The organism is Streptomyces sp. NPDC002309 (genome assembly GCF_053593375.1).
In genome coordinates this window covers 1-57,671 of record NZ_JBSFCI010000030.1, presented here as the reverse complement: position 1 = coordinate 57,671, position 57,671 = coordinate 1, and the positions used below count along the sequence as shown (strand labels likewise).

The 57,671-nt window shown below is 72.5% G+C and carries 26 protein-coding genes and 1 tRNA gene (1 of these 27 running past the window's edge); 12 read left to right on the top strand and 15 right to left on the bottom strand.

Annotated features, from left to right (window positions below):
* Positions 1–45: the 5' end (the start) of a catalase/peroxidase HPI gene (gene katG / locus ACWCPM_RS24260; protein ID WP_450978348.1), read on the bottom strand. The gene continues 2,175 nt to the left of window position 1, outside the view; 45 of the gene's 2,220 nt are visible here — the first part of the coding sequence; its start codon is at positions 43–45; its stop codon lies off the left edge, out of view.
* A 33-nt stretch (positions 46–78) separates the two neighbouring features.
* Positions 79–513 carry a Fur family transcriptional regulator gene (locus tag ACWCPM_RS24255; protein ID WP_450978347.1) on the bottom strand — a complete coding sequence of 145 codons (435 nt, stop codon included), beginning with the start codon at positions 511–513 and terminating at the stop codon, positions 79–81.
* A 168-nt stretch (positions 514–681) separates the two neighbouring features.
* On the opposite strand from ACWCPM_RS24255, the gene ACWCPM_RS24250 reads away from it, so the two are divergent.
* Positions 682–1,515: a DUF899 domain-containing protein gene (locus ACWCPM_RS24250; protein ID WP_450978346.1), complete on the top strand. Its 834-nt coding sequence runs from the start codon at positions 682–684 to the stop codon at positions 1,513–1,515.
* Here the strand turns inward: ACWCPM_RS24250 and ACWCPM_RS24245 are convergent.
* Positions 1,481–1,900: a TOBE domain-containing protein gene (locus ACWCPM_RS24245; protein WP_450978345.1), complete on the bottom strand. Its 420-nt coding sequence runs from the start codon at positions 1,898–1,900 to the stop codon at positions 1,481–1,483. The two genes, ACWCPM_RS24250 and ACWCPM_RS24245, sit on opposite strands and share 35 nt — an antisense overlap.
* Positions 1,901–2,081: 181 nt before the next feature.
* On the opposite strand from ACWCPM_RS24245, the gene ACWCPM_RS24240 reads away from it, so the two are divergent.
* The 5 genes from ACWCPM_RS24240 to ACWCPM_RS24220 all read left to right on the top strand — a co-directional run bounded on the left by ACWCPM_RS24240 (position 2,082) and on the right by ACWCPM_RS24220 (position 6,923).
* Positions 2,082–2,327 (top strand): hypothetical protein, encoded by a 246-nt coding sequence (locus ACWCPM_RS24240; RefSeq protein WP_450978344.1) that lies wholly within the window; start codon positions 2,082–2,084, stop codon positions 2,325–2,327.
* Positions 2,324–4,552 (top strand): heavy metal translocating P-type ATPase, encoded by a 2,229-nt coding sequence (locus ACWCPM_RS24235; protein ID WP_450978343.1) that lies wholly within the window; start codon positions 2,324–2,326, stop codon positions 4,550–4,552. Before ACWCPM_RS24240 ends, ACWCPM_RS24235 begins: the two co-directional genes overlap by 4 nt.
* Positions 4,549–5,157: a copper chaperone PCu(A)C gene (locus tag ACWCPM_RS24230; RefSeq protein WP_450978342.1), complete on the top strand. Its 609-nt coding sequence runs from the start codon at positions 4,549–4,551 to the stop codon at positions 5,155–5,157. The genes ACWCPM_RS24235 and ACWCPM_RS24230 overlap by 4 nt, the downstream gene beginning before the upstream one ends.
* A gap of 267 nt (positions 5,158–5,424) precedes the next feature.
* Positions 5,425–6,090, top strand: a complete 666-nt coding sequence (locus tag ACWCPM_RS24225; protein WP_450978341.1) for a hypothetical protein — start codon at positions 5,425–5,427, stop codon at positions 6,088–6,090.
* A 176-nt stretch (positions 6,091–6,266) separates the two neighbouring features.
* Positions 6,267–6,923, top strand: coding sequence for a sigma-70 family RNA polymerase sigma factor (locus tag ACWCPM_RS24220; RefSeq protein WP_450978340.1), 657 nt, complete (start codon positions 6,267–6,269; stop codon positions 6,921–6,923).
* 111 nt (positions 6,924–7,034) lie between these two features.
* On the opposite strand, the gene ACWCPM_RS24215 is transcribed toward ACWCPM_RS24220, so the two are convergent.
* The 4 genes from ACWCPM_RS24215 to ACWCPM_RS24200 are packed head-to-tail and all read right to left on the bottom strand — an operon-like array spanning position 7,035 to position 10,980.
* Positions 7,035–7,562: an NUDIX hydrolase family protein gene (locus tag ACWCPM_RS24215; protein ID WP_450978379.1), complete on the bottom strand. Its 528-nt coding sequence runs from the start codon at positions 7,560–7,562 to the stop codon at positions 7,035–7,037.
* 24 nt (positions 7,563–7,586) lie between these two features.
* On the bottom strand, positions 7,587–8,729 hold the full coding sequence (locus ACWCPM_RS24210) for an amidohydrolase family protein (RefSeq protein WP_450978339.1): 1,143 nt from the start codon (positions 8,727–8,729) through the stop codon (positions 7,587–7,589).
* 1 nt (position 8,730) lies between these two features.
* Complete coding sequence (locus tag ACWCPM_RS24205) at positions 8,731–10,134, bottom strand: glutamine synthetase family protein (RefSeq protein WP_450978338.1); 1,404 nt, start codon at positions 10,132–10,134, stop codon at positions 8,731–8,733.
* Positions 10,135–10,176: 42 nt separating this feature from the next.
* On the bottom strand, positions 10,177–10,980 hold the full coding sequence (locus tag ACWCPM_RS24200; protein WP_450978337.1) for an SAM-dependent methyltransferase: 804 nt from the start codon (positions 10,978–10,980) through the stop codon (positions 10,177–10,179).
* 217 nt (positions 10,981–11,197) lie between these two features.
* Here ACWCPM_RS24200 and ACWCPM_RS24195 point away from each other — a divergent pair, with 217 nt between their 5' ends.
* On the top strand, positions 11,198–12,079 hold the full coding sequence (locus tag ACWCPM_RS24195) for a Cof-type HAD-IIB family hydrolase (RefSeq protein ID WP_450978336.1): 882 nt from the start codon (positions 11,198–11,200) through the stop codon (positions 12,077–12,079).
* Positions 12,080–12,287: 208 nt separating this feature from the next.
* Here ACWCPM_RS24195 and ACWCPM_RS24190 read toward each other — a convergent pair whose 3' ends face one another.
* Positions 12,288–13,580: a serine/threonine-protein kinase gene (locus tag ACWCPM_RS24190; protein WP_450978335.1), complete on the bottom strand. Its 1,293-nt coding sequence runs from the start codon at positions 13,578–13,580 to the stop codon at positions 12,288–12,290.
* A gap of 299 nt (positions 13,581–13,879) precedes the next feature.
* On the opposite strand from ACWCPM_RS24190, the gene ACWCPM_RS24185 reads away from it, so the two are divergent.
* Together ACWCPM_RS24185 and htpG are read left to right on the top strand one after the other, a co-directional pair.
* Positions 13,880–15,121 carry an amidohydrolase gene (locus tag ACWCPM_RS24185; protein WP_450978334.1) on the top strand — a complete coding sequence of 414 codons (1,242 nt, stop codon included), beginning with the start codon at positions 13,880–13,882 and terminating at the stop codon, positions 15,119–15,121.
* A 97-nt stretch (positions 15,122–15,218) separates the two neighbouring features.
* The gene (htpG, locus tag ACWCPM_RS24180) at positions 15,219–17,048 is read left to right on the top strand and encodes a molecular chaperone HtpG (RefSeq protein ID WP_450978333.1); all 1,830 of its coding nucleotides are present in this window, start codon (positions 15,219–15,221) and stop codon (positions 17,046–17,048) included.
* Positions 17,049–17,123: 75 nt separating this feature from the next.
* On the opposite strand, the gene ACWCPM_RS24175 is transcribed toward htpG, so the two are convergent.
* Positions 17,124–17,402: a WhiB family transcriptional regulator gene (locus tag ACWCPM_RS24175; protein WP_450978332.1), complete on the bottom strand. Its 279-nt coding sequence runs from the start codon at positions 17,400–17,402 to the stop codon at positions 17,124–17,126.
* Between the two features lie 257 nt (positions 17,403–17,659).
* Here ACWCPM_RS24175 and ACWCPM_RS24170 point away from each other — a divergent pair, with 257 nt between their 5' ends.
* A complete protein-coding gene (locus ACWCPM_RS24170) occupies positions 17,660–18,847 on the top strand; it encodes a thiolase family protein (protein ID WP_450978331.1) in 1,188 nt (395 codons plus the stop codon).
* Positions 18,848–19,050: 203 nt separating this feature from the next.
* Positions 19,051–19,827 (top strand): sulfite exporter TauE/SafE family protein, encoded by a 777-nt coding sequence (locus ACWCPM_RS24165; RefSeq protein ID WP_450978330.1) that lies wholly within the window; start codon positions 19,051–19,053, stop codon positions 19,825–19,827.
* Here ACWCPM_RS24165 and ACWCPM_RS24160 read toward each other — a convergent pair.
* The 4 genes from ACWCPM_RS24160 to ACWCPM_RS24145 all read right to left on the bottom strand — a co-directional run bounded on the left by ACWCPM_RS24160 (position 19,824) and on the right by ACWCPM_RS24145 (position 23,550).
* Positions 19,824–20,630, bottom strand: coding sequence for an HAD-IIA family hydrolase (locus tag ACWCPM_RS24160; protein WP_450978329.1), 807 nt, complete (start codon positions 20,628–20,630; stop codon positions 19,824–19,826). The genes ACWCPM_RS24165 and ACWCPM_RS24160 overlap by 4 nt on opposite strands.
* 300 nt (positions 20,631–20,930) lie before the next feature.
* Positions 20,931–21,944, bottom strand: coding sequence for a lysylphosphatidylglycerol synthase transmembrane domain-containing protein (locus tag ACWCPM_RS24155; protein ID WP_450978328.1), 1,014 nt, complete (start codon positions 21,942–21,944; stop codon positions 20,931–20,933).
* Between the two features lie 221 nt (positions 21,945–22,165).
* Complete coding sequence (gene cobF / locus ACWCPM_RS24150) at positions 22,166–22,939, bottom strand: precorrin-6A synthase (deacetylating) (protein WP_450978327.1); 774 nt, start codon at positions 22,937–22,939, stop codon at positions 22,166–22,168.
* 95 nt (positions 22,940–23,034) lie between these two features.
* Positions 23,035–23,550, bottom strand: a complete 516-nt coding sequence (locus tag ACWCPM_RS24145; RefSeq protein WP_450978326.1) for a DUF309 domain-containing protein — start codon at positions 23,548–23,550, stop codon at positions 23,035–23,037.
* A gap of 99 nt (positions 23,551–23,649) precedes the next feature.
* On the opposite strand from ACWCPM_RS24145, the gene ACWCPM_RS24140 reads away from it, so the two are divergent.
* Positions 23,650–23,723, top strand: a tRNA-Pro gene (locus tag ACWCPM_RS24140).
* Positions 23,724–23,879: 156 nt separating this feature from the next.
* Here ACWCPM_RS24140 and ACWCPM_RS24135 read toward each other — a convergent pair.
* Positions 23,880–47,063 (bottom strand): non-ribosomal peptide synthase/polyketide synthase, encoded by a 23,184-nt coding sequence (locus ACWCPM_RS24135; protein ID WP_450978325.1) that lies wholly within the window; start codon positions 47,061–47,063, stop codon positions 23,880–23,882.
* Between the two features lie 136 nt (positions 47,064–47,199).
* A partial coding sequence (locus tag ACWCPM_RS24130) for an amino acid adenylation domain-containing protein (RefSeq protein ID WP_450978324.1) occupies positions 47,200–57,671 on the bottom strand: 10,472 nt, incomplete at its 5' end.

Genomic DNA, 57,671 nt, shown 5'->3' with positions numbered 1-57,671 from the left:
CTCCGCCTTGGAGTCGGTGACGAGTGCATCCGGGTTCTCAGCCATGGGCATCCTTCTTCGGGACGTGGATCACGGTGCTCAGGAAGTACGGGTGGAGCAGGCGGGGCACAGGCCCCAGTAGATGACCTCGGCCTCGTCGACCGAGAAGCCGTGGTCGTTCGACGCGGTCAGACAGGGCGCCTGGCCGGTCGCGCATTCGACGTCGGTGACCGTGCCGCAGGACCGGCACACGAGGTGGTGGTGGTTGTCCCCGACGCGGCCCTCGTAGCGTGCCGGGCTGCCCGCGGGTTCGATCCGGCGGACGAGGCCCGCCGCCGTCAGCGCGTGCAGCGCCTCGTACACCGCTTGCAGCGATATGTGGCCCACGCGATCGCGCACGCCGGAGGCGAGCGCCTCGACGCCCAGGTGGTCACCGGCCCGGACGGTCTCGAGCAGCGCGACGCGAGCGGCCGTCACCCGCAGGCCGGCACCGCGCAGTTCCTCGGCGGTGGTCGGTTTCGGGGACGTGGTCATGCGGAGGAACCTATCGCGGCAAAGACGAACGACTCAAGAAAACGAAGCGTTAAATCAAGGCTGTGTCGGACGGCGTGTGCGTCTTTCGGCCCGGCCCGGTGGTGGGGGACGCCGTGGGGGACCAGCATGGTGACCGACCGTCGTCCGGATCGCGCGGAGGTGAGGGAGATGACCGGGCTGCCCGAGGTGGTGTCCCGTGAGGACTGGCTGACCGCGCGCAAGGAACTGCTGGTCCACGAGAAGGAGCTCACCCGGGCCCGCGACCGGGTCAACGCGCGTCGGCGACGGCTGCCGATGGTCCGCGTCGAGAAGCCGTACACCTTCGAGGGACCGGACGGCACGGTCGGGCTGGCCGACCTGTTCGAGGGCCGGCCCCAGTTGGTCGTGCACCACTTCATGTGGGTCCACGACATCGACGCCGACGGCGTCGAGCACCCCCGCGACCACGGTTGCTCCAGCTGTTCCTCCGCCGCCGACCAGATCCCCGCCCGGCTGCGCCAACTGCACGTGCGGGGCACCTCCCTGGCCGCGGTGTCCCGTGCGCCGTACTCCAGGATCGCCGCGTTCCGTGACCGGATGGGCTGGACGTTCCCCTGGTACTCCTCCGCGGGCAGCGACTTCAACTACGACTTCCACGCCACGCTCGACGACCGCGTGGCACCGGTGCTGCTCAACTACCGCACTCCGGCCGAGCTCGCCGTCGTCGGCATGCCATGGGAGGAGAGCTGGCGTGGCGACTACCCGGGCGTCAGCGCCTTCCTCCGGGTCGGCGACGAGGTGTTCCACACCTACTCGGCGTTCGGCCGGGGCATCGAGGAGTTCCACAACGGCGACAACTACCTCGACCTGACCGCGCTCGGCCGCCAGGAGTCCTGGGAGGAGCCGAAGGGCCGCGCCGAACCCCTCGGTCTCCAGGTGGGCGGCCCCGCGGTCCGCCTCCCCGACGAGTACGGCGAGGCAGCCGGCGTCACCCCGCCGCCAGGGACACCTCCGTCGCCTTGACCAGGGCGACCACGGGAGAACCCGGCGCCAGGCCGAGGTCGTCGACCGCGTCCCTGGTGATCGCGGAGGTCAGCTCCCCGCCCTCCACCGCGACCTTGACTGCGGCCATCGCGCCGCCCGTGCCGACCCCCAGGACCGTGCCGCGCAGCCTGTTGCGGATGGACAGTCCGTCCACCGGACCCGTGGCGAGGGAGACCTCCGTGGACTTGACGAGGGCGCGCACGGCGCTCCCCTCCGCCAGCGCCAGGTCCCGTACCGCGTCCACGGTGATCGCCGCGGTGATGTCCTGCCCCCCGTCGAGCCGTACCCCGACGGTGGCCATCACCTCGCCGGCGGTGATGGCGGTGACGGTGCCGGACAGCTGGTTGCGGATACTCAGGGCCATGGTGAAACACCTCAAAAGGGGAAGAAACGGTGCTCGCTGCGCGTCCTACCGTAATCGCGCGATCGCACAGTGTGACCCAACCCACACCGGTGGCGTGGAACTCCACCCGCACCGTCCCCGACTCCTGTACCGGCACGGTGCGAACCGAGTGACACCGTGCGACGCGATCTGGAGACCGGTGATGCACGACCCCCGACCACCCGCCCGCCGCGCCCCGAGGGCGCTCCGGGACCTGCTGCCCCCGCCCGCCCTCGGCGGCTTCCTCCTGCTGCTCGCCGTCGTGTTCGTGGTGGCCTACGCCGTCGGAGCGGCCGTCGGCCCGGTCGCCCCCGGCATGCACCGCCCCGACGGCGGTGCCACCGAGGAGGCGGACCCCCACACGGGCACCGGCACGCACGGCGACCGCACCGGAGGCCACACCCCATGACGACCACGCCGGCCCCCGCCCTGACGACCACCGACCTCGCCGTGGGCGGAATGACCTGCGCGGCCTGCGTGCGAAGGGTCGAGAAGCGGCTGGCCCGCCTCGACGGCGTCACCGCCACCGTCAACCTGGCGACCGGACGGGCCCGGGTGACCCACCCGACCGACGTGCGCCCCCAGGAACTGGTCGCCACGGTCGAACGGGCCGGCTACACCGCCGCCCTGCCCGCACCCTCGCAGCCCGCGGAGCCCGCGCCCCCGGACGACTCCGAACTCGGCCGGCTGACGGTGACGGCGCTGCTCGCGGTGCCCGTGCTGGTGCTGTCCATGGCGCCCGCCCTGCAGTTCCGCAACTGGCAGTGGCTGTGCTTCGTCCTCGCCGCGCCCGTCGTCGTGTGGGGAGCCTGGACGTTCCACGTACGGGCCGTGCGGGGGCTGCGGCACGCGGCGTCGACCATGGACACCCTGGTCTCGCTCGGCGTGCTGGCCTCCTTCGCGTGGTCGGCGTACGCGCTCTTCCTCGGCGGCGCGGGCGCCCCCGGCATGCGGATGCCGTTCAGCCTGGTGCCGTCCGCCGGGGACGGTGTCGCGCACCTCTACCTCGAAGCGGCCGTCGCCGTGCCGCTGTTCGTGCTGGCGGGCCGCGTGCTGGAGGAACGCGCCCGGCGCGGCACCGGCGCCGCGCTGCGCTCGCTGGCGCGGCTCGCCACCAAGGAGGTGTCGGTGCGGGACGCGGACGGCGGTGAACGGCTCGTCCCCGTCGAGCGGCTGACGGCCGGGCAGGTCTTCGTCGTGCGGCCGGGAGAGCGGATCGCCACCGACGGCGAGGTGATCGAGGGCAGCTCCGCCGTGGACCTCGCCCTCGTCACCGGGGAGAGCGAACCCGTCGAGGTCGGGCCCGGCACGGCGGTGGTCGGCGGGGCGGTCAACGCCGGCGGGCTGCTGCTGGTGCGCGCCACCGCCGTCGGCGCGGACACCCAGCTCGCCCGGATCACGGCGATGGTGACGGAGGCCCAGGCAGGCAAGGCGAAGGCGCAGCGGCTGGCCGACATCGTGGCCGGGGTGTTCGTCCCGGTGGTGCTGACCCTCGCCGTGACCGTGCTCGGGTTCTGGCTGGGCGCCGGGGCCGATCCCCAGGCCGCGATCACCGCGTCCGTGGCCGTGCTGGTCGTCGCCTGCCCGTGCGCCCTCGGCCTCGCGACGCCCACCGCCCTGATGGCCGCCACCGGACGCGGCGCGCAACTCGGCGTGCTGGTCACCGGGCCGCAGGCACTGGAGGGGCTGCGGCACATCGACACCGTCGTCCTGGACAAGACCGGCACGCTCACGTCCGGGCACATGACCGTCGCCCGGATCACCACACCGCCGGACGGGCCCGGACGGGACGCCGTGCTGCGGCTGGCCGGGGCCGTCGAGCAGGGGTCGGAGCATCCGCTCGGGCGGGCGATCGCCGCCTACGCGCCCCGGCCGCTGCCCGGCGTGCACGACTTCTCCGCCGTGGCGGGACAGGGGGTGCGGGGCCTGGTCGAGGGACGGCTGGTCGAAGTCGGTTCCTGCGCGGGAGAGTTGCCCGGAGAACTGGCCGCGGCCCGGGAGGCGGCCCACGCGGCCGCGCGGACGCCGGCCCTGGTCCGGGTGGACGGGACGGCCGCGGCGGTCGTCGAGGTCGGGGACGTCGTACGGCCGGGCAGCTACCGCGCGGTGGAACGGCTGCGCCGCCTCGGAATCGAGCCCGTGCTCGCCACCGGCGACGCCGAGGCGCCCGCCCGGGCCGTCGCGGCGTCCCTCGGCATCACCGAGGTGCACGCCCGCCGCACCCCTGAGGGCAAGACGGAGCTGGTGCGGCGGCTGAGGGCGGACGGACGCCGGGTCGCGGTGGTCGGCGACGGGGTCAACGACGCCGCCGCGCTGGCCGGTGCCGACCTCGGCATCGCCATGGGCGGCGGCACGGACGTGGCCATCGGGGCGGCCGACGTCACGCTCGTGCGGGGGGACATCGAGGCACTCGCGGACGCGGTGCGGCTGGCCCGGCGCACTCTGGCCACGATCCGCGCCAACCTCGTCTGGGCCTTCGGCTACAACGCGGTGACGCTGCCGCTCGCCATGGTCGGGCTGCTCACCCCCATGCTCGCCGCGGCGGCGATGTCGGTCAGCTCCCTGCTGGTCGTCGGCAACAGCCTGCGGCTGCGCACCTGGCAGCCGGGGCGTGGGCGGAGGCTCGCCCGATGAGCCGGGCGCGCCGCGCCGACACCCTGCTCACCGTCCTCGCCCCGGTGACGGCCTGCGCGGTCGCCCTCGGCGCGCTGACCGCGTGGGTCGACACCGGCCGGGCGGGCGGTCCGCCCCGGATCGAGGTCGCGCCCGGCCGGGTCTTCCTGCCGTTCGGTGACACCACCGACACGGCGGCGTTCTTCGACATCACCAACTCCGGGGGAGCGGAGGACCGGCTGGTCGCGGTGACCTCCGACGGGGACGGCCCGGAACCCGCGCTCAGCCGCCACCGGATGACCGACGGCGGAGCCGCCTATCGTGCCGTCGTCGGCTCCGCCCCCGTCCCCGCGGGCGGGGACCTGTCGATGACACCGCTCGGCCTGGACGTGACGCTTCGGGCGGGCCCGGGCTGGCATGTCGGCGACGTCGTGCCGTTCACGCTCCACTTCGAGCACAGCGGCCGGGTCGAGACCTCGGCGGTGGTGGTCCTGCCGGGCGGTCAGGGGCGGGCGGCGACGCGGCGGTCGTCCGCCCCGCGGGCGGGCGGGGCGGACGACACGTACCGGTACCGCGGGGCCGAACGAGGGTATGGGGAAAGGCAAGATCAAGCCAGGACCGAGTGACCTGCGGCAAGGTGTGAAAACGGGCGGACCGGCCGATTCGGGCCCCGGTTCGAGGGTGGGAAGCGGGCGGGGCGCGACGCGCGGAGGCCGGAGAGCGAGGCGGGACGGCGAACAGGCCGTCTCCCACCAGGGGTCGGCCCCGAAAACGGGAAGGTTCCGGCATATGTGTGTGGTCTGTCTCACGCGTCTCGGATTGAGTCACCGACACCACCCAATTCCGTACTCACCGTTGACGACCGCGCGCCGGATGCAAGGATGAGGGCCGTCATGACTGCCGGGTGGTGTTCTCGCATGGTGCGGGCCGCGATGTTCGCGGCCGTCTGTGTGCTGCTCGCCGCCCTGGGCCATGTGCTCATGTCCGGCAGCCATGTGCCTTGGTGGGCGCTGGCCGCCGGTGCCGCCGCGACCGGCGGCGCGGGCTGGGCGCTGGCGGGCCGGGAACGCGGACTGCCGCTGGTCGTGACCGTCGTCGTCACCGCCCAGACGGCACTGCACTCCGCCTTCTCGCTCGCCCAGCCGACGGCCGCCGGGCCGGAACCGGGCACGCACACGAGTGCCACGCCGCACGACATGTCGGCGATGACCACGGGCACCGCGCACACCCACGCCATGGATGCCATGGACAGGGGACATGGCGCCGCCGTGGGCCACGCCATGGACGGCTCCTCCTCGTTCGGCATGCTCGCCGCCCACCTGCTGGCCGCGCTGCTGTGCGGACTGTGGCTGGCGCACGGCGAGCGCGCCGTGTTCCGACTCCTGCGGGCGGTGGCGGCCCGACTGGCGGCACCGCTGCGGCTGCCGCTCGCCGTGCCCGCCGCGCCGCACCACCCCGTCCCGCGCCCGCGGCGCCACGGGGCGGCGTGGTCACCACGACGGCTCCTGCTCGTCCACGCGATCACCTCTCGGGGGCCGCCGCCGGGGACCGCTGTCTGACGACAGCCGGTAGCCCGGGGCAGCCTGAGTGCGCCTCGGGCCACGGCCGTACGCCCGCGCGGGCACCGACGCCGCGCGGGGCGCCGTACGGCCGACCCCCCACTCACCGGATCCCGCACCGCACGCGCGCCCGCGCGCCTTCGGGCGGGGTCCTGGACGGCCGACGAGGACACCAGGTGATCATTCCTGCCCTGCCCGACGTACGCGAGAGAACCGAGGACCACGGGAAGTCCGACGACCACGAATCCATCGCGCCCCACGGGGGAGCGTCCACCGACGACTCGATAACGGCATGGGCGCTGGCCGCCCGGGGCGGTGACCCGGCGGCGGTCGACCGCTTCGTCCGGGCCCTGCACCGCGACGTCCTGCGCTATGTCGCGCATCTGTGCGGCGACCCGCAGGCCGTCGACGACCTGGCGCAGGACACCTTCCTGCGCGCGCTCGGCAGCCTGCACCGGTTCGAGGGACGTTCCTCCGCGCGGGCCTGGCTGCTGTCGATCGCGCGTCGCGCCGTGATCGACAGCTATCGCTACGCCGCCGCCCGGCCACGTCTGAGCGACGTACCGGACTGGCGGCTGGCCGTGGAACTGGCCCAGCCGCGCGACCTGCCCGGCTTCGACGACGGCATCGCGCTGCTCGATCTGCTGGCCGCGCTGCCCGAGGAACGGCGGGAGGCGTTCGTGCTCACCCAGTTGCTGGGACTGCCGTACGCGGAGGCCGCGGTGTTGAGCGGCTGCCCGGTCGGCACGGTGCGCTCCCGGGTGAACCGGGCCCGCGCCACGCTCGTCGACCTGCTCGCGGCGGCGGACCGACCGGCCGCGCTGGTCGCCTGACCGCCGGGAGGGTGCCGGTCCTGACCGGCGCCCTCCCGGCAGAGGGCCGCGCCCGCGTGACCGGGGCCCGCCCGGCACGCCGACGGCTACCGCGTCATCCGGACCGGCCGCTCAGAACGCCAGCCCCACGTGGGCCAGCGCCTGCTTCAGCAGCACCCCGTGCCCGCCCGGCATCTCGCCCTGCAACGCCGTCGAGGCCGCCTCGTGCGGCTCGAACCACTCCAGGTCCAGCGCGTCCTGCCGGGGCCGGCAGTCGCCGGTCACCGGCACCACGTAGGCGAGGGACACCGCGTGCTGGCGCGGGTCGTGGTACGCCGTGATGCCCTGGGTCGGGAAGTACTCGGCGACCGTGAACGGCTGGAGGGAGGACGGGATCCGGGGCAGCGCCACCGGGCCGAGGTCCTTCTCCAGATGCCGCAGCAGGGCGTCCCGGACCCGCTCGTGGTGCAGGACCCGGCCGGAGACGAGGGTGCGACTGACCGTCCCGTCCGGTCCGATGCGCAGCAGCAGGCCGATGCTGGTGACTTCACCGCTGTCGTCGACGCGCACCGGCACCGCCTCGACGTACAGGATCGGCATGCGGGCGCGCGCCATCTCCAGCTCGTCGGAGGACAGCCAACCGGGCGTGGTCTCGGTCATGTCAGACATTGCTTGATCATACTTTCAGGTGTCGTCGGAAAACCGGTAGACCCGGTGGGCGTTGTCCCGCCCGGCCCACCGCACGATGCGCAGCGCGTCGGGCAGGCTCAGCTCGTCCGAGTCCACCCGCTCCTGGAGCAACCCGGCCAGCCCCCGCCGGAAGGCCAGGGCACCCAGCAGGTGGAACTCCGCCACACCGTAGGCGTCGGAGCTGTACAGCAGTTTGCGGAACGGCGTGATCTCCGTCGCTTCGGCCAGCACCGCGCCGGCCCGGCCCGGCCCCACGTGGTGCAGGGTCAGGCCGACGTCGAGGTACACCTGCTCGAACACGGCGGCGAGATAGGCGGCCTGACGCTGGAAGGGCCAGCAGTGCAGCAGCATCACCGGGATCGTGCCGGACGTCAGATGCAGCCAGTCGGTCAGGTGGGTGGGGTCCGCGCGGTGCAGCCGGATGTCGTTGTCGCCGAACCCGGTGTGCAGTTGGAGCGGGAGCCCGAAGCCGACGGCCGTCCACAGCAGATGCCGTACGAGCACGGGGTCCGCCAGCCGGCCGCCGCCGCGCGGCAGACCCCGGACGGCCGCGGTGATCTCGTCCTCGCCCGGGCGTGCCGGGTCCAGGTCGAAGCCCGTGCGGTAGGCGGCCACCGACTTCACCGCCACCACGCCGGGCCGCCGGACCGCCTCCCACGCGGCCGCCTCGAACGTCCGCGCGTACGCGTCCGGTTCGACCCCGGCCGCGAGCACCGCCTCGGCGACGGTCTCCAGCCGTACCACCTCGTGCGCGACGGCGCCCGCGCCGGCGGCCTCGGCCAGCTGCCCCGGCGTGGTGAGGCCCTCCGGCGTGTGGCCGGTGTCCACGCAGAACACCGACGTCCCCGCCGCGGACAGGAAGCGCCGGTTCACCTCGTCCGCGCCCAGCGCGGCCCGGCGGGCCACGTACTCCTCGGCCGGGGCGTGGCGCGGCAGGTCCAGCACGGGTGCGCAGTGGCGGCGGACGGCGACACCGACGGGGCTGTCGAAGGGCGAGACGCCCGGCCATGCCCCGCCCTCGGTGAGCAGCGCCGCGAAGCCCGGCATGTCCAGGCCGGCGGTGACGACGCCGTGGCAGTGGTGGTCCACCAGCGGCAGCGTGTCCAGCGCCTCCGCGACCGGTCCGGGCGCGCCCATCTCAGTACACCCAGCGGTAGGCCGCCGCCACCCGCGCGTCGTCCAGTCCGGCGACGGCGGCGACCTCCCCGAGCCGTACGGCGATCACCGCGTCGGCCAGCACCGGTCCCAGCGCGGCCCGTACGGCGTCGTCCCCGCGGAACGCCGCGACGGCGTCCTCCAGCGACTGCGGCAGCCGCCGCACCCCCCGCCGTGCCGCCTCCCGTGTGTCCAGCAGCGCCGGGTCGCCGGTGGTCGGCTCCTGCAGCGGCGCCGCCGTCGCCAGGCCGTCCAGCCCGGCGGCGATGACACAGCCGAGGGCGAGATAGGGGTTGGCGGCCAGGTCCACGGGCTTCACCTCCAGGTTGGCGGCCTGGTCGCGCAGCCCGGCGGTGCCCGTGACGACCCGCACCGCGGTCTCCCGGGTCTCCAGGCCCCAGGCCGTGAAGACACCGGCCCACTGCGACGGCCGCAGCCGCAGATAGCTCGCCGGGCTCGGGGCGGTCACCGCCAGCAGGCCCGGCAGATGGCCGAGGACGCCGGCCGCGAAGGACTCGGCGTCCGCCGTCATGCCGTACCGGCCGCTGCCGCCGGAGTGCAGGTTGACGCCGTCGCGCCAGGCGGAGAGGTGGAGGTGGCCGCCGTTGCCGACGCCCTCGCCCGACACCGCGGGGGCGAAGGAGACGCGCAGGCCGTGCCGCTGGGCCACCGCGCGGACCGTCTGCCGCAGCAGCACGCTCCGGTCGGCCGCCGCCACCGGGTCGAGCGCTCCCACCGAGATCTCGAACTGCCCCGCCGCGTACTCGGGGTGGAGCTGCTCCACGTCCATCCCCTGCGCGGCGCACGCGGCCAGCAGTTCGGCCGTGCAGTCGCTCAGCTCCACCTGCCGGGTGGCCCCGTACGCCGGTCCCGACACCGCCGGTACGAACTCACCGTCGGGCGCGGACCCCAGTCCGAACGCCCACTCGACCTCCACGGCCGCCCGGAAGGCGACGCCGTGCTCGCGGGCGGCGCGCTCGACGACCCGGCGCAGGAACGTGCGGGAGCAGGCCGGGTGCGGCTCGCCGTCCTGGGTGATCCGGTCCACCGGCGCCCACGCCCAGCCGGGCTGTGCGGCGAGCACGGTCAGCCGGTCCAGGTCGGGGTGGAGGCGCAGATCGCCGTCGGGTGAGCCGAGCACGTCGGTGCGGACGACGGAGTCGTCCGCGAGGAACGTGTCGAACACGGGTGACATGCCCACACCCCAGGCCGCGGCCGCCGGGAGCCGCGCCGTCGGGATCCCCTTGACCCGGCCCACGCCCGCCGTGTCGACGTACGAAAGGACGATCCCGTGCACGCCCCGCGAGGACAGCTCGCCGCTCAGCGCGGAGGCCCGTTCGCTCTCGCCGGGGCGGCCACCGGGGACCGGGTCGGCAAGGTCCGTCATACGTCCTCCTCGGCGGGCGCGGCGGCCGGGTCGGTGCCGGGGTCAGGGTTTCACGGCCACCGCGCCGTACTGCGGTACCACGACGGGGGACTGAAGCTCGGCGCGCCAGGCGGAGCACGACACCATGCCCGGTTCGAGCATGTCGAGCCCGTCGAGGAACGCGGCGATCTCGGCGCCGCTGCGGGCGGTCACCGGCGGGGTGGCGTTCTCGTTCCAGAACTTCATGGCCGGGATCTGGCCCTCGCCGCCCAGCTCCGCGTCGTGCGTGGGGTGCGTCATGACCAGGTAGCTGCCCGAGGGGACGGCCGCCATGACGCGGCGGACGATCTCCAGGGCCTCCTCCGTGTCCAGCACGAAGTTGAGGATGCCCAGCATCATCACGGCGACGGGACGCGTGAGGTCCAGGGTGCGCGAGGCGCGGTCGAGGATGGTGTCCGGGTCGCGCACGTCGGCGTCGATGTAGTCGGTGACGCCGTCGGAGGTGCCGGTCAGCAGGGTCCGGGCGTGTATCAGCACGATGGGGTCGTTGTCGACGTAGACGATCCGCGACTCGGACGCGAGGCGCTGCGCGATCTCATGCGTGTTGTCCGCCGTCGGCAGCCCGGTGCCGATGTCCAGGAACTGCCGCACCCCGCGCTCGCCGGCCAGGAAGGACACCGCCCGGCCCAGGAACTCGCGGTCCGCCCGCGCGATGTCCCGGACCAGCGGGAACATCGAGGCGACATGGTCGCCGACCTGGTGGTCGACCTCGTAGTTGTCCTTGCCGCCGATCCAGTAGTTCCAGACCCGTGCGTTGTGCGCCACACCGGTGTTCAGGCGCTCCGCCGGGGTGGGAGCCTCGCTCACGTCTCTTCCCTCTCCTCGCCCGTACCGCAGTCGGCGCCATTGTGCCGCGTTCAAGATCGGGCCGTGGGCGAACGGGAGGACCGGGACCTCACTCGCACGGGTGAGCGCAATGGGTAGGGTTGACGGTCGCACCCGGAACGACGAGCGGCGCGCGACCGAGAAGCCCAGGGAAATCGAGCACCCCGGGGAAGCGGCCGAGCGCCTCAGGAAACAGGACATGCCCCACTCCCACCCGACCACGTCCGCCGCCCCGGCGCCCGGCACCGCGGACATCCGCCTCGTCGTCACCGACATGGACGGCACGCTGCTGGACGACGACAAACGACTGCCGGCCGGGCTGTGGGAGGTGCTGGAGCTCCTGCGGGAGCGCGGGGTGCTGTTCAGCCCTGCCAGCGGCCGCCAGTACGCCACGCTGGCACGGGAGTTCGCCCGTGCCGCCGAGGGCATGGTGTTCATCGCCGAGAACGGCACCTACGTCGTCCGGGACGGCGTGGAACTCAGCTCCGACACCCTGACGCCGGCCGTGGTCGAGGACGTCGTCCAGGAGGTGCGGCGGCTCGCGGCGGACGGGGTCGACGTCGGCGCCGTCGTCTGCGGCAAGCGGTCCGCCTACGTCGAACGCGCGGACGAACCGTTCCTTGCCGAGGTCCGCAAGTACTACGTCGAGCACCGCGTCGTCGACGACGTGACCGCGGTCGACGACGACATCCTCAAGGTCGCCCTGCACGACTTCGGCCCCGTCGAACGCCTCACCGCCCCGGCCCTCGCCCGCTTCGCCGCCACCCACCAGGTCGTCGTCTCCGGCGCGCACTGGGTCGACATCATGAACCGCACCGCCGACAAGGGCGCCGCCGTCCGCCGCCTCCAGCGCGAGCTCGGCATCACCCCGGCGCAGACCGTGGTGTTCGGCGACTACCTCAACGACCTGGAGATGCTCGACACGGCCGAGTGGTCCTACGCCATGGCGAACGCCCACCCGGAGGTCGTGCGACGCGCCCGCCACCTGGCTCCGTCCAACACGGACAACGGAGTGCTCCGCACCCTCACGCGGCTGCTGGACCTGCCGGAGATTCCGGACGCCGACATCAAGGGGCGGTAGACCGGGACGGACGTCGCGGCGTCCGTCTCTCGGAGGCGGCCGGGCAGCAGGGCATTGTTCGCCCAGCGCGTCCTCACCCAGCAGGAGAAGGCCGCCGAGCGGGCGGGCCGCGCTGAAGGACCGCCGGCTGGACACCGAGCGGTCCCGGCTCACCCGGTGAGGGCGGGAAGCCGCGGCTGACCCGCACGGCCCGGGGCGCGGCCGGGGCTCAGTCGTCGCCGTCGCGCCGGTCGCCCCTGTCCTCGTCCTCTTCCGAGTCGCCCCGCCGCTCGCGTTTGTCGTCCTCGGGTCTCTCCCGCCGCTTCGTCGCGGAGGGGGCCGGGGACGACCCGCCGGACACCACCGCCGGGGAGGACGGCGACGACGCCGGGGCGGTACCGGTCGTGCCGGCGGAGCCCGTGGGCGAGCCGCTGGAGGAGTCCGTGGGCGAGCCCTCCGTCGCCGTGTCGTCGGGCGAGAACCACAGCATGCCGGCGGCCATCGCCGCCAGGAACAGCGCCACCGCGGCCGCCGTGCCCACCACGCGCGGTCGCGGCAGCCCGCTCCGCGCCGCCGCCGGCCGGCCGCGGCGCCGGGACGCCGTCCTGGAGGAGGACGGCAGCATGTACGTCGTCGCGGGCCCGGTATCGCCGGCGGGCGGCGCGGGGGAGGCGGCCGGCACGGGCGCGGTGGCGGGCAGCGGCCCGGGGCGGCCCTGCCAGGCACCGGCCGCGAACCAGTCGGCGACGTCCATGGCGGCCGGCCGGTGCTCGGGCTCCTTGGACAGCAGGCCCAGCAGATAGCTCTCGAAGGCGGGCGGCAGTGCGACGCCGAGCTGCCTGGGCGGTACCGGAGGGGCGTCCAGATGCTGGTGGAGGATGGCGATCGGGGTGTCCGCCTGGAACGGCGGGCGCCCGGTGAGCAGCTGGTACAGCACGCAGCCCAGCGAGTACACGTCGCTGGCGGGCCCCGCCGGGCGGCCGAGCGCGCGCTCCGGGGCGAGGTAGAGACTGGTGCCGACGATCTGGCCGGTGGCGGTGAGCGCGGCGCCCGGGTCGTCGAGGAAGCGGGCGATGCCGAAGTCGCCGATCTTCAGGGTGCCGTCCGCGTCCAGCAGCAGGTTGGCCGGTTTGATGTCGCGGTGCACGACGCCCTGCTGGTGGGCGGCGGCCAGTCCGGCGGCCGCCTGGGAGGCGATCAGCGCCACGCGCTCGGCGGGCTGCGGGCCCGCCTGGGCGAGCAGTCCGGCGAGGCTGTCGCCGTCGACCAGCTCCATCACCAGGAACAGCCGGTCGTCGTACGTACCGAAGTCCAGCACGCCCACCACGTAGGGGTGGTGCAGCCGTCCGGCGGTCTGCGCCTCCAGGCGGAAGCGTGAGGCGGCCGTGGGGTCGGAGTCCTGGGGCAGCAGCAGCTTGACGGCGACCCGTCTGCCGAGGGTCTCGTCGTACGCCCGCCAGACCTCTCCCATCGCGCCGCGCCCGATCGGATCCTGCAGCTGGTACCGGCCCGCTATGAGCACCTGTGATTCATCCTCATGCTGTGTGAAGTCTCGGCGCCGCAGGCCGTAACTCACCGCCGGTGCGGGTGAGGTGGGGGTGTACCGCAGCTGGCACAGCCTACCGGGAAGGGGCCGTCCTCATGATCACCCGTACGGATGGCCCGGGCTCGCGGCAGACGGCAGGATGGCCGTCACGGTCCTCAGCAGTCCAGCAGTCCAGCAGTCCAGCAGTCCAGCAGTCCAGCAGTCCCGCAGTCCCGCAGTCCCGCACGCGCCGCCCGCGGGCGGCGCGTGCCCCGTCGGAGGAGAACGAAGCCGCCATGAGCGAACCCGTCGCCACAGCACGCCTCGCCCTCGAACTCACCGCCGGTCTCAAGCCCGAGAGCCTGGAGGAGCTCTACCGCGATCTCCACCGTCACCCGGAACTGGCCTTCCAGGAGCACCGCACCGCCGCCGTGCTGGCGGGCCGGCTGCGTGCCGCGGGATACGAGGTGACGGAAGGGGTGGGCCGCACCGGTGTCGTCGGCGTGCTGGCGAACGGCGACGGGCCGGTCGTCTGGCTGCGCGGCGACATGGACGCGCTGCCCGTGTCCGAGGCGACGGGACTGCCGTACGCCTCCACCGTCGACGGCGTGATGCACGCCTGCGGGCACGATCTGCACGTGACGTGGCTGACCGGCGCCGCGGAGGCGCTCGCGGCGGGCCGGGCGGCCTGGTCGGGCACGCTCGTGGTGGTCGGGCAGCCCGCGGAGGAGGCCGGCGGAGGCGCGTCGGCGATGGTCGCGGACGGGGCGCACACACGTTTCCCCCGCCCGGACGTGCTGTTCGGCCAGCATGCCGCTCCCGGACCCGCGGGGTGCTATCCGCACACCCCCGGCCTGATCATGTCGGCCTCCGACGACATCGACGTCGTCGTGCACGGCGTCGGCGGCCACGGCTCCCGCCCCGAGTCGACCGTCGACCCGCTCGTGACCGGCGCGTACATCGTCACCCGGCTCCAGTCGGTGGTGTCCCGCGAGGTCGCGGCGGCGCAGTTGGCGGTGCTGACGGTCGGGCGGTTCCACGCCGGTACGCAGGCGAACATCATCCCCGCCGAGGCCCGGCTCGCGCTGAACGTGCGTACCCAGGACCCGGAGGTGCGCGAGCGCGTCCTGGCCGCCGTGCACCGCGTCGTCACCGCCGAGTGCCAGGCGGCGGGTTGCCCGCGACCGCCCGTGATCACCGTGAGTCCCGGATATCCGAACACCGTCAACGACGCCGCCCTCGACGAGGAGATCGCCGCCGTGCACCGCGAACTGTTCGGAGACCACGCGGTGTTCTCCTTCGGCCCGGCGATGGGCAGCGAGGACTTCTCCCTGCTGGCGCCGGAGGGAGTGCCGTACGACTACTGGTACGTGACGACGACGCCGGCCGACGTGTGGGAGGCGGCGGCGGGGGAGGCGCTGCTGGAGCGGCTGGCCAACGTGCCCGGCAACCACAGCCCGCTCTTCGCGCCCGACCTCTCGGTGCTCCTCCCGGGCGTGCGGACGCTGGTGTCGGCGGCGCTGAGCCGCCTCGGGTAACCGTGCGCCGTCCGGAGCCCGCTTGTGTGCCCTGTCGCCGGTGTGTCAGATTTCGACGACCCGCACGACCGCACACCGCTCGACCAGAAGGAACGCGATGAGCACCGAGACGCTGGAGTTCCAGGCCGAGGCGCGGCAGCTCCTGCAGCTGATGATCCATTCGATCTACTCGAACAAGGACATCTTCCTGCGTGAACTGATCTCCAACGCCTCCGACGCCCTGGACAAACGACGCCTCGCCGGACTCACGGACGACAGCCTGCGCGCCGAGGACCCGCACATCGGCATCGAGGTGGACAAGGACGCCCGCACGCTGACCGTGCGGGACAACGGCATCGGCATGTCACGCGAGGACGTGGTGGGGCTCATCGGCACCATCGCCCGGTCCGGAACGGCCGAGACGCTGCGCCGCCTCAAGGAGAGCAAGGACTCGGCCGAGCTGATCGGCCAGTTCGGCGTCGGCTTCTACTCCGTCTTCATGGTCGCCGACCGGGTCCGCCTGCTCACGCGCAAGGCCGGCGAGGAGACAGGTGTGCGCTGGGAGTCGGACGGCGACGGCACGTACACGATCGAGACCGTCGAGGACGCCCCGGTGGGCACCTCGGTCACCGTCCACCTGCGCCCCGCGGACGAGGAGGACGCCCTCCACGACTACGCCGAGGAAGGGAAGATCCGGGAGATCGTCAAGCGGTACTCGGACTTCATCACGTTCCCCATCCGTATGGCGGACGAGACGCTCAACTCGATGAAGGCGCTCTGGGCCCGGCCGCGTTCCGAGGTCGAGGACGAGGAGTACCAGGAGTTCTACCGGCACATCAGCCACGACTGGTCGGCGCCCCTGGAGATCGTCCAGATGCGGGCGGAGGGCACCTTCGAGTACGAGGCCCTGCTCTTCCTCCCGGCGCGCGCCCCCCACGACCTCTTCCAGCGCGACGCCCGCCACGGCATCCAGCTGTACGTCAAGCGCGTGTTCATCATGGACGACAGCCGCGAGCTGCTGCCGGGCCATCTCCGCTTCGTCAAGGGCGTGGTGGACGCCGCCGACCTGTCGCTGAACGTCTCCCGGGAGATCCTCCAGCAGGACCGGCACATCCAGCTGATCCGGCGCCGCCTGGCCAAGAAGGTCCTGGCCACCGTCAAGGACCTCCTGCGCAACGACACCGAGAAGTACCGGACGTTCTGGCGCGAGTTCGGCGCCGTGGTCAAGGAGGGCCTGCTCGACCCGGCCGAGGACCACAAGGCGATCCTCGACATCGCGTCGTTCGCCTCCACCGCCGGCGACGAGCCCACCACCCTGGCCGAGTACGCCGCCCGGATGAAGGACGGCCAGGACAAGATCTACTTCATGACCGGCGAGAGCCGCGCCCAGATCGAGAACTCCCCGCACCTGGAGGCCTTCAGGGCCAAGGAGTACGAGGTCCTGCTGCTCACCGACCCGGTGGACGAGATCTGGGTCGAGGCGGTGCGGCAGCACGAGGGCAAGGAGTTCCGGTCCGTCGCGCGCGGCGCGGTCGACCTGCCCGCGGAGGAGGAGGTGTCCGAGGAGCGGTCGGGCGCCTACGCGACCCTGCTGACCTGGCTGAACGAGACCCTCGACGAGGTGAAGGACGTCCGGCTGACCACGCGCTTGACGAGTTCGCCGGCGTGCCTGGTCAACGACGCCGACGGCATCACCCCGGCCCTGGAGCGGATGTACCGGGCGATGGGCCAGGAACTCCCGCCGGTCAAGCGCATCCTCGAACTGAACCCCGAGCACCCGCTGGTCGGCGGGCTCAGGTCGGCGTACGAGGAGCGCGGTGCGGACGCGGAGCTGGCCGAGACCGCCGAGCTGCTCTACGGCACGGCCCTGCTCGCCGAGGGCGGCGACCTCGCCGATCCGGCGCGCTTCGCCAAGCTGCTCGCCGACCGCCTCGCCCGCACGATGTGACGGGTGCCGAACCGGCCGCGGCCGGCCGTGCGGGTGGCACGGCGGTCGCGGCCGGTTCGGCGTCACCGGCGTGCGTCACCGGCGTGCGTCACCGGCGGGCCGGGGTGCTCTCATGCCGTCGCCGATCCTGGACGTGCGGAGCAGTTCGGCGCGTTCCTGCTCGTCCGTCCCGCCCCACACGCCCGAGTTCTGCCCGCTGCTCAACGCGTGGCGCAGACACTGGTCGATCACCGTGCACCGGGCGCAGACGCGCTTGGCGGCCGCGGTGTCCCTCAGCGCCGGTCCCGTCGTGCCCACGGGGAAGAACAACTCGGGGTCCTCGTCCACGCAGGCGGCTCTCGTCAACCACTTCATGCGGGCGTGGGTGCCCTGGACGAACCGGTGCAAACACGGGCGGTCTCGAATTCCTCGACCGGCACGCGTTCACGGGCGGATCGGCCGGGCGGCGGGGCGGCGGGGCGTCCGGACATGGCTGTCCCGGCCGTCCCGGCCGCCCCGGTGCGGGCTTCCCGGGATCTTCCCTGGCGGGGCGCGGGAGGCTATAGTCCAAAACTAGCAGTGCTAATTAAACTTCGGGGCTGCTGATCCAGCCCCCGGTCAGGAGTCCTGTCGTGCGTCCCGTCCACTTCGCGGCCGCCCGCCGCACCCCCATCGGCAAGCTCCGCGGATCCCTCTCGTCGGTACGTCCCGACGACCTCGCCGCGGCGGTCGTCCGCGCCCTTGTCGCCGAAGTGCCGGCGCTCGACCCGGCCCGCGTCGACGACGTCTACTGGGGTGCCGCCAACCAGGCCGGCGAGGACAACCGCAACGTGGCCCGCATGGCCGCCCTGCTCGCCGGCCTCCCCGAGTCCGTCCCCGGGGCCACCGTCAACCGCCTGTGCGCCTCCGGCCTGGAGGCGATCACCCTCGCGGCCCGCACCATCGCCGCCGGCGAGGCCGACATCGTGGTCGCGGGCGGCTCCGAGTCGATGAGCCGCGCCCCGTTCGTGCTGCCCCGTCCCGACGAGGCCCTGCCGCACCGCATGGAGACCGTCGACACCCGCCTCGGCTGGCGGCTGGTCAACCCGGCGATGAAGGAACTGCACGGCCTGCTCTCCATGGGGGAGACGGCGGAGGAGGTCGCCGAGCGCTACGGCGTCTCGCGCGAACGCCAGGACGAGTTCGCGCTGCGCAGCCACCGGCTGGCCGCCGAGGCCCGCAAGAACGGCCACTTCGACGACGAGCTCCTGCCGGTGAGCCGTCCCGACGGCGCGGTGGTCGACAGTGACGAATGCGTCCGTGAGGACACCTCGTACGAGAAGCTCGCCCGGCTGAAGCCCGTGTTCCGCCAGGGCGGCACGGTGACCGCGGGCAACGCCTCCCCCATGAACGACGGCGCCGCGGGGCTGCTGCTGGTCAGCGAGGAGGCGCTGAACGAACTGGGGCTCGAGTCCCTGGGCCGCTACGTCGCCGGGGCCTCCGCCGGCGTCCACCCCGACGTGATGGGCATCGGCCCCGTCCCCGCCACGCAGAAGGTGCTGGGGCGCGCCCGGTGGAACGTCGGCGAGATCGAGGAGGCCGAGTTCAACGAGGCGTTCGCCGCACAGGCCCTCGCCTGCGTGGACCGGCTGGGCATCGACCCCGAGCTGGTCAACCCGAGCGGCGGCGCCATCGCCCTCGGCCACCCGCTCGGCTGCTCAGGCGCCCGCATCCTGACCACGCTCCTGCACCGGATGCGCCGCACGGGCGCCGGGCGCGGGCTGGCCACGATGTGCGTGGGCGTGGGCCAGGGCAGCGCGGTGCTGGTGGAGCGGGCCTAGCGGGGTTCCCCGCCCGGATCGCGTCGGCGTCGCCGGGGCTGGGCCTGTAGGGGCGGGAGCCGCCGGGACGGGGCCCGTAGGAGCGGGACCCGCCAGAGGGGCGTCCCGCCGGAGGAGCGTCCCTCGGACAGGGCCGCGTGCGGGCCGCGTGACGGGACGCACCGTGCCCCGACCAAATGCATGGGCATACCATCGGTATCCGCATGGACACGATGACGCTCTGGCACATCACCGGCTGGGAGTTCGCCGCCCTCGCCTTCGCCGCGCTCCTGGTCGGCTTCTCCAAGACCGCCGTGAGCGGGGCCAACACGGTCAGCCTCGCCGTCTTCGCGGCGGTGCTGCCGGCCCGCGCCTCGACCGGGGTGCTGCTCCCGATCCTGATCGCGGGCGACGTGCTCGCGGTCCTCACCTACCGGCGGCACGCCCACTGGCCCACGCTGTGGCGGCTCTTCCCCGCGGTCGCGGCGGGCGTCGTGTTCGGCACGCTGTTCCTGGTGTGGGCCGACGACGGGATCGTCCGGACCTCGATCGGGGCGATCCTGCTGCTGATGGCGGGTGTGACGATGTGGCGTCGCCGCGCGAGGGAGGCGACCGGCGCGGAGCCCGACTCCGTGACCAGCGGGAAGGGCCGTGTCAAGGCCCGTTCCTACGGCGTCCTCGGAGGCTTCACCACCATGGTCGCCAACGCCGGTGGCCCGGTGATGTCGATGTACCTGCTGTCGGCGGGCTTTCGCAAGCTGGGCTTCCTGGGCACGTCGGCGTTCTTCTTCCTGATCGTCAACGTGTCCAAGGTGCCCTTCAGCGCGGGGCTCGGCCTGATCGACGGCCGGTCCCTGCTGCTGGACGCCGCGCTCGTCGGGTTCGTGGTGCCCGGCGCCGTCCTCGGCAAGTGGGCCGTGGACCGGATCAACCAGCGGCTGTTCGAGCAGCTGGTGATCGCGGCGACCGTGGTGGGCGGCCTGCATCTGCTCCTGCTTTAGTGCCTCTCGTCCAGCCCGAGCAGCGAGGGGACGTCGGCGAACGAGTCGATCACGTGATCGGGTGTGCCGCCCGCCTCCCGGTGCGTCTCCGGCAGATACTTCCCGGTCCTCACCAGCACTCCCGTCATCCCGGCCCGCTGCGCCGCGAGGACGTCGGACTCGATGTCGTCGCCGACCATCATCGCCTCGCCCGCGCGCACACCGAGCCGGGCCAGCGCCGCCTCGAAGAACGCCGCCGAGGGCTTGCCGGTCACCACGGCCTCGACACGGGCGGCTCGCTCCAGCCCGGCCAGGTACGCCCCGGCGTCGAGCCGCAGGCCCGCCTCCGTACGCCAGTACAGGTTGCGGTGCATGGCCACGAGCCGCGCACCGCGCTGAAGGTGCCCGAAGGCCCGGTCGAGCGCCGGGTAGGTGAACTCGGGACCGGCGCCACCCACGATCACCACGTCCACCGTCTCGTCCCCGGCGTCCAGGTCGCCGTCCACCAGCCGCACGCCCTCCAGGTCCTCCCCGATGTCCCCGCTGTTCAGCAGCAGACAGCGAGCCCCCGGGAAGTGCTCCGCGAGGTGGGCGGCGGTCGCGGACGGCGCGGTCAGGATGTCCTCCGCCGTCACCGGGAAGCCCGCCCGCGCCAGCGTCCCGGCGAGTGACGCGCGCGTCCGGGACGTCGTGTTGGTCACCAGGGCGAACGGCAGTCCGGTGTCCCGGACGGCCCGCAGGGCCTCGACCGCACCGGGCAGCGGCCGCCACGAGACGGTGAGGACACCGTCGATGTCGATGAGCACGGCGTGCACTGGATCCATGGCTGGACGATAGCCATGCGGGCGCGTACCACAAGGCCCCCGCCGATGACGGGGACGGCGATATGGGCCGATCGGCCGCACCCGGTGAGGCCCCACGGGCGCGTCACCACATCCCGCCCGGACGTCCGTCGCGCCCCGGCGATTCCCACGGCGGCGAGTGGTGTGGCGGCGCCGCCGGGCCGGCCGCCGGTCGGGGGTGGCCCGGCCCCCCTTCACCGTCGTCGACGCCACGCGCCCCCTTGCCGCGGGACCACCGCGAACGCGCGCTGGGCCCGCCCCCGTCCGGTGGCCGGCCGGGACTCAGAGGATCTTGCGGTGCAGCAGCGCCGACAGCACCAGCGCCCCCGGCAGCAGCGGCAGCCACACCGTGAGCAGGCGGTAGGCGATGACGGTCGCCGTCGCCAGGCCCACCGGCGCGCCGAAGGCCGCCATGGCGAACACCAGCGCGGCGTCCACCGGTCCGATCCCGCCCGGCGCGGGCACGGCACCGACCGCGGTGCTGGCGATCAGCAGGGCGAAGACCACCTGCGCCCAGGACAGCTCCAGCCCGAGCGAGAAGCCGACGGTGGCGATCACGCTGCCCTGGAGCAGCGGGGTGGCGGCGGCCCCGCCCCACAGCGCGAGGACACGGCTCGGCCGGGTGTGCAGCACGCGGGCGTCGGTGGTCGCGGTACGCAGGAAGCGGACGGCGGGCCGGCGCAGGGCGGGCACGGCCGCCAGTACGCAGCCGGCGACGACGAAGGCGACGCCCACGCCGGCGGCGACCAGCAGCAGGGTGCTGTCGTCGGGGACGAGTGCGCCGAGGTGCAGCATGCCGGGGAGGGCGACGAGGAAGACGATCAGCACCGCCGTCTTCGCCACCGGCTTGACCAGCGAGTACAGCGCGAGGGACGCGGTGCCCCGGGCCAGGGGTATGCCCTGGCTCTGGAGGAAGCGCAGGGTCACCGCGTGGGCGCCGATGCTGGCGGGGAGCACGTGGTTGGCGGCGCCGGCGGCGAACTGCGAGGCGATCAGCAGCCCCGGCGGCAGCCGCTCGGGAATCGCGCCCTGCCGTACCAACGCGGCGGCCGGCCAGCCGAGGCAGGTGAAGAACAGGGCCGCGAGCAGCCAGCCGGGGTCGGCGGCGGCGAGCCGGGCGGCGCCGTCGCGCACGGACGGCCAGTCGACGACCGCCCAGCCGCCGATGAGCAGCAGCGGCAGCGCGGTGAGGACATGACGGGTCAGGCGGGACCGGCGTGCGGCGGAGGGGGACCGGACGGGGGCGGCGGTGGCGAGCGCGCTGGGGAGAGCGGCGGCCGGGGGGACCAGGGACACGGCGTACGTCGTCCTTTCGCATCGCGCCCGTGAGGAGCGGGGTGGACGGATGCAAGGCGAGACAGGTGGGGACGGGCGAAACGTGCCCTCCCGGTATGACGCTGCGGTGTCCGGCAGCCGACGCGGCGCCAGCGGGCAGCGCAAGAAAGCCGCTGCGGAGGCGCCGGACGCCGACGGGTCGCCGTGGGAGCGGTCCCAGGGGATCGGGTGCCGCACGCGGGCTACCGGTCGCCCGGGTTCCGGCGCAGCAGGTACGTGTCCATGATCCAGCCCTTGCGCTCCCGGGCCTCGGCACGCAGCCGCTCGATGCGGGGCGCCGCCTCCGCGATCGGGCCGGAGGCGAGGATCTCGTCCGGTGTGCCGATGTAGGCGCCCCAGTAGATGTCGATGTCCTGATCGGCGTAGTGCCGGAAGGTCTGGTGGGCGTCGAGCATCACGACCACGTCGTCCACGCCCTCGGGGAAGCCCTCGGCGAGTCGCCGGCCCGTGGTGATCTGCACCGGCCGGGCGACCCGGTTCAGCCCCGTGCGATGCCGGGCCACCAGTGCCGAGACGCTGCTGATGCCGGGCACGACGTCGTACGTGAAGTCCACCGCGCCGCGGGCCCGGACCTCCTCCAGGATGCCGAGCGTGCTGTCGTACAGCGCGGGGTCGCCCCACACCAGGAACGCGCCGCTCTCGGTCTCGCCCAACTCCTCGGCGATCAGCCGCTCGTAGATTCCGGCACGGGCGCTGCGCCAGTCCCCGACGGCGGGCGAGTACGCCGCGCCGCCCGCGCCGCGGTCCCGGTCCGGATCACGCGCCTCGACCAGGCGGTACGTCCCCTCCGGCAGGTGCGCGTCGAGCATGTCCGTGCGCAGCCGGGTCAGATCGGACTTCACCTCGCCCTTGTCGAGCAGGAAGAAGACGTCCGTGCTCCGCAGCGCCCGGACCGCCTGAAGGGTCAGCTGGTCGGGGTCGCCCGCGCCGATACCGATGACATGAATCCTTCGCACGCCCCGAGTCTGCCGCACCTCGCGGACGGCGGACCCACCGCCTCCTGGGTCCCGACGGCGCCAGGCCGCGTCGCGCGAGGCGTGGACACGGCCCCTCACACCCCTCGCAGCCCTGGTGCCCGTGTCCCGGCGTCCACCGCCACGCCCCCGTCCACGTCGGCGGCCAGCGTCCGCGCCCACCGGGCGAGCCCCGGCAGGTCCAGGTCGTAGGGCCGCTTCCGCCCGGTCCGGCCCGCCCACTCCTCGAGCGCGCCCGCGCCCCGGCGCAGCAGCCGGGCGCCGCCCGTCGTGTTGCCGCGGGCCGCGTGGGTCAGACCGACTGCCAACTGGGCCAGGCCCCGCCACAGCGTGCGTTCGTCCTCCGGGCCCGACTTCCAGGCGTCCTCGAAGACCTCGTGCGCGTGGAAGGGCTTGCCCGCGTCGAGGAGGGCCTGCGCCTCGGCGACCGTCTCCGGCGGCCTCCGCACGACCCCCTCGGGCTGCCGTTCCACGCCCCGCGCGCCGTACGGCAGGGGCCGTCCGAGCCCGTCGCGCGGCCGTGCGCTGCGGGCGCGGCCCTCGCCGTCGCGGTCCCGTGCGCCGGTCCGCCGTCCCTCCGGTGTGCTGCCCATACGGCGATTGTCGCGCCCGGGGCCCCGCTTCGGCGCGTCCGGCGGTGTGGGGTAATGTACTCAGCGCGCGATCACGCGGTTCTCCGCGGCGAAGCGCATCGGGACGTGGCGCAGCTTGGTAGCGCACTTGACTGGGGGTCAAGGGGTCGCAGGTTCAAATCCTGTCGTCCCGACTGGAGACAGTCGTGGTTCAGGGCCGGTTTCGGAGATATCCGAAACCGGCCCTTGAGCATTTCTGGGGATCCCGCGGGGGACCGGTGTCCTGGACCGGCGTCGGCGGGTCGCGGCTCGCGGGGCCCACGCGCGGTCTCGCGCGTGGGCCCCGGCGGTCACCGCGAACGCCTCGCCAAGGCGGCGGCCAGTACTGTCCCCACCTGACGCAGGGGCTCGGGCCGGGTCATGTCGTTGTGGGCGGACGCGACGGGATGGATGTGCAGGCTCCCGGTCACGTAGGGCGCCCACCGACGGCGGACCTCCTCCTGCGAGTACCCGGTCTCCGTCGCGGGGAAGTGGACGATGTCGCCGGCGAAGTGCCCCGGCGTGGTGCGCCGGACCATCCTCCAGTTGTCGCGAGTGTTCTGGATCACCCCTTGGATGTGGTCCTCGGTCAGGTCCTTCAGAGCGGGGATCTCCTCCTTGATGATCTGCAATGTCCCGGGCACCGTGAGCGGACCGTCCGAGGTGTCCACCGGGTGCCCGAGGGCGTGCAGGAGCTGAACCATGACGGTGTGGTCGTCGGCCTCCGCATGCGGGGCGTCGGTGTCCGGCGGGTAGGCGTCCATCATGGCCAGCAGAGGCACCTCCTGCCCGGCCTGCTGGAGCCGTATTGCGACGGCGTGCCCGAGGTTGCCGCCCATGGACCAGCCCAGCAGGTGGTAGGGGCCGCTCGGCTGGACGCTCCTGATGTGGTCGACGTACCAGGTGACCAGCGCGTCGAGATCGGACGGAGTCGTCTCCGCCAGGGTCACGCCCGGAGCCTGCAGTCCGTACACGGGCTGGTCGGCGTCCAGGTGCCGCACCAGACCGATGTAGGACAGGCCGAAACCGCTGGCGGGGGGCAGGCAGAACAGCGGCGGCCGGTCTCCGTGCCCGCGCAGCGCCACCACCGGCTGGATGAGGTCCTCCTCGGTGCCGGTGCCGAGCAGTGATGCCAGGCCCGCCACGGTCGGGTTCTGGAACACGCTCGCGAGGGGCAGTTGCGCGCCGGTGGCGTTGCGGATCTCCCCGAGCAGCCGCACGGCGAGCAGTGAATGCCCGCCCAGCTCGAAGAAGTTGTCGTCCACCCCGACCACAGGAAGGCCGAGGACATCGGCGAACACCTCGCGGAGCAGGTACTCGTGGGAGGTTCCCGGTTGCCTGCTCGTCTGTCCGGCGGAGTGCTCCGGCGCCGGCAGCGCCTTGCGGTCGAGCTTGCCGTTGACCGTCAGCGGCAGCGCGTCCAGGACCACGATCGCGGACGGGACCATGTACTCCGGCAGCAGGGCGGACAGGCCGGCACGGACCTCCGCGATGTCCAGGCCGCCGTCCTGACCGCTCGCCGGGACGATGTATCCGGTGAGGCGTTTGTCGCCGGGGTGGTCTTCGCGGACGATGACGGCTGCCTGGCCGACGGAGGGGTGGGTGAGGAGTGCGGTTTCGATCTCGCCGAGTTCGATGCGGAAGCCGCGGAGTTTGACCTGGTCGTCGGTGCGGCCGAGGTATTCCAGGGCGCCTTCGGTGTTCCAGCGGGCGAGGTCGCCGGTGCGGTACATGCGTGCGCCGGGTTCGGCGTGGGGGTTGGCGACGAAGCGTTCGGCGGTGAGTGAGGGTCGGTTGACGTAGCCGCGGGCGAGTTGGACGCCGGCGAGGTAGAGCTCCCCGGTGACGCCGGGCGGTACGGGCCGCAGTGCGGTGTCGAGCACATAGACCTGGGTGTTCCAGACGGGGCGGCCGATGGGGACGACGCCGTCGGTGTCGGTGTCGGGTTCGCAGGTGAAGGCGGTGACGTCGATGGAGGCTTCGGTGGGGCCGTAGAGGTTGTGCAGGGGGATGCCGAGGGAGGCGGTGAAGCGGTCGCGGAGTTCGGCGGGCAGGGCCTCGCCGCTGGCCATGACGGCGCGCAGTGAGGGCAGTGCCCAGTGCGAGGCTTCGGCCGCCGCGACGAACACCTGGAGCATCGACGGCACGAAGTGGGCGATGGTGACGTTCTCGCGCTGGATGAGTTCGGCGAGGTAGGCGGGGTCGCGGTGTCCGCCGGGGCGGGCGACGACGAGGGTGGCGCCCTCGAGGAGCGGCCAGAAGAACTCCCATACGGATACGTCGAATCCGAAGGGTGTCTTCTGCACGACGCGGTCGTCGGGGGTGAGGCGGTAGGTGTCCTGCATCCAGGTGAGTCGGTTCACGACGCCTGCGTGCGGGACGGCGACGCCCTTGGGGCGGCCGGTGGAGCCGGAGGTGTAGATGACGTAGGCGGGGTGTGCGGGCAGGAGGGGTCCGCCGCGGTCGGTGTCCGACAGGTTGTCGCCGGGCCGCCTTCCCAGGTCGGTGACGGTCGTGGGGTCGTCCAGGACCACGCGTGTCACGGTCCGCGGCAGTGCGCCCTCGGTGTCACGGGTGGTGACGACCAATGCGGGCTTCGCGTCCTCCAGGACGTGGGCGACGCGCTCCGCCGGGTACTCCGGGTCGATCGGCACATACGCGGCGCCGGTCTTGACCACGGCGAGGAGGGTGGTGACGAGGTCGGGTGAGCGGTCCATCATGACCGCGACCCGCTGCTCGGGACCCGCGCCGTGTGCTGTCAGCAGTCGCGCCAGCCGGTTGGCCCGTGCGTTCAGTTCGGCGTAGGTGAGTTCGAGGCCCTCGTACCGCACCGCGGTCGCGTCGGGGGTGCGGGCGGCCCGCGTCTGGAACAGCTCGGGGAGCGTCGCGGGAGCGACCTCGCGGGCGGTGTCGTTCCAGCCGACCAACAGCCGCTCCCGCTCGACGGCCTGAAGCACCTCGACCTGACCGAGCGCGGTCGACGGTGCCGACTCCAGCGCCGACACGATGGCGTCGGCCGCAGTGGTCACCATCGAGGCAAGGGCGCCCGGATCGATCGGGGAGACCGACTGGGCCTTCACGGCGAAGCCCTCACCGGTGTCGTCGATGCTGACGGCGACCGGGTAGTTGGTGCGCTCACGCGCATTGAGCAGGTCGACACCGTCAAGCCCGGCGCCGGCGGCGGCCGCCTCGCTGTGGCGGTAGTTGAACAGCGAGGTGAACAGCGGGGTCTGCGCGGAGACCCCGCTGGCCTGCTGCGCCACCGCCAACGGAGCGTGCTCGTGCACCAGCAGTTCCGCGAGCTGCCGCTGCATCCCGCGCACGGCCTCCAGCACACCCCCGGCACTCGCGTTCACCCGGACGGGAAGGGTGTTCATGAACAGGCCGGGTACCCGGTCGGCTCCGGCGCCCGCGTTCATCCGGCCGAACAGCACGGTGCCGAACACCACGTCGTCGCGGCCCGAGGTGGCCGCCACGACGCGCGCCCAGGCGACGTGGAACAGCGTCGCCGGGCTGACACCCAGGCGCCGGGCCTGCTCCCGCAGCCGCACCGCGAGATCCGCGGCGAGCGGCGTCCGCGCCTCGGCCACGTCACGCCCGTCTCCGAGCACGTCCAGCAAGCCGTACGGCGCGGTCGGCTCGCTCACATCGCCGAGCAGAGCCGCGAAGAACGTCTCGTGCTCCTTGGAGGACACTCCCGCCCTGGCCTGCCCGACGAACTCCCGGAACGGCAGCGGCTCGGGCAGGGTGTCCTGCCGCCCGTCGAGGAAGGCCGACACCTCACCCATGACCACGTCCAGCGCGGTGTGGTCCTGGATCAGGTGATGGACCTGCAGGACCACGATCCAGCGGTCCCCGCCGGGCTGCCGGGCCATATGGGCGCGCAGCAACGGGCCTCGGGAGAGGTCCATGCTCGTCGGGCAGGCCGCGAGGAGCCGGTCCGCCATGTCCGCACTGTCGTCCGACTCCGAGGGGAGGTCCACCTCCCGCACGGTGAGCGTCGCCTGGCGCGCCACCACCTGGACCGGTTCGCGCAGCCCCTCCCAGGCGAAGGAGGTCCGCAGGATGTCGTGCCGGTCGACGACCCGCTGCACCGCGGCGAGGAACGCCTCCACCCGCGCCCGGGAATCGAATCCCAGCACGATCGGCAGGACGTAGGGGTCGCCTGCGTTCCCGCTCTCCATCAGGGAGTGGAAGAGGATCCCCTCCTGCAGCGGGGCCAGCGGGTAGATGTCGGCGATGTTGGCCGCCCCACCCGGAGCGTCGGCGGCGATCCGCTCGATCTCCTCGCCGGTGAGGTCGGCCAGCGTCACCATCTCCGGCGTGATCACCGTGGCGTCGGCGGGGATGCCGTTCGCCGGGACGGCGACCTGCCCGGCCGCCTGTTCGACGGCCGCGGCCAGTCGCGCCACCGTCGGGCTGACGAACAGCGAGCGGACATCCACCGCGATGCCCCGCTCCCGCGCCCGCTCCACCAGCGTCACCGCGAGCAGCGAGTGCCCGCCGAGTTCGAAGAAGTTGTCGTCGACACCGACCGACGGCAGGTCGAGCACCTCGGCGAAGACCGCGCAGAGGATCTCCTCCTGCGGGTTCGACGGGCCGCGGCCGGTGACACCGGCGCCGTAGTCGGGGGCCGGCAGGGCCTTGCGGTCGAGCTTGCGGTTGACCGTGAGCGGGAGCGCGTCCAGTTCGACGATCGCCGCCGGCACCATGTAGTCCGGCAGCAGGCCGGCGACGTGGGCGCGCAGGGCGGGACCGTCCGTCCCCGGGGCGGAGTCCCCGGTGGGGACGACGTAGCCGACCAGTCGCTTGTCGCCGGGCTGGTCCTCGCGGACGATCACGGCGGCCTGGGCGACGGACGGATGCGCCGTCAGCGCGGCCTCGATCTCGCCGAGTTCGATGCGGAAGCCGCGGATCTTGACCTGGTGGTCGGTGCGCCCCAGGTACTCCAGTTGCCCGTCGGTGTTCCAGCGGGCCAGGTCGCCGGTGCGGTACATGCGCTCGCCCGGTTCCCCGTAGGGGGTGGCGACGAAGCGTTCCGCGGTCAGCGCGGGCCGGTTGACATAGCCCCGGGCCAACTGCACGCCGGCCAGATACAACTCGCCCGCGACGCCGGGGGGTACCGGCCGCAGACCGGAGTCCAGGACGTAGGCGCGCATGTTCCACAGGGGCGCGCCGATGGGAGGAACGCCGGGTCCGGACAAGGGGGCGCTGGCCAGCGAGGCGACCGTCGCTTCCGTCGGCCCGTAGATGTTCAGCATGAGCCGGCCGCGAGACCACCGCTCAGCGGTCTCCGGCGGGCACACGTCACCGGCGACCACCAGGGTCATCGCCTCCGGGAGACCGCCCGCCGAGGCGAGCAGCGGCAGCGTCGCGGGAGGAAGGGTCGCGTGGGTGACGCGCTGCCGGGCGGCCAGTTGCGCCAACGGCGCACCGGGCGACATCTGGTCCGCGGAAGCCAGCACCAGGGCCGCGCCCGCCAGCCAGGCCGGCCACATGTCGGCCACCGAGGCGTCGAAGCTGGGCGAGGCGAACTGGAGCAGCCGGCTCTCGGGGCCGATCCCGAGCCGCTCGATGTGGTCGGCGGCGAGGTTCGGCACGCCACGGTGGGTGACCAGGACGCCCTTGGGACGGCCCGTCGAGCCGGAGGTGTAGATGACGTAGGCGGGGTGGGTGATCAGCAGCGGGGCGTGGCGTTCGGCGTCGGTCACGTCGTGGCCGGGGCGGCCCGCCAGCTCTTCCCGCAGCCGCGCGTCCTCCAGCGACAGGTGCACCACGTCGGTCGGCGGCAGTTCGTCCTGCGCCGCTTCGCCGCTGATGAGGACTGCCGGTCGGGCGTCGGTGAGCATGTAGGCGATCCGGTCCGCGGGATAGCGCGGATCGATCGGCAGGTAGGCGGCTCCCGCCTTGAGCACGGCCAGGATGGCGACGCTGAGGTCGATCGACCGTGGCAGTGCCAGAGCGACGATGTCCTCAGGCCGTACGCCGCGGTCGAGGAGAAGCCGTGCGAGCCGGTTGGCGCGGGTGTTGAGTTCCGCGTAGGACAGTTCGGTGTCCTCGAACACGACCGCGGTCCCGTCCGGGGTGCGCGCGGCCTGGGCCTGGAACAGCTCGGGAAGCGTCGCGAGGGGGACGTCGCGGGCGGTGTCGTTCCATGTCACAAGGATCCGGTCGCGTTCGGCGGCGTCCAGTACCTCGATGCCGTCGACCGGCACCGACGGGTCGGCGGTCACGGTGTGCAGGACCCGGACGAAGCGTTCGGCGATGCCGGCGGCGGTGTGGTGGTCGAACAGGTCCGTGGCGTAGGTGAGGACACCGTGCAGGCCCGCGGGGGTCCTGTCATCGGTGAGGTGTTCATTGAGCTGGACGTCGAGGTCGAACTTGGCGGGACCGGCCCCGGTGGGGAGCGCCTCGACGTTCAGGCCGGGCAGCTCCAGTCTGGCCTGCGTGTTGTTCTGCAGGGTGAGCATGACCTGGAACAGGGGGTGGCGGGCCATGGACCGGGTCGGGGTGAGTTCTTCCACCAGCCGTTCGAAGGGCACGTCCTGGTGCGCGTAGGCGTTGAGTGCGTGTTCGCGGATGCGGTCGAGGAGCTGCGTGAAGTCGGGGTTGCCTGACAGGTCGGAGCGTAGGACGAGGGTGTTGACGAAGAATCCGACCAGGTCGTCGAGTGCCTCGTCGGTGCGTCCGGCGATGGGGGTGCCGATGGGGATGTCGTCGCCGGCGCCGAGGCGGTGCAGCAAGGTGGCCAGTGCCGCCTGCACCACCATGAACACCGTCACCCCTTGCGCCCGCGCCAGGTCGACCAGTGCCCGGTGCACCTCGGCCTCGATGTGCAACTCGATGGTTCCGCCCCGGTGGGAGGCCACGGGGGGACGTGGCCGGTCGGTGGGCAGTGCCAGTTCCTCGGGTGTCCCGTCCAGTGCGTGGCGCCAGTGGGCGAGTTGTTCGGTGAGGAGGCTGTCGGGGTCGGTCGCGTCGCCGAGGAGGTCGCGCTGCCAGAGGCTGTAGTCGGCGTACTGGACCGGCAGCGGGGCCCATGCGGGGGCGGTGCCGGTGGCGCGGGCGGTGTAGGCGGTCGACAGGTCCTGGGCGAGGGGGCCCAGGGACCAGCCGTCACCGGCGATGTGGTGCATCACCACGACGAGTACCTGCTCGTCGGGAGCGGTCCGCAGCAGGCCGGCGCGCAGGGGGATCTCACCCGTCAGGTCGAACCGGTGGCCCGCGGCCTCGGCGACCAGGCGGGTCAGCCCGGCCTGCGCGACCTGTTCGGCGTCGACGACCGTGAGCAGGTCACCGACCGCGTCGGCGTCCACGATCCGCTGGTAGGGCCGGCCGTCAACGGTGGTGATCGTCGTGCGCAGGACCTCGTGCCGGGCCACGACGTCGCGGAGCGCGGCGTGGAGGGCGTCGGTGTCCAGGGTGCCGGTCAGGCGCAGTGCCATCGGGATGTTGTAGGTGGCCGAGGGGCCTTCCAGTTCGCCCAGGAACCACAGCCGCTGCTGCGCGAAGGAGAGAGGCACCAGCTCCGGCCGCTGCGCCGGCGCCAACGAGGGCCGGGACGCGCCGGAGGCGGTCAGCCGGCCCGCGAGAGCGGCCGGGGTGGGGGTCTCGAACAGTGCCCGGATCGGTACCTCCGTTCCGAACACCGACCGGATGCGGCTGACCAGACGGGTCGCGAGCAGGGAGTGCCCGCCGAGTTCGAAGAAGTTGTCGTCGACGCCGACCGACGGCAGGTCGAGGACCTCGGCGAAGACCGTGCAGAGGATTTCCTCCCGCAGGTTCGCCGGGCCGCGGCCGATGGCACCGGTGCCGTAGTCGGGGGCGGGCAGGGCCTTGCGGTCCAGCTTGCGGTTCACCGTGAGCGGGAGCGCGTCCAGGTACACCACGGCCGCGGGCACCATGTAGTCCGGCAGCAGGCCGGCGACGTGGTTGCGAAGGGCGGCATTGTCCGTCTGCGGGGCGGAGTCCCCGGTGGCGACGACATAGCCGACGAGGCGCTTGTCGCCGGGCGTGTCCTCGCGGACGACGACGGCGGCCTGGGCGACGGCCGGGTGGGAGGCCAGTGCGGCCTCGATCTCGCCGAGTTCGATGCGGAAGCCGCGGATCTTGACCTGGTCGTCGGTGCGGCCCAGGTACTCCAGCTGTCCGTCGGTGGTCCAGCGGGCCAGGTCGCCGGTGCGGTACATCCGTGCGCCCGGTCCGCCGAAGGGGCTGGCGACGAACCGCTGCGCGGTCAGCGCGGGCCGGTCGAGGTATCCCCGGGCCAGACCGGCGCCGGACACGTACAGTTCCCCGGCCACCCCGATCGGCACCGGCCGAAGCGCGGCGTCCAGCACGAACACCCGGGTGTCGGCGATCGGTTCCCCGATGTACGGGATCGCGCTGTCGGCGCTCAGCACCCCCATCGTCGTGCAGACCGTCGACTCGGTCGGGCCGTAGGCGTTGACCAGACGACGCCCTGCCGCCCACCGGCCGACGAGATCCGGCCGCAGCGACTCACCGGCGGTCACCAACGAGGTCACCGTGGGCAGGCTGTCCGCCGCGAGCTCGGCCAGCATGACGGGCGGCAGCGTCACATGAGTCACCTCGCCGGCGGTGATGAAGCGGGTCAGCGCCGGCCCGCTCACCAGGTCCTCCTGAGCCGCCAGGACAAGGGAGGCCCCGCTGCACAACGTCACCGCGATCTCGGCCATCGCGGCGTCGAAGCTGGGTGAGGCGAATTGCAGGACGCGGCTGTCGGTCGTGATCGCGAACTTCTCGGCTTGTGCGTCGATCAGGCTCGCGAGGCCGTGGTGGGTGACGGTGACGCCCTTGGGGCGGCCGGTGGAGCCGGAGGTGTAGATGACGTAGGCGGGGTGGGCGGTCAGCAGGGGCTGGTGGCGTTCGGTGTCGGACAGGTCGTGATCGGGGAGTTCCGACAGGGTGTGTCGCAGCTGGGGGTCGTCGAGGGACAGTTGTGTGATGTCGGCCGCGGTCAGCTTTTCCCGTGTTGTTTCGCTGGTGATGGCGAGTGCGGGCCGGCTGTCGGTGAGGAGGTAGGCGATGCGGTCGGCAGGGTAGGCGGGGTCGACGGGGAGGTAGGCGCTGCCGGCTTTGGTGACGGCGAGGATGGTGACGATGAGGTCGATGGACCGGGGCAGTGCGAGGGCGACCAGTTGCTCGGGGCCGACGCCGTGTGTGAGCAGGTGGCGGGCGAGGCGGTTGGCGCGGGTGTTGAGTTCGGCGTAGGTGAGTTCGGTGTCGCCGAACACGACGGCGGTGGCGTGCGGGGTGCGGGCGGCCTGGGTTTCGAACAGCTCGGGCAGGGTCGCCGCGGGCAGGTCGCGTGCGGTGTCGTTCCACTCCACCAGGACACGCCGGCGCTCCTCGGCACCCAGCACGTCGAGGCGGCCCACCGGAAGGTCCGGGTCGGCCGTCACCGCGTTCAGCACCTCCACGAGCCGCTCGACGAGCATGTCGACGCTCGCGCGGTCGAACAGATCCGCGGCGAACGTGACGATTCCGTTCACCCCGGCGGCACCGCCCTCGGCGTCGAACTCCTCCGCCAGGACGAAGGACAGGTCGAAGACCGGATTGTCGCCGACCTCGATTCTCTCTATGTCCATTCCGGGCAGATCGAGGGTGGCAGGCGCGACGTTCTGCAGCACGAGCATGGTCTGGAAGAGGGGGTGGCGCGCCGAGGACCGGGCGGGCGCGAGGTCTTCCACCAGGCGTTCGAACGGCAGGTCCTGGTGGGCGAGGGCGCCCAGGCTCTCGTCCCGGACGCGGTGGAGCGCGTCGCGGAAGGTGGGGTCGCCGGACAGGTCGTTGCGGATGACGAGGGTGTTGATGAAGAAGCCCACGAGCCGGTCGAGGTTCTCGTCGGTCCGTCCGGCGATGGGGGTGCCGATGGGGATGTCGGTGCCCGCGCCGAGGCGGGAGAACAGGGTCGCCAGCGCGGCGTTGAGCACCATGAACATGGTGACGCCCTCGGCGCGTGCCAGGTCGGTCAGCCGCCGGTGCAGTCCGGCGTCGATGTGCAGGCCGGAGGTGTCGCCTCGGTGGGTGGCCGTCCGGGGCCGGGGCCGGTCGGTGGGCAGGGCGAGCTCTTCCGGGAGCCCGGCCAGCCTTTCCCGCCAGTAGGCCAGTTGCGTGTGGTGCAGGCTCGCGGGGTCGCCCGGGTCGCCGAGGAGGTCACGCTGCCAGAGGGTGTAGTCGGCGTACTGGACCGGCAGGGGCTCCCAGACGGGAGGCCGGCCGCCGGCCCGGGCCGTGTAGGCGGCCGACACGTCATTCGCCAGGGGGCCCAGCGACCACGCATCGGCGGCGATGTGGTGCACCACGATCACCAGTACGTGCTCCTGCGGGCTCAGCCTGAAGAGCCAGGCGCGCAGCGGGATGTCGGTGCGCAGCTCGAACGCGGAGCGCGACACCCGCACGACCTCCTCGCGCAGGTCCGCCTCGGCGACGTCGATGAGCGGCACGTCGAAGGACACGGACTCCGAGGGGAGAACCGACTGCCGCGGTGTGCCGTCGGGGGCCGGGAAGACGGTCCGCAGCACTTCGTGCCGGACGAGGACGTCGCGCAGGGCGGCACGTGTCGCCTCGATGTCCAGGTCGCCCGTCAGGCGCAGGGCCACCGGGATGTTGTAGTTGGCGTTTCCGCCCTCCATTTCACGTACCAGCCACAGCCGTGTCTGGGCGAAGGACGGCGGCAGGACGTCCGGCCGCGGCCTGGGTGTGACCCGGGGCCGCGTCTCGTCCATGTCCTCCAGCCGGGCCGCGAGACCCGCGACCGTGGGGCTCTCGAACAGGGCACGGATCGGGACCTCCGCCCCGAGCACCGTGCGGATACGGCTGACCAGCCGTACGGCGAGCAGCGAGTGGCCGCCGAGGTCGAAGAAGTTGTCGTCCACCCCGACGTGCGGCAGGCCGAGAATGCCGGCGAACACCTGGCACAGGAGCTCTTCCTGGAGCGTCCGCGGCTCCCGGCTCCCCTCGGTCGTCTCGTACGCGGGTGCGGGGAGGGCGCGGCGGTCGAGCTTCCCGTTGGCGGTGAGCGGGAGTGCGTCCAGGACCACCACGGCCGACGGAACCATGTAGTCGGGCAGCAGACCGGAGACGTGGGCGCGGACGGCGGCGCCGTCCACGTCCGCTCCCGCGACGACGTAGCCGACGACGCGCTTGTCGCCGGGGCTGTCCTCGCGGACGACCAGGGCGGCCTGTGTGACCGCGGGGTGGGAGGTGAGGGCGGCCTCGATCTCGCCGAGTTCGATGCGGAAGCCGCGGATCTTGACCTGGTCGTCGGTGCGGCCCAGATGCTCCAGCTGCCCGTCGGTGTTCCAGCGGGCCAGGTCGCCGGTGCGGTACATGCGTGCGCCCGGTCCGCCGTAGGGGTTGGCGACGAAGCGCTCGGAGGTGAGCGCGGGGCGGTGGAGGTATCCGCGGGCGAGTTGGGCGCCGGCGACGTACAGCTCGCCGGGGGTGCCCGGGGGAACCGGCCGCAGGGCCGGGTCGAGCACGTAGATCTGGGTGTTCCACATCGGGCGGCCGATGGGCGTGATCCCCTGGCCGGTGCCGCCGGCGGAGCCCACGGGGTGGTCGGTGCAGCCGACGGTGGTCTCGGTCGGTCCGTAGTGGTTGACGACGGGCACGTCCGGGTGGTCGCGGTGCCACTGCTGGAGCTGCGCCGCGCGCAGGGGTTCCCCGCCGAGCATCAGCTGCCCCGTGGGTGCCCAGTTGCCGGGGAGGGTCTGGAGGAACGCCAGGTGGCTGGGTGTGGCCTTGAGGAAGGTGATCTCGTGGCCGGCGAGGGTGGCCGGGAGGGTCTCGTCCCAGGTCGCGATGTGGAGGCGTCCGCCGCTGGTGAGCGCGCCGTACAGGGCGGTGACACCGAGGTCGAAGGCGATGGACGCGTGGAGCAGGGTGCTTCCGCCGAGGTGGGGATAGGCGTGCCAGGTGCGGGCGATGTAGTTGACCACGCCCCGGTGGGTGACGGTCACGCCCTTCGGCCGTCCGGTGGAGCCGGAGGTGTAGATGACGTACGCCGGGTGCGCGGGCAGCAGCACGCCCTGCCGCTCGGCGTCGTCGAGGTCGCCGGCGGGCAGGCCGGCGAGGACGCCCGCCGTGTGCGGGTCGTCGAGGACGAGTTGGGGGACGTCCCCCTCCGGACGGAGGGCTTCCGTGGTGACCAGGAGCGCCGGCCGTGCGTCGGAGAGCAGGTAGGCGATCCGGTCGGCGGGGTGTTCGGGGTCGATGGGGAGGTAGGCGCCGCCTGTCTTCAGCACGGCGAGGAGGGCGACGATCAGGTCGGTCGAGCGGGGGAGCGCCAGCGCCACGAGGCGTTCGGGGCCGGCGCCGTGGGTGAGCAGGAGACGGGCGAGCCGGTTGGCGCGTGCGTCGAGGTCGGCGTAGGACACCTCGCTGTCCTCGAACACGACGGCGGTGGCGTCCGGTGTCCGGGCCACCTGAGCCCGGAACAGCTCCGGAAGCGTCGACGCGGGCACCTCGTGCGCCGTGTCGTTCCACTCCGTGAGGACCTGGTGGCGTTCGGCCGGGCTGAGCAGGTCGATGCCGGTGACGGGCCGGCCGGTGTCGTCGGCCACGGCGTCGAGGAACCGCACGAGCCGTTCGATGAGGGTGACGACCGTGGTGTGGTCGAACAGATCGGTCGCGTAGGTGATGACGCCGGCCAGGCCGTTCGGCCGGCCCTGGGGAGCGAAGGTCTCCTGGAGCTGGATGTCGAGGTCGAACTTGGCCGGCTGGGCGCCGCTCGGCAGCGGGGCGGCGTCGAGCCCCGGCAGGTCGAGGGTGGGCGAGGTGTTGTTCTGCAGACCCAGCATGATCTGGAACAGGGGGTGGCGGGCCATGGAACGGGTGGGGGCGAGGTCCTCCACCAGCCGTTCGAACGGCACGTCCTGGCGGGCGAGGGCCCCCAGGCTCTGCTCGCGGACGCGCCGCAGCATCTCCCGGAACGACGGGTCGCCGGACACGTCCGTACGGATCACCAGGGTGTTGACGAAGAACCCGACGAGCTCGTCCAGGCTCTCGTCGGTGCGGCCGGCCACCGACGTGCCGATGGGGATGTCGGTTCCCGCGCCGAGGCGGGACAGCAGGGTCGCCACCGCGGCGTTGAGCACCATGAACATGGTGACGCCTTCGGCGCGGGCGAGGGCGCTGAGCCGCTGGTGCAGTTCGGCGTCGATGTGCAGGCTCGCGGTGCCGCCCCGGTGGGTGGCCACGGGGGGCCGGGAACGGTCGCCGGGCAGCGCGAGTTCCTCCGGAAGACCGGCCAGCGTCTGCCGCCAGTGGGCGAGCTGCGCGTGGTGCAGGCTCTCGGGATCGTCGGGGTCTCCCAGCAGCTCACGCTGCCAGAGGGCGTAGTCGGCGTACTGGACCGGGAGCGGTTCCCAGGCGGGGGCATGGCCGCCCGACCGGGCGGCGTACGCGGTGGAGATGTCGCGCGCCAGGGGGGCGAGCGACCAGCCGTCGCCGGCGACATGGTGGAGGACCAGGACCAGGACGTGGTCCTGCGGCGCCACCGTGAACAGCCGTGCCCGCAGCGGGATCTCGCGGGCGAGGTCGAAGGGGCGGTGGGACTCGTCGGCCACCGCCTGCTCGAGCTCGCCTTCCGCCACCTCGGCCGTGGGCAGCCGGAGGTCGATCGCGTCCGGGCCGAGGATGTGCTGCTCCGGCGTGCCGTCGACGCTGGCGAAGACGGTGCGGAGGGCTTCGTGGCGGGCGACGACGTCGGTGAGGGCGGTGCGGAGGGCGTCGGGGTCGAGGTCTCCGGTGAGGCGGAGGGTGATGGGGATGTTGTAGAGCCCGGAGGGTCCTTCGAGTTCGCCGAGGAACCACAGGCGTTGCTGGGCGAAGGACAGCGGCACCGTGGCGGGGCGCGGCACGGCCGTCAGCCTCTGGCGTGCCGTCTCGGAGTCCGTCAGGCGCTGGGCGAGTCCGGCCACGGTGGGGGTCTCGAACAGGGCACGGATCGGGATCTCCGCCCCGAGGGTGGTGCGGACACGGCTGACCAGGCGGGTGGCCAGCAGGGAGTGGCCGCCGAGGTCGAAGAAGTTGTCGTCCACCCCGACGTGCGGGAGGCCGAGGACGTCGGCGAACGCCTGGGTGAGGAGTTCCTCCTGGAGGGTCCGTGACGCGCGGCCCGGGCTCGCGGCGGTGAAGTCGGGGGCGGGCAGGGCCTCGCGGTCCAGCTTGCCGTTCACCGTGAGCGGGATCGCGTCCAGGACCACCACGGCCGAGGGCACCATGTAGTCGGGCAGCAGCCGGGACATGTACTCCCGGACCGCCCCTCCGTCCGGGCCGTCGAGGACGGCGCCGCTCGCGTCGTCGCCCGGGACGACATAGCCGACGACGCGCTTGTCCCCGGGGTGGTCCTCGCGGACGACCACGGTGGCCTGGGCGATGTCGGGGTGGGAGGCCAGGACGGCCTCGACCTCGCCGAGTTCGATGCGGAAGCCGCGGATCTTGACCTGGTGGTCGGTGCGGCCGATGAACTCGAGCTGACCGCCGGCGGTCCAGCGCACCAGGTCCCCGGTGCGGTACATCCGCTCGCCCGGCCCGTCGTAGGGGGCCGCGACGAACCGCTCCGCGTTCAGCGCGGGCCGGTCGAGATATCCCCGGGCCAGGCCGGCCCCGGACACGTACAGCTCACCGGCCACCCCCGGCGGCACCGGCCGCAGCGCGGCGTCCAGGACGTACAGCCGGTTGCCGGAGACCGGGCCGCCGATCGGCACGGTAGCGCCCTCGACCCGCTCCACCGCGTGCCAGGTCGCGAACGTCGTCGTCTCCGTCGGCCCGTACACGTGCAGCAGGTGCTCCGGCCCGGCGGACTCCATGACCCGCCGGACACTCACAGGGTCGACCGCCTCGCCGCCGAACAGCAGGTACCGCAGGCTTCCGAGGCCCTCACGCGCCTCCGCCGCCAGGCGGTTGAACAGCGCGGTGGTGACGAACATCGTGGTGATACGGCTGCGCTCGATCCGCGCGGTGAGCCGCTCGGGAGACAGCAGCACGTCCCGGTCGACGCCCACCAGCTTCGCGCCGTTGGTCAGCGCACCCCAGATCTCGAACGTCGCCGCGTCGAACGACACCGACGACGCCTGGGCGACCACGTCGTCGTCGCCCAGCGTGACGTAGTTCGCCTGCTGAACGAGGCGGACGACGGCCTGCTGCGGTACGACCACGCCCTTGGGACGCCCCGTCGACCCGGAGGTGTAGATCACGTACGCCGGGTGGACGGCCGACGGCCTCCCGCCACGGTCCGCGTCCGACAGGTCCTGCGCACCGAGGCCCTCCAGCTCGGCGACCGTGGCGGGATCGTCCACCGCCACCACGCGCTGCTCGGGGATCTCCACGCGGGCATGGGCCTGTTGCGTGACCAGCAGAGCCGGGCGGGCGTCCGCCATCATGAAGGCGATCCGGTCGGCCGGATAGGCCGGGTCGACCGGCACGTACGCCGCCCCCGCCTTGACCGTCGCCAGCAGCGCGACCACCAGATCGGCCGAGCGGTCCATCATCACCGCCACACGGTCCTCCGGCCGCACGCCGTGGGAGACCAGGAGTCGCGCCAGCCGGTTGGCCCGCGCGTTCAGCTCGGCGTAGGACAGTTCGGCGTCGTCGAACGCGACCGCGATGGCGTCCTGCCTCCGGGCCGCCTGGGCCTCGAACAGCTCCGCCAGCGTGGCCTGCGGCACCTCCCGGCCGGTGTCGTTCCACTCGACGAGCACCCGCTCGCGTTCGATGCCGCTGAGGAGGTCGATGCCGGTGACCGGAAGCGCGGGGTCCGCGGTGACGGCGTCGAGCACGCGGACGAGCCGCTGGACGAGCGTGTCCGCGGTGGCGCGGTCGTACAGGTCGGCCGCGTAGGTGAGGGTGCCGGTCAGACCGGCGGGATGGCCGTCGGCGTGGTTCTCGCGGAGCTGGAGGTCGAGGTCGAACTTGGCGGGCAGGTCCCCGTTGGCCAGCAGCCGGCTGTCCAGGCCGGGCAGGTCGAGTGCCGGGTCGGTGGCGTTCTGCAGGGCGAGCATGATCTGGAACAGGGGGTGGCGGGCCATGGAACGGGCGGGGGCGAGGTCCTCCACCAGCCGTTCGAACGGCACGTCCTGGTGGGCGAGGGCGCCCAGGCTCTGCTCGCGGACGCGCCGCAGCACCTCCCGGAAGGAGGGGGCGCGCGATACGTCGGTACGGATCACCAGGGTGTTGACGAAGAACCCGACGAGGTCGTCCAGGCCCTCGTCGGTACGGCCGGCGACGGGCGTGCCGATGGGGATGTCGGTGCCCGCCCCCAGGCGGGAGAGCAGGGTCGCCAGTGCGGCGTTGAGCACCATGAACATGGTGGCGCCCTCGGCGCGGGCCAGCACGGTCAGCCGTGCGTGCAGGTCCGCGTCGATGCGGACGCCGGTCGTGGCGCCGCGGTGGGATGCCACCGGCGGCCGGGGGCGGTCGCCGGGCAGGGTGAGTTCCTCCGGCAGGCCGGCCAGGGCCTCGCGCCAGTAGGCCAGCTGTGTGCCGTGCAGGCTTCCGGGGGCGTCCTCGTCCCCGAGGAGCTCACGCTGCCAGAGCGTGTAGTCGGCGTACTGGACCGGGAGCTCCTCCCAGGCGGGGGCGTGGCCCCCCGACCGGGCGGCGTACGCGGTGGAGATGTCCCGCGCCAGCGGCGCGAGTGACCACCCGTCACCGGCGATGTGGTGGAGCACCACCACCAGGACGTGGTCCTGCGGCGCCACCGTGAACAGCCGCGCCCGCAGCGGGATCTCGCGGCTGAGGTCGAAGGCGCGTGCGGCCTCCTCCCCGACGGCCCGGGCGATTCCGGCCTCGGTCACGTCGCTCACGGGCAGCTGGAGGTCGACCGCGTCCGGGCCGAGGATGCGCTGGCTGGGCGAGCCGTCGACGCTCGGGAAGACCGTGCGGAGGACTTCGTGACGGGTGACGACGTCATGGACGGCGGCGCGAAGGGCCTCGGGGTCGAGGCCGCCGGTGAGGCGGAGGGCGATGGGGATGTTGTAGAGCCCGGAGAGTCCTTCGAGTTCACCGAGGAACCACAGCCGCTGCTGGGCGAAGGACAGGGGGACGGCCTCGGGGCGCGATGCGGCGGTCAGCCTCCGGCGTGCCGTCCCGGCGTCCGTCAGACGGCCGGCGAGTCCCGCGACGGTGGGCGTCTCGAACAGGGCCCGGATCGGGAGTTCCCTTCCGAGGGTGGTGCGGATACGGCTCACCAGACGCGTCGCCAGCAGCGAGTGGCCGCCGAGCTCGAAGAAGTTGTCGTCCATGCCGACCTTCGGCAGGCCCAGGACGTCGGCGAACAGCTGGCACAGGAGCTGCTCCTGCGCGGTCCGCGGTTCCCGGCTCTCCTCGGTCGTCCCGTACGTGGGCGCGGGAAGGGCGTTGCGGTCGAGCTTGCCGTTCACGCTCAGCGGGAGCGCGTCCAGGACGACCACGGCCGAGGGCACCATGTGATCGGGCAGCAGGCCGGCGAGATGGGCACGGACCGCGGCGCCGTCCACGTCCGGGGCGGTGGGGACGACGTAGCCGACGAGACGCTTGTCGCCGGGCTGGTCCTCGCGGACGACGACGGCGGCCTGGGCGACGGCCGGGTGGGAGGCCAGTGCGGCCTCGATCTCGCCGGGTTCGACGCGGAAGCCGCGGATCTTGACCTGGTGGTCGGTGCGGCCGAGGTATTCGAGCCGTCCGTCGGCGGTCCAGCGGGCGAGGTCGCCGGTGCGGTACATCCGTGCGCCCGGTCCGCCGTGGGGGTCGGCGACGAAGCGCTCGGCGGTGAGGCCGGGGCGGTTCAGGTAGCCGCGGGCGAGGCCGGATCCGGTGATGTAGAGCTCGCCGGGAACGCCGGGGGCGACGGGCCGCAGCGCGGTGTTCAGGACGTACAGGCGGGTGTTGGTGATCGGGGTGCCGATGTGGACGTCTGTCGGCGGTGTGAGCCGGCCGGTGGTGGCGCAGACGGTGGACTCGGTGGGTCCGTAGGCGTTGATCAGGGTGCGGTCGGCGGCCCAGCGGGTGACCTGGTGCGCGGGGAGGGCTTCGCCCGCGGTGATGAGGGTCGTGAGGTGCGGGAGCTCGTCGGGGTCCAGGTCGGGGAGGACGGCCGGGGGAAGGGTGGCGTGGGTGACCTTCCGGTCGGCGACGAGACGGGTCAGCGCCGGGCCGGGGAGCAGGTCGTCGCGGGCGGCGGCGACGAGAGTGGCGCCGGTGGACAGGGTGACGGCGATCTCGGAGACGGCGGCGTCGAAGCTGGGTGAGGCGAATTGCAGGACGCGGCTGTCGGTCGTGATCGCGAACTTCTCGGCCTGTGCGTCGATCAGGCTCGCGAGGCCGTGGTGGGTGACGGTGACGCCCTTGGGGCGGCCGGTGGAGCCGGAGGTGTAGATGACGTAGGCGGGGTGGGCGGTCAGCAGGGGCTGGTGGCGTTCGGTGTCGGACAGGTCGTGATCGGGGAGTTCCGACAGGGTGTGTCGCAGCTGGGGGTCGTCGAGGGACAGTTGTGTGATGTCGGCCGCGGTCAGCTTTTCCCGTGTTGTTTCGCTGGTGATGGCGAGTGCGGGCCGGCTGTCGGTGAGGAGGTAGGCGATGCGGTCGGCAGGGTAGGCGGGGTCGACGGGGAGGTAGGCGCTGCCGGCTTTGGTGACGGCGAGGATGGTGACGATGAGGTCGATGGACCGGGGCAGTGCGAGGGCGACCAGTTGCTCGGGGCCGACGCCGTGTGTGAGCAGGTGGCGGGCGAGGCGGTTGGCGCGGGTGTTGAGTTCGGCGTAGGTGAGTTCGGTGTCGCCGAACACGACGGCGGTGGCGTGCGGGGTGCGGGCGGCCTGGGTTTCGAACAGCTCGGGCAGGGTCGCCGCGGGCAGGTCGCGTGCGGTGTCGTTCCACTCCACCAGGACACGCCGGCGCTCCTCGGCACCCAGCACGTCGATGTCCCCGAGCGGCGCGTCAGGCGCCGATTCCAGCGCGGCTACCACCCCTTCGCCGACGGTCTCCATCATGGCGCACAGGACGTCGGGCGACCCGGGCGCGACGACCTGGGCCGTGAGGACGAACCCGTCGCCGATGTCGTCGACGATCATGCCGACGGGGTAGTTCGTGCGCTCCTGCATGAACAGCACGTCCACGCCCGGAAGCCCGTCACGCGCCTGCTCGGAATCCGTCAGGCCGTGGCGGTAGTTCAGGAGCGAGGTGAACAGCGGGGCGTCACCGCGTATCCCGCTCGTCCGCTGTGCCAGCGCGAGAGGCGCGTGCTCGTGCAGCAGCAACTCGGCCAGCTGGGCCTGAACGGCGTGTACGACGTCCCGCGTGCCGGCGCCGTGGGTGCCGACGCGGACGGGGAGGGTGTTGATGAACAGACCGACGGCGCGTTCGGCCCCCGCGCCCATCCGGCCGAACAGGATCGTCCCGAAGACCACGTCCTCGCGGCCCGAGGTCGCGGCCAGCACACGGGCCCACATGACGTGGAACAACGTCGCCGGGCTAACGCCGAGGCGCCGTGCCTGCTCACGGAGTCTTCCCGCGAGTCGCGGCTCCATACGGGCGGTCGCCTCGGCGGCCCCCCTGCCGTCTCCATGGACGTCCACCAGCCCGAACGGGGCGGTCGGCTCGGTGACGTCGCCCAGCAGGCGGCCGAAGTACGCTTCGTGCTCCTGCCGGGACACCTGGCCCCGTGCCCGGGCGACGACGTCGCGGTACGGCGAGGGCGCGGGCAGCTCGTCGTCACGTCCGTCGACGAACGCCTGCACCTCGCCCAGGATGACGTCCAGCGCCGTGTGGTCCTGGATCAGGTGGTGGACCTGCACCAGTGCGAGCCACTGCTCGCCGCCCGGCTGCGCGGCCACGTGCATACGGACCAGAGGAGCACTGCTGACGGTCATGGACGGGGGGCACACGGCCAGCAGCCGGGCCACCAGTTCATGGTCCTGCGCCGGAGCGTCGGCGTCGCCGGTCAGCACGACCTCCTCCACCGGCAGCGCGGCGTGCCGGAGCACCACCTGCACCGGTTCGGGCAGCCCTTCCCAGAGCACCGCGGTCCTCAGGTTGTCGTGCCGGTCCACCACCTTCTGCAGGGCGGTCACGAACTCGTCGAGCCTGCCGCGGGAATCGAAGCGGAGGACGGTGGGGAGGACGTAGACGTCGTCGTCCGTGGTGCCGCCGCCCATGAGGTGGTGGAAGAGGATGCCCTCCTGCAGCGGGGCGAGCGGGTACACGTCCGCCACGTTCGCGGCGCCGCCGGGGATGCGGGCGGTGATGTCCGCGATGTGCCCGGCGTCCAGGTCGACCAGGGGAAGCATGTCCGGCGTGATCACCTGCGCACCGGCCGGGATGCGGTTCTCGGGAACCTGTACCTCGGCCCGACCGGTGGTCGCCGCGAGACCGGCCACGGTGGGCGTGGTGAACAGGGACCGTACATCGACCGACAGACCACGGGCGCGCAGGCGTTCCACCAGCGTCACCGCCAGCAGCGAGTGCCCGCCGAGGTCGAAGAAGTTGTCGTCCACCCCGATGTGCGGCCGGCCGAGGATCTCGGCGAACGCCTCGCACAGGATCTCCTCGCGGGCGGTGCGCGGCCCACGGCCGGCCTGCCCCGAGGTGTACTCGGGCGCGGGCAGGGCGGCCCGGTCGAGCTTGCCGTTCACCGTGACGGGGAGGGCGTCCAGGACCATCACGGCCGAGGGAACCATGTAGTCGGGCAGCAGTCCGGCGACGTGGGTGCGGACGTCGGTGCCGTCGGTGTCGGTCCTCGGGACGATGTAGCCGACGAGACGCTTGTCGCCGGGCGTGTCCTCGCGGACGACGACGGCGGCCTGCGCGACGGCCGGGTGGGAGGCCAGGGCGGCCTCGATCTCGCCGAGTTCGATGCGGAAGCCGCGGATCTTGACCTGGTCGTCGGTGCGGCCCAGGTACTCCAGCTGTCCGTCGCTGCTCCAGCGCACGAGGTCGCCGGTGCGGTACATCCGCTCGCCCGGTCCGCCGTGGGGGTTGGCGACGAAGCGCTCGGCGGTCAGGCCGGGGCGCTCGACGTAGCCGCGGGCGAGCTGGGTGCCGGCGAGATAGAGCTCACCCGGGACACCGGGGGCGACGGGTCGCAAGGAGGCGTCGAGGACGTAGGTGTGGGTGTTCCACACGGGTCGGCCGATGGGCACGACCGGGGCGTCACCCGTGAGATCCGAGGCGTGGGTGACGTCGATGGAGGCCTCGGTGGGGCCGTAGAGGTTGTGCAGGGGGGTGTCGAGTGTGCGCAGGAACTGGTCGCGGAGTTCGGGGGAGAGGGCTTCGCCGCTGCACAGGACGGCGCGCAGGGTGGTGCAGCGGGAGGCCGAGGGGCCGGCGAGGAACACCTTCAGCATGGAGGGGACGAAGTGGCTGACGGTGACGTGCCGGGTCTGGATGAGCTCGGCCAGGTAGGAGGGGTCGCGGTGTCCGCCGGGGCGGGCCACGACCAGGACCGCGCCCTGGAGGAGGGGCCAGAAGAACTCCCAGACCGAGACGTCGAACCCGAACGGGGTCTTCTGCAGAACCCGGTCCGAGGCTCCGATCGCGTACTGGTGCTGCATCCACTCCAGGCGGTTGACCACCCCCCGGTGCGGTACGGCGACACCCTTGGGCCGTCCCGTGGAGCCGGACGTGTAGATGACGTACGCCGGGTGCGCGGGCAGCAGCGCACCGCGACGGTCACTGTCGTCGAGGTCGGCCGAGGAGAGCGCGCCGAGTGTGAGCGCCGTGTCCGCCTCGTCGAGGACGAGGTGCCGCACCTCCTCACCGGCGGGGAGACGCGGCTGGAGGGCGCCGGTGGTGACGACGACGGCGGGCCGGGCGTCGGAGAGTATGTGGGCGATCCGGTCGGCGGGGTGGTCGGGGTCGAGGGGGAGGTAGGCGCCGCCGGCCTTCACCACCGCCAGGAGCGTGACGACCAGATCCGCGGAGCGTTCGAGATGCACCCCGACGAAGGTTTCCGGGCCGACGCCGTGGTCGGCGAGGTGGCGGGCGAGCCGGTTCGCGCGGGCGTTGAGGTCCGCGTAGGACACCTCGACGTCCTCGAACATCACCGCCGTCGCACCGGGGGCGCGCACCACCTGCGCCTCGAACAGTTCCGGCAGTGTCGCCGCCGGGACGTCGTGCGCGGTGTCGTTCCATCCGGTCACGACCTGCCGTCGCTCGGCCGGGCTGAGCAGGTCGATGTCGTCGACGGGCCGCGCCGGGTCGGCGGTCACCGCGTCGAGGACCCGGACCAACCGCTCGGCCAGCGTCCGCACGGTGCCGTGGTCGAACAGATCCGCCGCGTAGCCGATACCGCCCATGAGGCCGGCCGGGACGCCGCCGGGGCCGAAGGTCTCCCTGACGGAGACGGCGAGGTCGGCCCTGGCCGGTGCCTCCCTGCTCGCCAGCACGCTCACGTCGAGGCCGGGCAGCGAGAGGCCCGGTTCGGCGTTGTCCTGCAACGCCAGCATGACCTGGAACAACGGCTGCCGGGCCAGCGACCGGGCGGGCGCCAGGTCCTCCACCAGCCGCTCGAAGGGCAGTTCCTGATGGGTGAGCGCGTCCAGATTCCGCTCGTGCACCCGGGCGAGCACATCACGGAACGAAGGGCGTCCCGACAGGTCGCCGCGGATCACCAGGGTGTTCACGAAGAAGCCGACAAGATCGTTCAGGGCGACTTCGGTACGCCCCGCCACCGGGGTGCCGATCGGGACGTCGGTGCCGGCGCCGAGACGGGAGAGCAGGGTGGCGAGCGCGGCATGGAGCACCGCGAACATGGTGACGCCCTCGGCCCGGGCGAGGGCGACGAGCCTCCGATGCAGATCGGCGGGGACGTCGAGGTCCGCGCTGCCGTCGCGGTGGCTCGGCACAGAGGGGCGCGGACGGTCGAAGGGCAGGGGCAGTTCCTCCGGCAGGTCGGCCAGGGCCTTCCGCCAGTACAACAGTTCCTGGTTCAGGAAGCTCGCCGGGTCGTCCTCGCCCTCGAGGAGTTCACGCTGCCAGAGGGCGTAGTCGGCGTACTGGATCGGGAGCGGTTCCCAGGTGGGGGCCTGGCCGCCCGACCGGGCGGTGTACGCGGTGGAGACGTCCCGTGCCAAAGGCGCCAGGGACCAGCCGTCGCTGGCGATGTGGTGGGCCACCAGGACCAGTACGTGGTCCTGCGGGCCCACCGCGAGCAGACATGCCCGCAAGGGGATCTCGCGGGAGAGGTCGAACGGGCGGCCGGATTCCTCGGCCATCACCCGCGCCAACTCGTCCTCCGTCACCTCGATCACCGGCAGCGGCACGTCGAAGCCGTCCGGGGTGAGGATCATCTGCTCGGGGACGCCGTCGTTCGTCGCGATCAGCGTCCGCAGAGCCTCGTGCCGCTCGACCAGGTCCGCCAGTGCCGCCCGCAGGGCGTCGAGGTTCAGGTCACCGGTCAGTCGCAGAGTGATCGGGATGTTGTACATGCCGTTGGGCCCCTGCAGTTCGCCGAGGAACCACAAGCGCTGCTGGGCAAAGGACAGAGGAATCATCGGAGTTGCTCTCTACGACAAGTGACGGACTGAACGGATGAGGGTGGCAGGACGCGAGGACCGGCGACCTGGGGCGTGTTCCGGAAGTCCCTTCGTCGCCCGAAGGGCGGGGCAGAAGGGACTCCCGGAACATGCGCTAGCGCGGCCTGGGACTCAGGACGGGCCGGCTGCGCTTCTCCGGTCCCAGTCGCTTCGCCAGGCCGGCGGGAGTGGGCGCTTCGAAGATCGCGCGGATCGGTACTTCCCTGCCGAGGTCGGCGCGGACATGACCGGCGAGCTGGGTCGCGAGAAGGGAATGCCCGCCGAGATCGAAGAAGTTGTCGTCCACTCCGATGTCGGGGACGCCCAGCACCTTCTCGAAGATGCGGCAGAGAGCCGCCTCTTCGGGTGACGCGGGTTCCCTGCTCTCGCGTTGGCCGGCGTACTCGGGCGCCGGGAGGGCGGAACGGTTCAGCTTGCCGTTCACCGTGAGCGGCAGAGCGTCCAGGACCATGATCGCGGACGGGACCATGTACTCCGGCAGCAGGGCCGCGACATGGGTCCGCAGAGCGCCGCCCGCCGCCCGGAAGGCACTGACGTCCTCGGCGGACAACTCGCGGGCGGGCACGATGTATCCGGTCAGGCGCTTGTCGCCGGGCTGGTCCTCCCGGACGACCACGGCGACCTGGCCCACCGACGGGTGGGTGAGCAGTGCGGCCTCGATCTCGCCGAGTTCGATGCGGAAGCCGCGGAGCTTGACCTGGTCGTCGGTGCGGCCCAGGTACTCCAGGGCGCCTTCGGTGTTCCATCGGGCCAGGTCACCGGTGCGGTACATCCGCTCACCCGGCTCGCCATGGGGATTGGCGACGAAGCGCTCGGCGGTCAGTCCGGGCCGGTTGACGTATCCCCGGGCGAGTTGCACGCCGGCCAGGTACAGCTCTCCGGCGACGCCGGGCGGCACGGGCTGCAGTGCGGCGTCCAGCACGAACACCCGCGTGTTCCAGACCGGGCGGCCGATGGGCACCACGCCTCCGGCGTCGGCGCCGGGTTCGCAGGTGAAGGCGGTGACGTCGATGGAGGCTTCCGTCGGCCCGTACAGGTTGTGCAGCGGGATTCCGAGGGAGGCGGTGAACCGGTCGCGCAGTTCGGCCGGCAGGGCTTCACCGCTGGCCATGACCGCGCGCAGTGACGGCACCGTCCACTGCGAGATCTCGGCCGCCGCGACGAACACCTGCAGCATCGACGGCACGAAGTGGGCGACGGTCACGTGCTCACGCCGGATCAGCTCGGCCAGATATCCCGGGTCACGGTGCCCGCCCGGACGGGCCACGACCAGGGTGGCACCCTCCAGCAGCGGCCAGAAGAACTCCCACACGGACACGTCGAACCCGAACGGTGTCTTCTGCACGACCCGGTCGTCCGACGTCAGCCGGTACGTGTCCTGCATCCACGCCAGCCGGTTCACCACACCCGCGTGCGGGACCGCCACACCCTTGGGCCGCCCGGTGGAACCCGACGTGTAGATGACATAGGCCGGGTGGGCGGGCAGCAGCGCCCCGCCGCGGTCGGCGTCCGAGAGGTCCGCGTCGGCCGGCCTTCCCAGCTCGGTCACGGTCGCGGGATCGTCCAGCACCACGCGTGCCACGGTCTCCGGCAGTACGCCTTCGGCCTCACGGGTGGTCACGACCAGCGCCGGCTTCGCGTCCTCCAGGACGTATGCCACGCGCTCCGCCGGGTACTCCGGGTCGATCGGCACATACGCGGCGCCGGTCTTGACCACCGCGAGCAGCGTGGCGACGAGGTCCGGCGAACGGTCCGCCATCACCGCCACCCGCCGCTCCGGACCCGCCCCACGCGCCACCAGCAGCCGCGCCAGCCGGTTCGCCCGTGTGTTCAGCTCCGCATACGTGAGCCGGAGGCCCTCGAACAGCACCGCGGTCGCATCCGGGGTCCGGGCCACCTGGACCTGGAACAGCTCGGGAAGCGTCGCCGGAGCGACCGCGCGGGCGGTGTCGTTCCAGTCGACCAGCAGCCGGTGCTGCTTGTCGTCCATAACCCGGATCGCACGCAACGGCCGACCGGGCTCCTCCTCCAGCGCCGTGACGAGTTCCTCGACCGCGGTCTCCATGAAGGCGACCACCGATCGCGGATCGACCGGGGCCACCGACTGGACGGTGAGGGTGAACAGGGGGTTCGTGTCGTTGACGGAGAATTCCAGCGGGTAGTTGGTGCGCTCGTGCCCGTGCAGCAGTTCCATCCCGTCGGGGCTCGGCGCCGCGGTGTCCTCGCTGTGGCGGTAGTTGAACAGCGAGGTGAACAGCGGCGTCCGAGCGGGAAGGGCGCTGGCCCGCTGAGCCAGGATGAGCGGTGCGTGCTCGTGCACCAGCAGGTCCGCGAGCTGCCGCCGCATGGCGTACACGGCGTCGCGCACGCTCACGGAGCCGATGTCGAGACGGGCGGGCAGCGTGTTGACGAACAGGCCGGGTACCCGGTCGGCTCCGGCGCCCGCGTTCATCCGGCCGAACAGCACGGTGCCGAACACCACGTCGTCGCGGCCCGAGGTGGCCGCCACGACGCGCGCCCAGGCGACGTGGAACAGCGTCGCCGGGCTGACACCCAGGCGTCGCGCCTGCTCCCGCAGCCGCTGCGCCACATCCGAGGCGAGCGGCATGCGTACCTCGGAGACACCGCTGCCGTCACCGTGCACGTCCAGCAGCCCGTAGGGCGCGGTCGGCTCGCTCACGTCACCCACAAGTCCCGCGAAGAACCGCTCGTGCTCGTGCGCCGGGATCGTGAGCCGTGCCTGCGCGACGAACTCGCGGAACGGCAGCGGCGCCGGCAGCGTGTCCCCGTTCCCGGAGAGGATCGCGCGGATCTCGTCGAAGACCAGGGCGAGGGACGTGCGGTCCTGCACGAGGTGATGCACTTCGAGCAGGACGTACCACTGCTGGTCGTCGGGGTCCTGGGCGACGCCGACCTGCAGCAGGGGGGCGCGCCGGACGTCCATCGGCGCGGTGCGTGTGGCCAGCAGGCCGCCCACGACATCCGGGCCCTCCAGCCGGAGGTTCTCGACCGGGACGGGGGCCGTGCGCAGGACGACCTGGACGGGCTCCCGGAGTCCTTCCCACAGGAAGGCCGTACGCAGGATGTCGTGCCGGTCGACCACCTGCTGCACGGCGGCGACGAAGGCGTCCACCCGCGGCCGGGAGTCGAAGCGCAGGACGTACGGCAGCGTGTACAGGTCGGTGCCGTTCTCGCCCTCCAGCAGGTGGTGGAAGAGGATGCCTTCCTGGAGCGGCGCCAGCGGGTAGATGTCGGCGATCGCGGCCGCGCCGCCGGGCACCTCCGCGACGATGGTGTCGATCTCCTCCGCCGTGAGGTCTGCCAGCGTGACCATCTCCGGGGTGATCGTCGTGGCCCCGGCGGGGATGCCGTTGTCCGGCAGCACCACCTGCGGAGCGCCTTGCAGCGCCGCCAGTCCGGCCACGGTCGGGCTGGTGAACAGCGTCCGCACATCGACCGCGACGTTCGCCGCCCGGGCCCGCTCCACCAGCTTCACCGCCAGCAAAGAGTGCCCGCCCAACTCGAAGAAGTCGTCGTCGACACCGACGGAGGGCAGGCCGAGCACCTCGGCGAACAGCGCGCAGAGGATCTCCTCCTGCACCGTCGACGGCCCACGCCCGGTGGCCCCGGCGCCGTAGTCCGGAGCCGGCAACGCCCTGCGGTCGAGCTTGCCGTTGACCGTCAACGGCAGCTCGTCGAGCGCCACGATCACGGCCGGGACCATGTACTCGGGCAGCACCCGGGCAAGGTGCGCACGGATCTCCGCGACGTCCGGGTCCCCGGCCGCCACCACGTACCCGGCCAGGCGCTTGTCGCCCGGCCGGTCCTCCCGCACCACCACGGCCGCCTGGGTGACGGACGGGTGGGCGAGCAAGGCGGCCTCGATCTCGCCGAGTTCGATGCGGAAGCCGCGGATCTTGACCTGGTCGTCGGTGCGGCCCAGGTACTCCAGCTGCCCGTCGGCGTTCCACCGGGCCAGGTCACCCGTGCGGTACATCCGCTCGCCGGGCGTGCCGTAGGGGTCGGCGACGAACCGCTCGGCGGTCAGACCGGGCCGGTCCAGATAGCCCCGGGCCAGCTGCACACCCGACAGATAGAGCTCGCCCGCCACCCCGGCCGGTACCGGCCGCAGCGCCGCGTCCAGCACGAACACCCGGGTGTTCCAGACCGGACGGCCGATCGGTACCCCACCGTCGGCGCCGGTACCACCCGGCTCACAGGTGAAGGCGGTGACGTCGATGGCGGCCTCGGTCGGGCCGTACAGGTTGTGCAGCGGGATCGGCAGCACCGCGTGGAACTGATCGCGCGACGCGACGGACAACGCCTCGCCGCTGCAGACCACGGCCCGCAGGGACGCGCACTCCCGGGCGGCGGGTTCGGCGACGAACACCTGCAGCATCGACGGCACGAAGTGCGCGACGGTGACCTGCTCGCGCCGGATCAGCTCGGCCAGGTACACCGGGTCACGGTGACCGCCCGGACGGGCCACCACGAGGGTGGCACCTTCGAGCAGCGGCCAGAAGAACTCCCACACCGACACGTCGAACCCGAACGGCGTCTTCTGCACCACGCGGTCGTCCGAGGTGAGCCGGTAGGCGTCCTGCATCCACGTCAGCCGGTTGACCAGGCTCCGGTGGGTGACGGTGACGCCCTTGGGGCGTCCGGTGGACCCGGAGGTGTAGATGACGTACGCCGGGTGATCGACGAGGAGGGCACGGGTGCGGTCGCCGTCCTCGATGCCGTCGGCGGACAGCCGGCCGAGAGCGGTGGTCAGTCGCGGGTCGTCGAGGACGAGGCGGGGGACCTGGCCGCCGTCCGCCGGGTTCAGGGCCTCGGTGGTGAGCAGGAGCACGGGTCCGGCGTCGGCGAGGAGACGGGTGACGCGGTCGGCGGGGTGGTCGGGGTCGACGGGGAGGTAGGCGGCGCCCGTCTTGAGGACGGCCAACAGGGCGACGACGAGATCGACGGAGCGCTCCAGGTGGACCGCGACGAGGGTTTCGGGCCCGGCACCGCGTCCGGCCATGAGACGGGCGAGCCGGTTGGCACGCGCGTCGAGGTCGGCGTAGGACAGCCGGGTGTCCTCGAAGACCACGGCGGTGGCGTCGGGGGCGCGTGCGACCCGCGCCTCGAAGAGGTCCGCGAGCGTCGCCACCGGCACCTCGTGCGCGGTGTCGTTCCACTCCGTCAGCACGGTGTGACGCTCGTCCGCGCCGAGCAGGTCGATGTCCGTGACGGACTGTGCGGGGTCGGCGGTCACGCTGTCGAGGACGCGGACGAACCGCTCGGCCAGCGACTCCACCGTGCCGTGCTCGAACAGGTCGGTGGCGTAGACGAGGGAGCCGGTCAGCCCGCCGGTGTCGGCTTCGCGGAGCTGGAGGTCGAGGTCGAACTTGGCGGGCCGGTCACCCGTGTCGAGGAGGTGGGTCTCGACGCCGGGCAGAGCGAGGCTCGCGGGACCGGCGTTCTGCAGAGCGAGCATGACCTGGAAGAGGGGGTGGCGGGCCATGGACCGCGCGGGCGCCAGGTCCTCCACCAGCCGTTCGAACGGCACGTCCTGGTGGGCGAAGGCGTCCAGACCCCGTTCGCGTACGCGGTGCATCAGCTCGCGGAAGGACGGTTCGCCCGAGACGTCGGTGCGCAGGACCAGGGTGTTCACGAAGAAGCCGACCAGCTCGTCCAGGCTCTCGTCCGTGCGGCCCGCGAGGGAGGTCCCGAGGGGGATGTCGGTACCCGCGCCGAGGCGGAAGAGCAGAGTGGCGAGCGCGGCCTGGAGCACCATGAACTCGGTGACGCCCTCGGCGCGTGCCAGGCCGATGATCCGCTGGTGGAGCTCGCCGTCGATGCGCAGGTCGACCGTGCCGCCGCGATGGGTGGCCACCGGCGGTCGGGGCCGGTCGGTGGGCAGGGTGAGCTCCTCCGGCAGGCCGGACAGGGTCTCGCGCCAGTAGTCCAACTGGTGGCTGAGGATGCTCGTCGCGTCGTGGTCCTCGCCCAGCAGGTCGCGCTGCCAGAGGGTGTAGTCCGTGTACTGGACCGGGAGCGGCTCCCAGGCCGGCGCCCGCCTGTCGGCGCGGGCGGTGTAGGCGGTGGAGATGTCGCGGCCGAGCGGTGCCAGGGACCAGCCGTCGCCGGCGATGTGGTGCAGCACCAGCACCAGCACGTGCTCCTGCGGCGCCACGGCGAACAGCCGCGCCCGGAGCGGGAGTTCAACGGTGAGGTCGAAGGGGCGAAACGCCTCTTCGGCCACTGCCCGCGCCAACTCGCCCTCCGGCAACTCCCCCGGGAGGAGCGGCAGTTCGAACGTCTGGCCGGCGAGGACGCGCTGCTCGGGTACGCCGTCGACCTGTCCGAAGACGGTGTGCAGGACTTCGTGCCGGGTGACGACGTCGTCGAGAGCGGTTCGGAGGACAGCGGGGTCGAGGTCTCCGGTGAGACGGAGGGCGATGGGGATGTTGTAGAGCGCGGAAGGCCCTTCCAACTGCTGGAGGAACCACAGGCGTTGCTGGGCGTACGACAGCGGCACCGTGCCGGGCCTCGGACGGACGGTCAGCGGCAGGCGCGTTCCGCCGTCGCCGGTCTCGGCGAGACGGAGGGCGAGCCCGGCGACGGTCGAGGTTTCGAACAGGGCTCGCACCGGGATCTCGGCCCCGAGGGTGGTGCGGATACGGCTGACCAGGCGGGTGGCCAGCAGGGAGTGGCCGCCGAGGTCGAAGAAGTTGTCGTCCACCCCGACGTGCGGGAGGCCGAGGACATCGGCGAACGCCTGGCTGAGCAGCTGTTCCTGGAGGGTCCGCGCGTCCCGACCGGGGCTCGTGGCGCTGTAGTCGGGGGCGGGCAGGGCCTTGCGGTCCAGCTTGCGGTTCACCGTCAGCGGGAGCGCGTCCAGTGCGACGATCGCCGACGGCATCATGTAGTCCGGCAGCACGGCCGACAGGCCGGCACGGACGTCCGCGATGTCCACACCGCTCGACCCGCTCGACCCGCTCGACCCGCTCGACCCGCTCGAACCGTTCGGACCGCTCGCCGGGACGACGTAGCCGACGAGGCGCTTGTCGCCCGGCTGGTCCTCCCGCACCACCACGGCCGCCTGGGCGACGGACGGGTGGGCGAGCAGGGCGGTCTGGATCTCGCCGAGTTCGATGCGGAAGCCGCGGACCTTGACCTGGTGGTCGGTGCGGCCCAGGAAGTGGAGCTGACCCTCGGCGTTCCAGCGGACCAGGTCCCCGGTGCGGTACATCCGCTCGCCCGGCCCCCCGAACGGGTTCGCAGTGAACCGCTCCGCCGTCAGCCCGGGACGGTCCAGGTATCCCCGCGCCAGCTGCACACCGGCCAGGTACAACTCTCCGGCCACGCCCGGAGGCACCGGCCGCAACCACCGGTCCAGCACGAAGGCCCGGACGTTCGCCATCGGACGGCCGATCGGCGGAGTACGGCCCCACGAAGGCGCGGCACACCGCATCAGCGTGGCCCCGATGGTCGTCTCCGTCGGCCCGTAACTGTTGTAGAACTCCCGGTCCGCGGTGACCCACCGGTCGATCAGACCCCCGTCCGGCGCTTCACCCCCCACCACGAGCAGCCGCAGCTCCGGCAACCGCGCGGGGTCCAGCGACCGCGCCACCCCCGGCGTCACATGCGCAACCGACACGCCCTGCGCACGCATCAGATCCTGAAGGCGTTCGAGGTCGACCCGATCCTCGTCGGCGGCCAGCACGAAGACCGCACCGGAGAGCAAGGTCATGAAGAGGTCCTGCACCGACACGTCGAAGCTGAACGCCGTCGCCCCCAGCACCCTCGACCGCTCGTCGATCCGGTACTCCGGCATGACGGCGGCGATGTTGTTGGCGAGCGAACGATGCGTGACCACGACGCCCTTGGGACGCCCCGTGGACCCGGAGGTGTAGATGACGTACGCGCGGTGGTCGAGCAGCAGCGGGCTGCGCCGTTCCCCATCGGAAAGGTCATGCGCGGCACGGCTCGACAGGTCCTGCCGCAACAGGGGATCGTCGAGCGACAGACGCGTCACGTCGACGCCGCGCAGCCCCTCCCACGTCTCATCGCCGGCGATGAGGACCGAGGGCCGTGCCTCGGAGAGCACGTAGGCGATCCGGTCGGCCGGATGGCCGGGGTCGATCGGCAGATAGGCGGCACCCGTCTTGAGTACGGCCAGGATGGCGACGATGAGGTCGACGGACCGAGGGAGCGCCAGGGCGACCAGTCGCTCGGGCGCTGCCCCGTGCTCCACCAGCAGTCGGGCTAGCTGGTTGGCGCGGGAGTTGAGCTCCGCGTAGGACACCTCGACGCCCTCGAAGACGACGGCGGTGGCGTCGGGGGCGTGGGTGACCCGGGTCTGGAACAGCTCGGGAAGGGTGGCGAGGGGGACGTCGCGGGCGGTGTCGTTCCATTCCGCGAGGATCTGGTGCTGTTCGGTGGGGTCGAGTACGTCGATGTGGTTGACCGGGACTGTCGGGTCGGCAGTCACGGTGTGCAGGATTCGGGTGAGGCGTTGGGTGAGGGTGGTGGCGGTGTGGTGGTCGAACAGGTCGGTGGCGTAGGTGAGGACGCCATGCATGCCTGCGGGGGTGCCGTCGGGGGTGTGGTGTTCGCCGAGCTGGATGTCGAGGTCGAACTTGGCGGGGGCGTCGCCGGTGGGAAGCAACTCGGCGTTCAGGCCGGGTAGTTCGAGGTGGGGTGTGGTGTTGTTCTGGAGGGTGAGCATGACCTGGAACAGGGGGTGGCGGGCCATGGACCGGGTCGGGGTGAGTTCTTCCACCAGGCGTTCGAAGGGGACGTCCTGGTGTGCGTAGGCGTTGAGTGCGTGCTCGCGGATGCGGTCGAGGAGCTGTGTGAAGTCGGGGTTGCCTGACAGGTCGGAGCGTAGGACGAGGGTGTTGACGAAGAATCCGACGAGGTTGTCGAGGTTTTCGTCGGTGCGTCCGGCGATGGGGGTGCCGATGGGGATGTCGTCGCCGGCGCCGAGGCGGTTGAGCAGGACGGTGAGGGCGGCCTGCATGACCATGAAGACGGTCACGCCGTGTGTGCGGGCCAGCTCCACGATGGCCTGGTGTGTTTCGGCGTCGATGTGGAGGTCGGTGGTGGCGCCGTGGTGGGAGGCCACGGGGGGACGTGGCCGGTCGGTGGGCAGTGCCAGTTCCTCGGGCGTCCCGTCCAGTGCGTGGCGCCAGTGGGCGAGTTGCGCCGTGAGGAGGCTGTCGGGGTCGGATGCGTCGCCGAGGAGGTCGCGCTGCCAGAGGGTGTAGTCGGCGTACTGGACCGGGAGGGGGTTCCAGGTGGGGGTGTTGCCGGTGGTGCGGGCGGTGTAGGCGGTCGACAGGTCCTGGGCGAGGGGGCCGAGGGACCAGCCGTCACCGGCGATGTGGTGCATCACCACGACGAGCACGTGCTCGTGAGGGCCGGTGCGCAGCAGATGGGCGCGCAGCGGGATTTCGCTCGCGAGGTCGAATCGGTGTCCGGCTGCTTCGGTGACCAGGCGGGTCAGCTCGGCCTGGGGGAGGTGTTCGGCGTCGACGAGCGTGAGCAGGTCGTCGATCGTGTCGGTGTGCTGGATCTGCTGGTGGGGGTTGCCGTCCGCGGTGGTGATCGTCGTGCGCAGGACCTCGTGCCGGGCCACGACGTCGCGGAGCGCGGTGTGGAGGGCGTCGGTGTCCAGGGTGCCGGTCAGGCGCAGTGCCATCGGGATGTTGTAGGTGGCCGAGGGGCCTTCGAGTTCGCCGAGGAACCACAGGCGTTGCTGGGCGAACGAGAGGGGCACCAGTTCCGGCCGCTGCGCCGGCGCCAACGAGGGCCGGGAAGTGTCGGAGGTGGTCAGGCGGTCGGCGAGTCCGGCCACGGTGGGCGTCTCGAACAGTGTCCGGATCGGCACCTCCACCCCGAACACCGACCGGATGCGGCTGACCAGGCGGGTCGCGAGCAGGGAGTGCCCGCCGAGGTCGAAGAAGTTGTCGTCGACGCCGACCGACGGCAGGCCGAGGACCTCGGCGAAGACGGTGGACAGGATTTCTTCCTGCACGCTTCCCGGGCCCCGGCCGCCGGCATCGGCGGTGTAGTCGGGGGCGGGCAGGGCCTTGCGGTCCAGCTTGCGGTTCGCGGTGAGCGGGAGCGCGTCCAGTGCGACGATCGCCGTCGGCATCATGTAGTCGGGCAGCACGGCCGAGAGGCCGGCGCGGACGTCCGCGATGTCCACACCGTTCGACCCGTTCGACCCGTTCGGACCGCTCGCCGGGACGACGTAGCCGACGAGGCGCTTGTCGCCGGGCGTGTCCTCGCGGACGATGACGGCGGCCTGGGCGACGGACGGATGTGCCGTCAACGCGGCTTCGATCTCGCCGAGTTCGATGCGGAAGCCGCGGATCTTGACCTGGTGGTCGGTGCGGCCGAGGTATTCGAGTTGTCCGTCGGTGGTCCAGCGGGCGAGGTCGCCGGTGCGGTACATGCGTGCGCCGGGTGTGCCGTGGGGGTTGGCGATGAAGCGTTCGGCGGTGAGTGCGGGTCGGTCGAGGTAGCCGCGGGCGAGGCCGGTTCCGGATATGTAGAGTTCGCCGGTTATTC

Coding starts and splice junctions, on each gene's coding strand:
- ACWCPM_RS24255 (WP_450978347.1), bottom strand. CDS start 513: ATGACCACGTCCCCGAAACCGACCACCGCCGAGGAACTGCGCGGTGCC.
- ACWCPM_RS24250 (WP_450978346.1), top strand. CDS start 682: ATGACCGGGCTGCCCGAGGTGGTGTCCCGTGAGGACTGGCTGACCGCG.
- ACWCPM_RS24245 (WP_450978345.1), bottom strand. CDS start 1,900: ATGGCCCTGAGTATCCGCAACCAGCTGTCCGGCACCGTCACCGCCATC.
- ACWCPM_RS24240 (WP_450978344.1), top strand. CDS start 2,082: ATGCACGACCCCCGACCACCCGCCCGCCGCGCCCCGAGGGCGCTCCGG.
- ACWCPM_RS24235 (WP_450978343.1), top strand. CDS start 2,324: ATGACGACCACGCCGGCCCCCGCCCTGACGACCACCGACCTCGCCGTG.
- ACWCPM_RS24230 (WP_450978342.1), top strand. CDS start 4,549: ATGAGCCGGGCGCGCCGCGCCGACACCCTGCTCACCGTCCTCGCCCCG.
- ACWCPM_RS24225 (WP_450978341.1), top strand. CDS start 5,425: ATGACTGCCGGGTGGTGTTCTCGCATGGTGCGGGCCGCGATGTTCGCG.
- ACWCPM_RS24215 (WP_450978379.1), bottom strand. CDS start 7,562: ATGACCGAGACCACGCCCGGTTGGCTGTCCTCCGACGAGCTGGAGATG.
- ACWCPM_RS24210 (WP_450978339.1), bottom strand. CDS start 8,729: ATGGGCGCGCCCGGACCGGTCGCGGAGGCGCTGGACACGCTGCCGCTG.
- ACWCPM_RS24205 (WP_450978338.1), bottom strand. CDS start 10,134: ATGACGGACCTTGCCGACCCGGTCCCCGGTGGCCGCCCCGGCGAGAGC.
- ACWCPM_RS24195 (WP_450978336.1), top strand. CDS start 11,198: ATGCCCCACTCCCACCCGACCACGTCCGCCGCCCCGGCGCCCGGCACC.
- ACWCPM_RS24185 (WP_450978334.1), top strand. CDS start 13,880: ATGAGCGAACCCGTCGCCACAGCACGCCTCGCCCTCGAACTCACCGCC.
- htpG (WP_450978333.1), top strand. CDS start 15,219: ATGAGCACCGAGACGCTGGAGTTCCAGGCCGAGGCGCGGCAGCTCCTG.
- ACWCPM_RS24175 (WP_450978332.1), bottom strand. CDS start 17,402: ATGAAGTGGTTGACGAGAGCCGCCTGCGTGGACGAGGACCCCGAGTTG.
- ACWCPM_RS24165 (WP_450978330.1), top strand. CDS start 19,051: ATGGACACGATGACGCTCTGGCACATCACCGGCTGGGAGTTCGCCGCC.
- ACWCPM_RS24160 (WP_450978329.1), bottom strand. CDS start 20,630: ATGGATCCAGTGCACGCCGTGCTCATCGACATCGACGGTGTCCTCACC.
- ACWCPM_RS24145 (WP_450978326.1), bottom strand. CDS start 23,550: ATGGGCAGCACACCGGAGGGACGGCGGACCGGCGCACGGGACCGCGAC.
- ACWCPM_RS24135 (WP_450978325.1), bottom strand. CDS start 47,063: ATGATTCCTCTGTCCTTTGCCCAGCAGCGCTTGTGGTTCCTCGGCGAA.